Here is a 49,206-nt window from a genome sequence, read left to right on the forward strand (position 1 = left end):
AAACCTACTTAACTCATTGAATCTCAAGGAGTTTTCCGTTTCGACTGCGCCGGAATTGGGGCGAATTATAGAGACTCAGAATCTGCCGTCAACCCTTATTTTCACAATTCTGTCATATCGGTCAAAAAAGCCCCGAAACGCGAAGGCCGACCTTAAAGGTCGGCCTTCCTTGCGCTGCCCTTCTACTTACAAGCTAGGGAATGCAAACTGCGAAGCCTCATGGCTCGCACGCTGTGGCCAGCGCTGAGTGATCGCCTTGCGACGAGTGTAGAAGCGAACACCATCGGGACCATAGGCATGCAGGTCGCCGAACAGCGAACGCTTCCAGCCACCGAAGCTGTGGTAAGCCACCGGCACCGGCAATGGAACGTTGACGCCGACCATGCCGACTTCGATCTCGTCGCAGAACAGGCGCGCCGCTTCACCGTCACGAGTGAAGATGCAGGTGCCGTTGCCGTATTCGTGATCGTTGATCAGTTGCATCGCCTCTTCTAGGCTGTTCACCCGGACGACACACAGCACCGGCCCGAAGATCTCTTCTTTATAGATGCGCATCTCGGGAGTGACGTTGTCGAACAGGCAACCACCGAGGAAGAAGCCTTCCTCATGACCGGCAACGCTCAGACCACGACCGTCGACCACCAGGGTCGCGCCCGCCGCCACGCCGTCTTCCACATAACCGCTGACCTTGTCGCGCGCCTGGCCGGTGACCAACGGGCCCATGTCCAGGCCACAAGAAGTGCCGGCACCGATTTTCAACGCCTTGATCTGAGGAACCAGTTTGGCCACCAGTGCGTCCGCCACCTGATCGCCCACACACACGGCCACAGAGATCGCCATGCAGCGCTCCCCGCAGGAACCGTAAGCCGCGCCCATCAGCGCGCTGACTGCATTGTCCAGATCCGCATCCGGCATCAGCACCGCGTGGTTCTTCGCGCCGCCCAAGGCCTGCACGCGCTTGCCGCGTTTGGTGCCTTCGGCATAGATGTACTCGGCAATCGGTGTCGAACCCACAAAGCTCAGCGCTTTGACTTCCGGCGCTTCGATCAGCGCGTCTACCGCAGTCTTGTCACCGTGCACTACGCTCAGCACCCCTTTCGGCAGACCGGCTTCCAGCAGCAGTTGCGCGATCAGCAGGGTCGAGCTCGGATCACGCTCGGACGGCTTGAGGATGAAGCAGTTACCGCAGACGATCGCCAGCGGATACATCCACAGCGGCACCATCGCCGGGAAGTTGAACGGCGTAATGCCGGCCACCACGCCCAGCGGCTGGAAGTCCGACCACGCATCGATGTTCGGGCCGACGTTGCGGCTGTACTCGCCCTTGAGGATTTCCGGGGCTGCGCAGGCGAATTCGACGTTCTCGATGCCACGCTTCAGCTCACCGGCGGCGTCTTCCAGAGTCTTGCCGTGTTCTTCGCTGATCAACTGCGCAATGCGCGCTTCGTTCTGCTCCAGCAGTTGCTTGAAACGGAACATCACCTGGGCACGCTTGGCCGGTGGCGTGTTGCGCCAGGCCGGGAACGCAGCCTTGGCAGCATCGATGGCGTGCTGGATGGTTTCACGGCTGGCCAGCGGCAGCTTGTGGATAGCCTGACCGGTAGACGGGTTGAACACATCGACCGCGCGACCGTTCTCGGTCACCAGTTCGCCATTGATCAAATGCGGGATAACGCTCATCGGGGAACTCCTGAATTCTTGTGCGCAGACGCCCGCAAGGGGCGCCTGCCATTGGCGTATCTATATAGAAGAAAAAATCAGTCGAGCTTGTTCAGCACTTCGCCGACCGCGTCGAACAGACGATCAAGGTCTTGCGGCTTGCTGTTAAAGGTTGGGCCGAACTGCAGGGTGTCGCCACCGAAGCGCACGTAGAACCCGGCTTTCCACAACGCCATGCCGGCTTCGAACGGACGCACGATAGCGTCGCCGTCACGGCCCGCAATCTGGATGGCACCGGCCAGGCCGAAGTTACGAATGTCGATGACGTTCTTCGCGCCTTTCAGACCATGCAGGGCATTTTCGAAATGCGGTGCGACTTCGGCCACGCTCTGTACCAGGTTTTCCTTTTGCAGCAGGTCGAGTGCCGCAAGACCTGCGGCGCAAGCCACCGGGTGCGCCGAGTAGGTGTAGCCGTGCGGGAATTCCACGGCGTATTCCGGGGTCGGCTGGTTCATGAAGGTCTGATAGATCTCGGAGCTGGCAATCACCGCGCCCATCGGGATCGCGCCGTTGGTGACTTGCTTGGCGATGCACATCAGATCCGGGGTCACGCCGAAGGTGGTGGCGCCGAACATGGTGCCGGTACGGCCGAAACCGGTGATCACTTCGTCGAACACCAGCAGGATGTTGTGCTGATCGCAGATTTCACGCAGACGCTTGAGGTAGCCCTGTGGTGGAACCAGCACGCCAGCGGAACCCGCCATAGGCTCCACGAACACCGCTGCGATGTTCGACGCATCGTGCAGTTCGATCAGCTTCAGCAGCTCATCGGCCAGGGCGATACCACCCTGCTCCGGCATGCCACGGGAGAAAGCATTGCTCGCCAGTAAAGTGTGCGGCAGGTGATCGACATCCATCATCGCCTGACCGAACAGCTTGCGGTTGCCATTGACGCCGCCGAGGCTGGTGCCGGCGATGTTCACACCGTGGTAGCCACGGGCGCGGCCGATCATTTTGGTCTTGGTCGACTGGCCCTTCAGCCGCCAGTAGGCGCGGACCATTTTCACCGCTGTATCGGCGCACTCGGAACCGGAGTCGGTGAAGAACACGTGATTCAGGTTGCCCGGCGTCAGGTCGGTGATTTTCTCCGCCAGCTGGAACGACAGCGGGTGGCCGTACTGGAAGCCCGGCGAGTAATCGAGGGTGCCCAACTGCTTGGCCACCGCTTCCTGGATTTCCTTGCGGGTATGCCCGGCGCCGCAGGTCCACAGACCGGACAGCGAGTCGTACACCTTGCGGCCCTTGTCGTCGATCAGCCAGCTGCCTTCGGCACCAACGATCAGGCGCGGGTCGCGCTGGAAGTTGCGGTTGGCGGTGTACGGCATCCAGTGCGCGTCCAGCTTCAGTTGGCTGGCCAGTGGCGACGGCGCGTTTTCAGGCATGTTCATCGGGCAAAACCTCGCAGGGCAATAAGCTTCAGAGCGATAGAAAGCGTTGTTGCAGCTAAATTGCCACGCGGATAAAGTCGGTGAAATTCAACTCTTCTAACCTTCAGTTAGAACTCTGCTAAACAATGAGCACAACAGCATGAGCAGCCGCCGCCCCGATCCACTGGCCCAGGTCAGTGACTTTGACATTCGCCTGCTGCGGATCTTTCGCAGTGTGGTGGAGTGCGGCGGTTTCTCGGCGGCGGAAACCGTGCTCGGCATCGGTCGCTCGGCGATCAGCCAGCAGATGAGCGACCTGGAACAACGCCTCGGCCTGCGACTGTGCCAGCGCGGACGTGCCGGTTTCTCCCTGACCGAAGAAGGCCGCGAGGTCTATCAATCAGCGCTGCAGCTTTTAAGCGCGCTGGAGAGTTTCCGCACCGAGGTCAACGGCCTGCACCAGCACTTGCGCGGTGAATTGATCATCGGCCTGACCGACAACCTCGTCACCCTGCCCCACATGCGCATTACCCATGCACTGGCGCAGTTGAAGGAGCGCGGACCGGACGTACAAATCCAGATCCGCATGATCGCCCCCAACGAAGTCGAACAAGGTGTGCTCGACGGTCGCCTGCATGTCGGCGTGGTGCCGCAGGCCAGTGCGTTGTCGGGACTCGAATACCAGCCGCTGTACAGCGAGCGCTCGCTGCTTTACTGCGCGGTCGGCCATCCGCTGTTTTACGTCGACGATAAACAGCTGGATGACGAACGTCTGAACAGTCAGGACGCCATTGCCCCGACCTTCCGTTTGCCGGCGGACATCCAGGCGCACTATCAGGCGCTCAATTGCACCGCCAGTGCTTCCGACCGTGAAGGCATGGCGTTCCTGATTCTGACCGGGCGTTACATCGGCTACCTGCCGGATCACTACGCCAGTCTCTGGGTTCAACAAGGTCGCTTGCGTGCGCTCAAGGCCAGTACCCGCTTCTATGATTTGAGCCTGGCCTCGGTCACCCGCAAGGGCCGTCGCCCTCATCTGGTACTGGAAAGTTTTCTCGAAAGCCTGGCCGCCACTCGCTGAGGACCGGAGTTTTATTTGATCGGGGCTTGTCCCGCGCCGGTGGTTGCGCTATCAACGCAACTGGTTGCACCCCACAGACCAACCCGGAAGTGCCTATGACCTTTGAAGTCCCCGCTCACGGCGGCAAACCTGCCAGCCGCATTCGTCAGAAGAACGAAGAGACCATCATCAAAGCCGCCGAAGACGAGTTCGCCCGTCACGGGTACAAAGGCACGAGCATGAACACCATCGCCACCAAGGCCGGGCTGCCCAAGGCAAATCTGCATTACTACTTCAACAACAAACTCGGGTTGTACGTAGCGGTGCTGAGCAACATCCTTCAATTGTGGGACAGCACCTTCAACTCCCTCACGGCCGAGGACGATCCGGCCGAAGCGCTGACCCGCTACATCCGCGCGAAAATGGAATTCTCCCGTCGCCAGCCGCAAGCGTCGCGGATCTTCGCGATGGAAGTGATCAGCGGCGGCGAATGCCTGACCGAATATTTCAACCAGGATTACCGCGCCTGGTTCCAGGGCCGAGCCGGCGTGTTCCAGGCCTGGATCGACGCGGGCAAGATGGACCCGGTCGACCCGGTTCACCTGATCTTCCTGCTGTGGGGCAGCACCCAGCACTATGCCGACTTTGCCACCCAGATCTGCCGGGTGACCGGTCGCAGCAAGTTGACCAAACAGGACATGGAAGACGCCGGCAACAATCTGATCCGCATCATCCTCAAAGGCTGCGGCCTCACTTCTTCTATATAAGTCGCTTTATGTCCTTCACCCTCAGCGGTTTTTGCGAATTCCGCGAAGAGATTCGCAAAAGCCGTTTCATCACCTTCGCCGCGCCGATCACCAGCCCTGCCGAGGCGCAAGCCTTCATCGAGCAGCACAGCGACTTGAACGCCTCGCACAATTGCTGGGCGTGGAAACTCGGCGACCAGTACCGCAGCAACGACGACGGTGAACCCGGTGGCACTGCCGGGCGGCCGATCCTCGCGGCCATCGAAGCGCAGGACTGCGATCAGGTCGCGGTACTGGTGATCCGCTGGTACGGCGGCATTCAACTGGGCACCGGCGGTCTGGCCCGGGCCTATGGCGGCGGTGCCAACAAGTGCTTGCAGGCCGCGCCAAAGATCGAGTTGATCAGTCGCGTGCCCGTGCGTTGCGCCTGTGCCTTTGGCGAATTGGCGCTGGTGAAGCTGCGGGTCGCGGATCTGGGCGGATTGGTGGTCGAGGAAAACTTCACCGCCAACGGCGTCGAATTGCAACTGGCCGTGGGCGAAGCGCACATCGAGCTGCTGCAGAATCAGCTGGCCGATCTGAGCCGTGGGCGCATCCTGCTGCAGCGTTGAAGCCCCGCCATGTTTTAGGGCACAAGCCGATTTGCTTATACCCGTGACTTGCCCACATCCGCTGTGCACCCGGCTGTGGATAACCTGAGCACAGGAGGCTGTAACCCTTCTGTCACGTGGCTTTGCGGGATTTGTTCACTTTTCGTCCAATCGCCCATCACGACAAACAATTTCACGTAAAAACAATCGCTTAGCGTCGTTTATCGCCTTTGGAAGAAAGCCCGGCGGTGCTTATGCCCGGGATTTTGTCTTGCGCACAAATACTGTGGAGCAACCTGTGGATAAGCCGTTCATGCCTCGCGCAGTCGCAGGTTCTGCATGGCTTCGACGGGGTTGCTCGTTTTTTGATCAGTCGGATGCGGGCAAAACTGGAGCCTGATCAAAGGCTTTGCCCCCAAGTGGTGCCGTGCAGGCAACCGAATTCGATTCGCGGGCTCTGCGTTAAAGGCTGGCAAACAGCAGCCGCCTGCGTTCCTGACTCAATGGCCAGGAAATTGCTTTATCCACAGGCACAACTCCAAGCAACCCGAGCCTGTCATGCCAAACCCCACGTCCACACCGCGCCTGCAACTGCGCCATATCAGCAAACGTTATCCCGGTTGCCTCGCCAATGACGCCATCGACCTCAGCATCGCTCCCGGTGAAATCCACGCACTGCTCGGTGAAAACGGTGCAGGCAAAAGCACCTTGATGAAGATCATCTACGGCGTCACCCAGGCCGATTCGGGCGAGATGCTCTGGCAGGGCCACCCCGTGAGCATGCGCAACCCGGCCCAGGCGCGGCAGTTGGGCATCGGCATGGTGTTCCAGCATTTCTCGCTGTTCGAGACCCTGAGCGTGGCGCAGAACATCGCACTGGCGATGGGAGCAGCGGCCGGTTCGCCAAAACAGCTTGAGGCGAAAATCCGTGACGTGTCCTGCCGATATGGCATGGCGCTGGAACCCCAGCGACTTGTCCACAGCCTGTCGATCGGTGAACGGCAACGGGTCGAGATTGTTCGTTGCCTGATGCAGGACATTCGTCTGCTGATTCTCGATGAGCCGACCTCGGTGCTCACGCCGCAGGAAGCCGACGAGTTGTTCGTCACCCTGCGCCGACTCGCGGCCGAGGGCTGCAGCATTCTGTTCATCAGCCACAAACTCGGCGAGGTGCGCGCCTTGTGCCACAGCGCCACGGTGCTGCGTGGCGGTCGAGTGGCCGGGCATTGCGTACCGGCCGACTGCACTGATCGGCAACTGGCGCAATTGATGGTGGGTGACGCCGCGACCTTGATCGGCGACTTTACAAAGGTCACCGGTGGCGCGGCGTTTCTGCAGGTCAGCGGTCTGAACTGGCACAACCCTGACCCGTTCGGCTGCTCGCTGTGCGACATCGATCTGCAAGTGCGCAGCGGCGAAATCGTCGGCATTGCCGGCGTGGCGGGCAACGGTCAGGACGAATTACTGGCCTTGCTCAGCGGCGAACAGACACTGCCCCTCGACGCAGCGCAAACCATCTGTTTCCAGGAACATGCCATCGCCGATCAGCGCCCGGATGCGCGACGCAAACTCGGCCTGGCGTTCGTCCCCGCCGAACGCCTCGGGCACGGTGCGGTGCCGGACATGAGCCTGGCGGATAACGCCCTGCTCACCGCCTTTCAACAAGGCCTGGTCAGCCACGGCTTGATCAAGCGCGGCAAGGTCGAAACCCTGGCACAAACGATCATCCAGCGCTTCGGCGTGAAAACCCCGGACACCCAGACCGCCGCCCGCAGCCTGTCCGGCGGCAACCTGCAGAAATTCATCCTCGGCCGGGAAATCCTCCAGCAACCGAAACTGCTGATCGCCGCGCACCCGACCTGGGGCGTGGATGTCGGCGCGGCGGCCACCATTCATCGGGCGCTGATTGCCCTGCGCGATGCCGGGGCGGCGATTCTGGTGATCTCCGAAGACCTCGACGAACTGTTCCAGATCAGCGACCGCCTCGGCGCGCTGTGCGGCGGGCGCCTGTCGGCGTTGCAGGACACGGCGCAAACCCGCCTCAGCGACGTCGGCGGCTGGATGGCCGGCCAGTTCGCCCCCCCTCAATCACAACCGGCCACGGTTTAACGGAGTTTTTCCATGTTGCTTTCCCTCGAACCCCGTGGCCGGCAATCGCGCCTGATGCTGTGGTGCTCGCCGGTACTGGCGGCGGCGCTGACGCTGGTCTGCGGATCTTTACTGTTCGTCGCTCTCGGTCACGACCCGCTGAAAACCCTGCACACGTTGTTGATCGCCCCGGTCAGCGACCTGTATGGCGTCTCCGAGCTGCTGGTTAAAACCTTGCCGATCCTGTTGTGTGCGTTGGGGCTGGCGGTGGCTTATCAGGCGCGGATCTGGAACATCGGCGCCGAAGGCCAACTGCTGCTCGGCGCCCTGGCCGGCAGTGCGCTGGCGGTGAACATCATCGATCTGCAAAGCCGTTGGGCGCTGGTGCTGATCCTTCTTACCGGCACTTTCGCCGGCGCTGCCTGGGCCGGGCTCACCGCCTGGTTGCGCACACGCTTCAACGCCAACGAAATCCTTACGAGCATCATGCTCAATTACATCGCGCTGAACCTGTTGCTGTTCTGCGTGCACGGGCCGCTAAAGGATCCGGCCGGATTCAACTTTCCCGAGTCGGCAATGTTCAGCGACGCCAGCCGCCTGCCACTGTTGATGGAGGACGGTCGGGCGCACATCGGCGTGTATTTCGCCTTGCTCGCGCTGGTCGCGGTGTGGGTGTTGTTGCAGAAAAGCTTCGTCGGTTTCCAGATCAAGGTGTTGGGGTTGGACCAGCGTGCGGCAGGGTTTGTCGGGTTTCGCGAGAAGCGGCTGATCTGGCTCGCACTGTTGATCAGCGGTGGATTGGCCGGGCTTGCCGGTGTCTGCGAAGTCACCGGGCCGATCGGTCAACTGGTGCCACAGGTCTCGCCGGGCTACGGCTATGCGGCGATCACCGTGGCGTTTCTCGGGCGGCTCAATCCCATCGGGATTCTGTTTTCCAGCCTGTTGATGGCGCTGCTGTACATCGGTGGCGAGAGTGCGCAGATGACGCTGAATCTGCCGCAGGCAATCACTCAGTTGTTCCAGGGAATGATGCTGTTTTTCCTGCTGGCCTGTGACGTGCTGATCCTCTATCGGCCACGCCTGAACCTGCGCTGGGTGCGGCGCACTTCTACTACCGCCGTAACCGCCGGAGCGCTGTGATGGATATCGATCTGCTGAGCAATATTTTCTACGCCATGGTGCGTTGCGGTACGCCACTGCTGCTGGTGGCGCTGGGTGAATTGATTTGCGAGAAGAGCGGCGTACTCAACCTAGGTCAGGAAGGCATGATGCTGTTTGGCGCGGTGATCGGTTTCATCGTCGCGTTCAACAGCGGCAACCTTTGGTTGGGCGTGGTGTTGGCGATGCTCGCCGGGATGCTGCTGTCGTCACTGTTTGCGCTGGTGGCGCTGGTATTCAACGCCAATCAGGTGGCGACCGGGCTGGCGCTGACGATTTTCGGCGTCGGCCTGTCGACCTTTGTCGGCGCGGCGTGGGTCGGCAAACCGCTGGCGGGATTCGAGCCGCTGGCGATTCCATTCTTGAGTGAAATCCCGCTGATCGGCCGCATGCTGTTTGCCCAGGATCTGCTGGTTTACCTGTCATTCGCGCTGTTTGCGCTGGTGGCGTGGGTGATCGTGAAAAGCCGTGTCGGGCTGATCATTCAAGCGGTCGGCGAGAACCCGGATGCGGCCAGTGCCATGGGCTTGCCGGTGCTGACCGTGCGCACACTGGCGGTGCTGTTTGGCGGCGCAATGGCCGGGTTGGCCGGCGCTTATCTGTCGCTGGCTTACACGCCGATGTGGGCCGAGAACATGACCGCCGGACGCGGCTGGATCGCCTTGGCGCTGGTGGTGTTCGCCAGTTGGCGGGTGTGGCGCTTGCTGCTCGGCGCGTATCTTTTCGGACTCGCCAGCATCCTGCACCTGGTGGCGCAGGGGTTGGGGCTGGCGATTCCTTCGAGTCTGCTGGCGATGTTGCCGTACGTCGCGACGATTCTGGTGCTGGTGCTGTTGTCGCGCGATGCAGTGCGTACACGGTTGTATGCGCCGGTATCACTGGGGCAGCCGTGGCAGGCCGGGCACTAAGCCGTTACGGCTCGCGACAGCGACCGAACCGGCAACGCCTGAGCAATGCCCCACGCCACTTCGAGAACCAGGAATCCCACCACCAACGAACTGGCGCCGTGGGCCAGGGCATAGGTCATCCACGCGGCGAACAGAAATCGCGTCACCGCGTCATAGCGCCCATAAACCGGCTGCGGATCACGAATCCGCAGCACCGCCCACATGCACACCACCGAACCGAACAAATTGGCTATCAACAGGTGCGCAGGTTCGAACGGCGGCAGCTCGCCGGGCAGCTCCAGCGCCTGACTGAGCGCCGTCAGCAACCCATGCAACACAGCAAAACTCCACGGTGTGACAAACGCCGCCGTCACGATCAAGTCATACCAGGCGCTGCCGCGCACCACCTGCCGATACTGCGTTGAAGTCCACATCATCCTTGCTCCAAAAATTCAGGGAGCAACTACGGTAAAGCCTGGAGTATGCTCCAGGGTCAAACACTTTCGAGACCTGCAAGATGCGCATCGGTGAGTTAGCCCAGGCCTGCGATGTCAGCCGTGACACGCTGCGTTTTTACGAGGAGCGCGGATTGATCGCGGCGCAACGCAGCGCCAACGGTTATCGCGACTATCCGCCGGAAATGGTGCGACTGGTGCTCTATATCAAAACGGCGCAGCGTCTGGGCTTTACCCTCGGTGAGATCGGCAGCAGCGTTGGCGCGTTGTGGCACTCGCCAAACCCCGACACCACCGTCACGCAATTGCTGCAAGACAAGCTCAAGCTGGTCGAAACCCGCATGGCCGAACTCGGTGAGTTGCGCCAGGAATTGCAGCATCGGCTCGGTCAACGTTGTCCATTGAACCCGTGATCTTTCAACTTTCAAGGAAAGCCAATCATGTCCGCACTGAATCCTGCCAAGCACGCACTGGTCATTGGCGCCTCCCGGGGCCTGGGCCTGGGCCTGGTGAAAACCCTGCTGGCCGACGGCTGGCAAGTCACCGCCACGGTTCGCAATCCTTCCAACGCCGAGGCTCTCAAAGCACTGGGTAACGTGCAGATCGAAAAACTCGACATGGACGACCAGCAAGCGGTGATCGCCCTGAGCCAGAAGCTCAAGGGCGAGACCTTCGACCTGCTGTTCGTCAACGCCGGGGTCAAAGGCCCTGAGGTGCAGACCCCGGGCGGCGCAACGCTGGCCGAAGTCGGTCAGTTGTTTTTCACCAATGCGGTGGCACCGATCAATCTGGCCCAGCGCTTTGTCGGGCAGATCCGCGATGGCAGCGGCGTGCTGGCGTTCATGAGTTCGGTGCTCGGCAGCGTGACCATGCCCGACGCGCCGGAACTGGCGCTGTACAAGGCCAGCAAAGCGGCGCTGAACTCGATGACCAACAGCTTCGTCACTCAGTTGGGCGAGCAGAAACTCACGGTGCTGTCGCTGCATCCGGGCTGGGTGAAAACCGACATGGGCGGCGAAGGTGCCGACATCGACGTGGAGACCAGCACCCGTGGCCTGGTGGATCAGGTGGATGCGTTCGCCGGCAAGGGCGGTCATCACTTCGTGAACTACAAGGGTGAAACCATTCCCTGGTAATCACTGAACCCTGTGGGGGCTTGCCCCCGCAGGGTGATCCCGGTGTCTGGTCGGGTTGGGCTTGCCCGTCGCAACATTTTGTTCGAAACTCCGCACCTCGCCCCTCGCGGCGACCCTGGATCAGCAGACAGGGCAACACTGAGCTGGCAACCCTGAACCCCACTTTCAGAGGAGCCGGCCACAATGCCTGCGACCCGTATCTGGTTAAAAAATCCCCTCGCCATTTTCACGGCCAACGGTCTCGATGCCCGTGGCGGTCTGGTGCTGCAAGACGGTGTGATCACCGAAGTGCTCGGCGCCGGCCAGCAACCTTCCGCGCCATGCAATGAAGTGTTCGACGCCCGTGAGCACGTGATCCTTCCGGGCCTGATCAATACCCATCACCACTTCTATCAGACCCTGACCCGCGCCTGGGCACCGGTGGTCAATCAGCCGTTGTTCCCGTGGCTGAAAACCCTGTATCCGGTCTGGGCGCGCCTGACGCCTGAAAAACTTGCCCTCGCCAGCAAAGTCGCACTGGCCGAGTTGCTGTTGTCGGGGTGCACCACCGCTGCCGATCACCATTACCTGTTCCCGGATGGCCTGGAAAACGCCATCGACGTGCAAGTCGAAAGCGTGCACGAACTGGGCATGCGCGCCATGCTCACCCGTGGTTCGATGAGCCTCGGCGAGAAGGACGGCGGCCTGCCTCCGCAGCAGACCGTGCAGGAAGGCCAGGTGATTCTCGACGACAGCCAGCGGCTGATTCACGAGTACCACGAACGTGGCGACGGCGCGCAAATCCAGATCGCCCTGGCGCCGTGCTCGCCGTTCTCGGTGACCCCGGAAATCATGTCCGCCAGCGCCGAACTGGCAAACAAACTCGATGTGCGTCTGCACACCCACCTTGCTGAAACCCTCGACGAAGAAGATTTCTGCCTGCAACGCTTCGGCCTGCGCACCGTGGATTATCTGGACAGCGTCGGCTGGCTCGGCCCGCGCACGTGGCTGGCCCACGGCATCCATTTCAACCCCGACGAAATCGCCCGCCTCGGCGCGGCCGGCACCGGCATCTGCCATTGCCCGAGTTCGAACATGCGTCTGGCGTCCGGCATCTGCCCGAGTATCGAACTGACCGATGCCGGCGCACTGTTGGGTCTCGGCGTGGATGGCTCGGCGTCCAACGATGCGTCGAACATGATCCTCGAAGCGCGTCAGGCTCTGTACATCCAGCGCCTGCGCTATGGCGCCGAGAAGATCACTCCGGAACGTGTGCTGGGCTGGGCGACCAAGGGTTCGGCGAGCCTGTTGGGCCGTACCGACATCGGTGAGCTGGCGGTGGGCAAGCAGGCGGATCTGGCGTTGTTCAAGCTCGATGAACTGCGCTTCTCCGGCAGCCATGACCCGATCTCGGCGTTGCTGTTGTGCGGCGCGGATCGGGCGGATCGGGTGATGGTCGGCGGCAAGTGGCGTGTGGTTGACGGGCAGGTTGAAGGGCTGGATCTCAAAGGCCTGATTGCCGATCACAGCCAGGCGGCTCGGCAGTTGATTGCCGGTAACTGATCCAAGCGGAAGTTTGAATGTGGGAGCAAGCCCGCTCCCACATTTGGTTTTGTGATCGGCTCAGAGGCCCAGCAGCGACAACATGATGAACGTCGCAAACAACACAAAGTGGGTCATGCCCTCAATCGCATTGGTCTCGCCGTCATTGAGGTTGATCGCGCTGACGATCAGCGTGATGAAGATCATCACCGTCTGCACCGGCGTCATCGCCATCTGAAACGGCTGCCCCGTGTAGAGCGCCATCGCCTCCATCACCGGCACGGTCAAAATCACCGTCGATAACGAAGCGCCCATCGCAATGTTGACTACCGACTGCATGCGGTTGGCCAACGCCGCGCGCAACGCGGTCAAAATCTCCGGCGCCGCCGAAATCGCCGCCACCAGAATCGCCGTGATCACCGGCGGAGCACCCGTCCCTTCCAGGCCCAGATCGAGGGTCTTGGACATCACCTCGGCCAGTGCGCCGATCACCACCACACCGAACACCAGAATGCCGATCGACAGCGCCAGGCTGAGCGGTTTCGGCTCCTGTTCCACGGGCTCTTTCTTGCGGCGTTTGTCCGGGTAGCTGTAGCTGAAAAAGTAGCTGTGCGGCCCGACCTGCATGCGCAGGAACAACGCATAAAGCAGCACCATCGCGCCGATGGTGAACGCCGAATAGATTTTCCAGTTAGCCTCGGGAATGAACTCCGGCACCACCATCGACACACCCATGGCGGTGAGGATCATCACGCTGTAGCTGCGGGCCGAATCATCGTTGTAGGACTGCTCGCCATGCTTGATCCCGCCCATCAGCGCGGCGAGCCCCAGGATGCCGTTGATGTCGAGCATCACAGCCGAATAGATCGTATCGCGCACCAGTGTCGGCGAGGCTTCGTTGCTCATCATGATCGCCAGGATCACCACCTCCACCAGCACGGCAGCGAGGGTCAGGATCATCGTGCCGTAGGGGTCGCCGACTTTTTCCGCGAGCAGTTCAGCGTGGTGGGCGACGCGCATCGAGGCGGCGACGATGAACGCGATCAACACCAGCCCGGCCGCCAGGGCGACGAACTGGCCGCTGTGCAGCAACCAGTGCTCCAGCGGATACGCAACACAGGTGGCGATAACGGCCAGCAGCAGAAAGCTTTCTTGCTTGAGGATGGTGAGCATGGCGGGCCTTTTTACCGAAGAGTGCGAATGAGCTACTGACTGCGGGGCGGCGCTAATGGTTCGTTACACCTTAGCGCACCAGCCGATGGCAGCTTTATCTACGCCTGCACTTTTATTGGCCTTTACGGCCTCTTCGCGGGCAAGCCCGCTCCCACAGGGATCGCAGCGTTTTGTGGGAGCGGGCTTGCCCGCGATGGGCGCGCCTCGGTTTCAAGCCAGATTGTTGTCCGCTTGGTCAGCCTTTTGCATTGCCCTCCCCACACACAACAAAAGGGAGTACGCGTTCATGCAAAAACGTCCACTGCAAACACTGCTGTGCATCGCCATGGGCCTTGGCCTCAGCCTGAGCGCCAGTGCCGCCGATCCACTGAAAGTCGGTTTCGTCTACATCGGCCCCATCGGCGACCACGGCTGGACGTATCAGCATGAACAGGGGCGCAAGGCGCTGGCGGAAAAACTCGGTTCGCAGATCACCACCAACTATGTGGAAAACGTCGCCGAGGGCGCGGATGCCGAGCGGGTGATCCGCAACATGGCCAAGGACAACTACGACCTGATTTTCACCACCTCTTTCGGCTACATGAACCCGACGGTGAAAGTCGCCAAGCAGTTTCCCAAGGTGACCTTCGAACACGCCACCGGCTACAAGCAGGACAAGAACCTCGGCACCTATCTCGCGCGTACCTATGAGGGACGCTACGTCGGTGGTTTCCTCGCGGCGAAGATGACCAAGAGCAAAAAAATCGGCTACGTCGCCTCGTTCCCGATCCCGGAAGTGATCCGTGACATCAACGCCATTCAACTGGCCTTGAACAAGTACAACCCCGGCACCGAAATCAAAGTGGTGTGGGTCAACTCGTGGTTCGACCCGGGCAAAGAGGCCGATGCCGCCAACGCGCTGATCGATCAGGGTGTGGACGTGGTGTTCCAGCACACCGACAGTCCGGCGCCGATCCAGGCTGCCGAGCGGCGTGGTGTTTATGCCGTGGGCTACGCTTCGGACATGGCGCACTTCGGGCCGAAAGCGGTACTGACTTCGATCGTCAACGACTGGGCGCCGCACTACATTCAGGCGACCCAGAGCGTGATCGACCACAACTGGAAATCCCAGGACTACTGGGGCGGGTTGAAGGAAGGCACGGTCGAACTGCCGATCAGCGATCTGGTGCCGGCACCGGTGAAGGCCGAAGCCGAGCAGATCATCGCCGACATCAAGAGCGGCGCCCTGCAACCGTTCACCGGGCCGATCAAGGATCAGGCCGGGGTCGAGAAAATCCCGGCGGGGGTCAGCGCCACCAACGCCGAACTGGCGTCGATGAATTACTACGTCGAAGGCATGAAGGCCGAGATGCCGAAGTAATCCACCGGCCCCTGACCGCTCCCTCTGCATGGGAGCGGTCGCTAACGAGCATTCGAAATGAACCAACTTCCGATCATCGACATCTCGCCGCTCTACTCCGACGACCAGAACGCCTGGTCCGCCGTCGCCGAACAGATCGACCACGCCTGCCGCGAATGGGGCTTCTTCTACATCAAGGGCCATCCGATTTCTGCGCAGCGCATCGAATCCCTGCTCAATCACGCCCGGCACTTTTTCGCGCTGCCGGAAGCGGAAAAGCTCAAGATCGACATCACCCAGACCCGTCATCACCGCGGCTACGGCGCCATCGCCACCGAACAGCTCGACCCGGACAAACCCAGCGACCTCAAGGAAACCTTCGACATGGGCCTGCACCTGCCGGCCGATCATCCCGAGGTGCTGGCAGCAAAACCCTTGCGTGGCCCCAACCGTCATCCTGCCATTCCCGGCTGGGAAACTTTGATGGAACAGCACTACCTCGACATGCAAGCGCTCGCGCAAACCCTGTTGCGGGCCATGACTCTGGCGCTGGGCATCGAGCGCGACTTCTTCGATACACGCTTCAACGAGCCGGTCAGCGTGCTGCGGATGATCCACTACCCGCCGCGCCACACCGCCAGCTCCGCCGAACAGCAAGGTGCGGGCGCGCACACCGATTACGGCTGCATCACGTTGTTGTATCAGGACGCGGCCGGCGGCTTGCAGGTGAAAAACGTCAGAGGCCAGTGGATCGACGCACCGCCCATCGACGGCACCTTCGTGGTCAACCTCGGCGACATGATGGCGCGCTGGAGCAACGACCGTTATCGCTCGACCCCGCACCGGGTGATCAGCCCGCTCGGGGTGGATCGCTACTCGATGCCATTCTTCGCCGAGCCGCATCCGGATACTCGCATCGAGTGCCTGCCCGGTTGCCAGGACGCACAGCATCCGGCGAAATATCCGACCACCACCTGCGCCGAATTCCTGCTCTCGCGCTTCGCCGATACCTACGCCTATCGACGGGAGCAGGAAGCGGTGTGATGGATCGGTTGGTCAGGTTTTGCCAATTGTTTCGGCGGGCATCTGTAGAATGCTCGCCATTGCACCTGATGAGAAAAGAATATGTACGACTGGCTCAACGCCCTGCCCAAGGCCGAACTGCACCTGCACCTCGAAGGCTCGCTGGAGCCCGAGCTGCTGTTCGCCCTGGCCGAACGCAACAAGATCGCCCTGCCTTGGAGCGACGTCGAAACCCTGCGCAAGGCTTACGCCTTCAACAACCTGCAGGAATTCCTCGACCTGTATTACCAGGGCGCCGACGTGCTGCGCACCTCCCAGGACTTCTACGACCTGACCTGGGCCTACCTGCTGCGCTGCAAAGAACAGAACGTGATTCACACCGAGCCATTCTTCGATCCGCAGACCCACACCGACCGTGGCATCCCGTTCGAAGTGGTGCTCAACGGCATCGCCGCCGCGCTGAAGGATGGCGAGCAGCAACTGGGCATCACCAGCGGCCTGATCCTGAGTTTCCTGCGTCACCTGAGCGAAGACGAAGCACAGAAAACCCTCGACCAGGCGCTGCCGTTCCGTGATGCGTTTGTTGCGGTAGGTCTGGACAGTTCCGAAATGGGCCACCCGCCGAGCAAGTTCCAGCGCGTGTTCGACCGCGCCCGTCACGAAGGCTTCCTGACCGTTGCCCACGCCGGCGAAGAAGGCCCGCCGGAGTACATCTGGGAAGCCATCGACCTGCTGAAAATCCAACGCATCGACCATGGCGTACGTGCCATCGAAGACCAGCGCCTGATGCAGCGGATCATCGATGAGCAGATCCCGCTGACCGTGTGCCCGCTGTCGAACACCAAGCTCTGCGTGTTCGATCACATGTCCCAGCACAACATCCTCGACATGCTCGAGCGTGGCGTGAAAGTCACGGTGAACTCCGATGACCCGGCGTACTTCGGTGGTTACGTGACCGAGAACTTCCATGCGCTGCACACCCACCTGGGCATGACTCAGGATCAGGCCAAGCGTCTGGCGCAGAACAGCCTGGATGCGCGGCTGGTAAAACCATAAAGAGCAATACAAAAACTGTGGGAGCGGGCTTGCCCGCGATGAGGCCATCACTTCCAACATCCATGTTGACTGACGGTCCGCCATCGCGGGCAAGCCCGCTCCCACAGGGTGCTGTATTCAGCTGAGCATCTCGGTTTCAGTCAGCTCTTCCAGCGTCTTGCCCCGGGTCTCCATCCCGAACAGCCACACCACTCCCGCCGCAATCGCAAAGCACAACGCCCCCAGCGCAAACACCCCGCCCTGCCCGGTAATCGGGAACACCAGCCCGGTGACCAATGGCCCGAGCAGCGAACCCACCCGGCCGATAGCCGAGGCGAACCCCGAGCCCGTCGCCCGCGCCGAGGTCGGGTACAGTTCCGGCGTGTAGGTGTAGAGCACCGCCCACATCCCGAACAGAAAAAACTGCATCAACAGTCCGGTGCCGATCAGCAGCGCCACGTTACCGCCGAACACTGCGCTCTGCCCGTAAAGAAACGCCATCACCCCGCCGCCGAGCAACGTGACGATGCACACCGGCTTGCGCCCCCAGCGCTCCACCAGCCAGGCCGCCATCAGGAAGCCGGGAATTCCGCCGAGGGAAATCAGCACCGTGTAATACACCGACTGGGTCACGGCAAAACCCGATTGTTGCAGCAACGCACTGAGCCACGAGGTCAGGCCGTAGAAACCGAGCAGTGCGAAAAACCACAGGCTCCAGATCATCGTCGTGCGTTGGCGATAAAGCGGCGACCAGATCTGCTTCAGCGCCGAAAGGAAATGCCCCGGAGGTGTCACGCTCCGTGGCAGGCGAACCGGTTCCGGCAATGCGGCACCGCCGAGCGATGCCTGTACCCGCGCCTCAATGCCGCGCAGTACCTTGTCCGCCGCGTCATGCTTGCCGGCCTGTTCCAGCCAGCGCGGCGATTCGGGAATGAAAAAGCGGATCGCCAGCACGAACACCGCCGGCACCGCCAGCACCAGAAAGATGTCGCGCCAGCCGATCAACGGCAGCAGGAAATACGACAGCACACCCGCTGCGACAAAACCCAGCGGCCAGAAACCGTCCATCAGCGCTATGTAGCGCCCCCGACGCTGGGCAGGGATCAACTCCGACAACATCGACTGGGCAATCGGAAACTCCATGCCCATGCCGATTCCCAGCAGGATGCGAAACAGCGTCAGACTCTCGACCGTCTGCGCCGTGGAGCACAGGTAACTGGCCACGCCCCACAAGACGATGCTCCACTGGAACACCGGTTTGCGACCGAACCGATCAGCCAGCAATCCGGACAGCGACGCCCCCAGCACCATGCCGAAAAAGCTCGAACTGGCCAGCAGACCGGCCTGCGCACTGCTCAGGCCGAACTCGGCTTTGATCGAGCCGAGCAGGAAGGTCATCATCGCCAGATCCATGGAGTCGAAGAAAAACGCCAGGGCGATGATGATAAAGATGATCCGGTGATATCCGCTGACTGGCAGACGCTCCAGTCGATCTGCCGCACTGAAGTTTCCCGTGTCCATGCCACCTCCTCAATCCAAAAAGTCCCCGGATCGAGTGTGCGCGATAGCGGTTGCGCACTTGTGCCAGATGCGACTTTTCCGCAACCGTTGACGACGTTCAACAGCGAACCTGTGGAAGAAGGCGCTCTACAACGCCATTTCCAGTTCGGTTTCAGAGGCAAACCGATGAATTTCCCGCTGGCCTGCCGCCGTCAGTTGCAGGGCTCGGGAATCGTTGGGCAGCACCAGCCAGCCCGACTGCATGAACAACTGCAGCAGCGCTGCTCCCAGCGATCCGCCCATGTGCGGGCGACGTTCGCTCCAGTCCGGACAGGCACAGGCCACTTGCGCATTGCGGTGGGCCAGGGCCTGGATGTACACGCCGCGCCCGGCCAGTTGCGTCGAGCCTTTGTGTGTCACGACCACCCGGTTTTCAAGCTGCTCGATCCAGCCGGCGTCGAGCAGTCGCTGGTACAGGTCGGCGGCTAGCGTTCCCCCCAGATGGTCGTCGCAAAACCGGGCGCGCAGCAGTGACGAGGGCGCGGCCTGGGGTCTGAAGACGGGCGAGGCACGCTTGAATACGTCGGGAATTTCTCGCGGAGCACTGGCCAGTGTGGCGCTGGCCAGGGCTTCGATGGCCGCGCCGATTTCGGGAGCCGCCAGGCGGAAGAAGCGTTTGCGACCGCGCGCCTCGACCTTCAACAGACCGCCAGCGGACAAACGCCCCAGGTGCGCACTGGCCGACGACGGCGAAAGCCCCGCCAGCAACGCCAGTTCCTCGGTCTGCCGGGCCGAGCCATCCATCAACGCCCACATCATCGCGCTGCGCTTGGGATCGGCCAGCAACGTGGCGATCTGGCTGATGCAAGGTGCATGTTCCATGTATTCACTCCCTGTTGAATCGTATCGTCTACTGCTCATAGACATCTTGACCAGTAATCTGTCGTCGGCCAAGGCGCGCAAAATGCCTTGAGTCGAGGCGAGGCAGCGCGCCACGGCAAGGAAACCGCAGCGTTGTCGCGACCATCGTCCCTACCCCGCCGGAGCGGTCTGATTGTTCTCGTGTCAGCCTTTTGGTGCGGGCATCAGGCGGTCGCTAGTATAAGCGGGTTGTTCGCCGAGTCCTGCGCCGGAGCGGTCGTGGCTGGTGATTGTTCCTGAGAGAAATTTCGCTATTTACCTGCGACTAATGATCAGTCGCCGGGAAAACGGGAAATCGGCTACTCAATTCAGCGCAACGACTGGCGAGCATTTCCCTCAGAAGGTTCACCGGCTTACTTAATTGTGCGCGATGGGCGCACAGCAAATTCAGCGGAGCGCGTTCGCAAAGCAGCTCCGGCAACAGCACTTTCAGCCGTCCCGACAGCACATCGCCGGCCACATCCAGCCACGACTTGTAGGCGATCCCCGCTCCCGCGACCGCCCATAGACGCACCACGTCGGCGTCGTCACTGAAGCGATCGCCACTGACGGTCAGGCTGACCTCACGCTTGCCGTCATGAAAACTCCAGTGGTCATGCACCCGGCCGCCGAGCATATACAGCAGGCAGTTGTGCTGAGCGAGCTGCTCCAGATGCAGCGGCTCGCCGTGCCGTGCCAGATAGGCGGGGGACGCGCACAACACCCGGCGGTTGTGCGGGGCAATCGGCAACGCCACCAGGCTCGAGTCCTCCGGCTCGCCGTAGCGCAAGGCGATGTCCACCGGCTGGCGAAACAGATCGGCGATGCGGTCACCCAGCAGCAGGCGTACCGTCAGTTTCGGGTGTTCGTGCTGAAAATCGTCGAGCCACGGCAACAGCAGGTTGCGCCCGAAGTCCGAGGGCGCCGACAGCTGCAGAATCCCGCTGACCTGGTCCTGCCCGCTGGCCAGCAGGCGGCGCCCCTCATCGAGGTTGCTCAAGGCAGCGCGGGCGTATTCGAGAAACCCTTCACCTTCGGCCGTCAGCCGCAGACTGCGGGTGGAGCGCGCCAGCAAGCGCGCGCCCAGTTGCTGCTCGATCCGCTTGAGCGCGGCGCTGGCCACGGCGGCGGACATGTCCATCACCCGCGCCGCCGCCGACAGACTGCCCAGATCCGCCGCCCGGACAAACAACTGCAAGTCATCGAAACGCAGCATTCCCAGCCTCGATTATCAAAAAAATATTGAAAGAGACTGCTCTTTTAGCCGGTTTTATCTCCGGCAGAAATAGCCAATCATGCCATCCATCGAATTCATCCCGTCCCGGAGTCGAACATGTCCCAGCCTTTCACCGCCATCGCCACCCTGATTGCCCGAGCTGGCCAGCAGGACGCCCTCGAACAGCACCTGCGCGCCCTGATCGAACCGACCCGCGCCGAAGCCGGTTGCGGTCAGTACGAACTGCACCAGGACCTGGCCAATCCGCTGGCCTTCTACATGATCGAGCAGTGGGCCAGCGACGAAGCCCTGCAAGCCCACGATGCCAGCGCCCATATCCAGCATTTCCGCAGCCAGGCCGAGGCGTTCCTTGAACACTTCGAACTCAAGCGCCTGCGCGTCATCGCCTGAAACCTTCCTTTATTCACTTTCGGAGTTCTCCATGAAAGCTATCGCCTATTACGCCTCGCTCCCGATCAGCGACGAAAAATCCCTGCAAGACATCGAACTGCCGGAACCGGTTGCCGGCCCCCGCGACTTGCTCGTCGAAGTCAAAGCGATTTCGGTCAACCCGGTCGACACCAAGGTTCGCCAGAACGTCGCGCCGGAAGGCGGCGCCGCCAAGGTGCTGGGTTGGGACGTGGCCGGTGTGGTCAAGTCGGTCGGCAGTGAAGTGACCCTGTTCAAGGCTGGCGACAAGGTGTTCTACGCCGGCTCCATCGCCCGGGCCGGTGGCAACAGCGAATTGCACGTGGTGGATGAGCGGATTGTCGGCCACATGCCGAAAACCCTCGGCTTCGCCGAAGCCGCCGCCCTGCCGCTGACTGCGATCACGGCCTGGGAGCTGTTGTTTGAACGGCTACAGATTCGCGAAGGCAACACCGATGAAGACCAGAGCCTGCTGATCGTCGGCGCGGCCGGCGGCGTCGGTTCGATCCTCACCCAACTCGCCAGCCAGTTGACCGGGCTCAAAGTGATCGGCACCGCCTCCCGCCCGGAGACCCGCGACTGGGTGAGCGAACTGGGGGCAGATCGGGTGATCGATCACAGCCAGCCGCTGAGCGAAGAACTGAAACGCGCCGGTGTCGCTCACGTGACCCATGTCGCCAGCCTGACCCAGACCGAACAACATCTGGACCAACTGGTCGAGGCCCTGGCGCCGCAAGGCAAACTGGCGCTGATCGACGATCCGAAGGCGCTGGACGTGACCAAGCTCAAGCGCAAGAGCCTGTCGCTGCACTGGGAGTTCATGTACACCCGCTCGCTGTTCGAAACGCCGGACATGATCGAGCAGCACAAACTGCTCAACCGGGTGGCGGAGCTGATTGACAGCGGGACATTGAAAACCACGGTCGGCGAGCACTTCGGCACGATCAACGCGAGCAACCTGCGCCGCGCCCATGAATTGCTGGAAAGTGGCAAGGCCAAGGGGAAAATTGTTTTAGAAGGTTTCTAACCCGCAAGACCGCAGCCTTCGCCAGCGCCAAAAATGTCTGGCCCGGGGGCTGCGGTGTTTTTTTGCCGTCAGTCAGATGCTTGACCCTTGTCACAATTGCGATCGTATTCAGGTCTACAATCGAAACCTCTGCGATGCAATCTTTTACGTACGGGAGGTCAGCAATGAAGATCCTGATAAAAGAAGTGGCAAAGTCCCAATGGCAAGTTCGTCTTGACCAGCACGCCGTGACCTTCCGCAGTGAGGCCGAAGCCAGGGCCTTCACCCGCACCCTCGAAGCGCGTATTTGCGCGCCCCATCAGATTCCCGACCTCGGCCAGCAACGCGCTGTCGGCTGAGGCTTTCGTTACTGGATTTCGGCCTGCGCCTTTGCCAGCGCCCGGGCATTCTGCATGCGCCGGGTCAGTGTCGCCGCGCAGACGACCAACAGACCGCACAGGCTGATGACCATGGCCATCGGCACGGCGCTGCCATCGTGCAGGATGCCCACCAGCGCCGAAGCCCCGGCGGCGACGCTGAATTGCATGCTGCCGAGCAACGCTGAAGCACTGCCGGCGCGACCGCCCTGCCCGTTCATCGCACACGCCGCCGCATTGGGGCTGATGCAGCCAAGGCTGGCCACGCAGATGAACAACGGGATCAGCAATGGCCACAGGGCCTCGGTGTGCAAGGCGCTGACCGCGAGCAGCGTCAGCCCGGCGGCCAGGTAAACCCAGACCGCCCGTGACAGCAGAAAGGCCGGACCGCGCTTGGCCAGCAGGCGCGCATTGACCTGTGCGACCAGAATGAACCCGGCCGCGTTGGTGCCGAACAGCCAGCCGAAATGCTCGGCCGGTACGCCATACAACTTGATGAAAATGAACGGGGAGCCGGCGATGTAGGCAAACATCCCGGCAATGGCGATGCCGCCGGTCAGGGCATGCCCCATGTAGACCGGATCGGCCAGCAGCCGACCGTACTGACGCAGGGCACCGGACAACGGCTGACGCGGAACATGCGCCGGCAGACTTTCCGGCAGGCCGAGGGCCACCGCCAGCCCGGCGAGGGCACTGAACGCCGTCAGCACCAGGAAGATCGACTGCCAGCCCGTGGTGTTGACCAGCAGACCGCCGAGCATCGGCGCCAGAATCGGTGCCAACCCCATCACCAGCATCAACTGCGAGAAAACTTTCGCCGACCCCACCGCGTCGCACTTGTCGCTGACCACCGCCCGGGCAATCACCATTCCCGCGCAACCGCCCAGCGCCTGCACCAGCCGCGCTCCGATCAGCCACTCCAGATTCGGCGCATAGGCGCAGGCCACTGACGCCAGCGTGAACAGCGTCAGACCGATCAGCAACGGAATCCGCCGGCCGAAGCGATCCGCCACCGGCCCGTAAGCCAGTTGACCAATGGACAGACCAAAGAAGTAAGCCGACAGCGTCAGCTGAACGTCTTTCTCATCGGTGCCGAACGCCAGCGCCATGGTGGGAAAGGCGGGTAGATAGAAGTCGATCGCCAACGGACCGAAAGCGGTCAGGGCACCGAGAATCAGAAGGGTACGGAAGTTCATCAGGCGTCCAGGTCTGGCAGGCAGTTGGGGGGCATTTCGGTGGAGTGCAGCCCGACAGTCTAGCCGCGCGAGGACGCCTTGAACATTCCGGTAGCTCGCTAACTATTAAAAAGATCAGGCGAGTTTGATGGCGTAACCTTCTTCGCTGATCGCCTCGATCACCTGCTCGGCGCTCAACGCACTTTCGACGCCGACTTCCTTCGCCGCCAGATCGACCCGCACGCTGGCGGCCGGATCCTTGCTCTGCACCGCCTGAGTGACGGCTTTGACACAGTGACCGCAGGACATGCCTTCAACAGTGAACACTTGCATGGAATGACTCCTTTGAGTGAGGTTGTCGGCAGTTTCGGGCTTGCCACGATGGCAAGGTCAAGTTCTGCAAAAAACTGCCGGGCTGGCAATCGGCGCCGCGCTCGGCCAAGCTGCGTGCATCAATGACTTGAATTCAGGAGATTCAGCCATGCGCTGGTCAGCTTTCAGCCTGTTTGGCGTACTCAGCCTTTTTGCCGCAATCCCTTCGGTGCAGGCCGCCGGGGAAGATTACGGGGTGCTGATCATTTCCCGCGAGCGCCTGGAAGTCGCGACTTCCTGCGAAATCGGCGTTTACATTCAGGATCAACTGTCGGCGCGCCTGTTCCAGGAGCAAAGCACCTCGTTCAACCTGCCGCCGGGCAATGTGTCGCTGCGCCTGAAGCTGCTGCCGGGGCAAATGCCGGGCTGCAACCCGGGCATGCTCGCGCCGGGCTCGCAGGAGATCAAACTGCATGCCGGCGACATCCTGAAGTTCCGGATTGCGATGAATGCGGAAGGCATGTACCTCAAGCCCACTGGCCTCGGTTACTGACACTTTCGGATTGGCGCTTGACCTTGCCAGCATGGCAAGGTTGATCCTGTAGGCCTCTTCTACAGGGAGTACGACCGATGTCCGATTCCATCACGTTCGATCTGCCCATCAGCGGCATGACCTGCGCCAGTTGCGCCGGCCGTGTCGAGCGGGCCTTGAGCAAAGTCAGCGGTGCCACTGCCGTCAGCGTCAACCTCGCCACCGAACAGGCCCGGGTGCAGGCACCCGGCGACAGCCTGCCGGCGCTGATGGAGGCGGTCGAACGCGCCGGTTACAGCGTGCCGCAGCAAACCGTGGAATTGAACATCGACGGCATGACCTGCGCTTCCTGCGTCGGCCGCGTCGAACGCGCCCTGAACAAAGTACCGGGGGTGAAGAGCGTCAGCGTCAACCTCGCCAATGAACGTGCTCATCTTGAACTGCTCGGCGCGGTCGATCCGCAAACCCTGATCGCCGCCGTGAGCAAGGCCGGCTATTCGGCCAGCCTCTTCGAACTCGAACACCAGACCGACAATCGCCAACAGCGCCTGAACCATGAGCGCTGGGCGCTGATCTGCGCGATCGCCCTCGCCTTGCCGCTGGTGCTGCCGATGCTGCTGCAACCATTCGGCATTCACTGGATGCTCCCGGCCTGGGCGCAGTTCGCCCTCGCCACCCCGGTGCAATTCATCTTCGGCGCACGCTTCTACGTCGCCGCTTGGAAAGCCGTACGCGCCGGGGCCGGCAACATGGACTTGCTGGTAGCGCTGGGCACCAGCGCCGGTTATGGCTTGAGTCTCTACGAATGGGCCACCGCCGCCGGGCGCATGCCGCACCTGTATTTCGAGGCCTCGGCAGTGGTCATCGCGCTGGTGTTGCTCGGCAAATACCTGGAAAGCCGCGCCAAACGCCAGACGGCCAGCGCCATTCGCGCACTGGAAGCCTTGCGGCCGGAGCGGGCGATTCAAGTCATCGATGGCCGTGAACAGGACGTCGCCATCAGCGCCCTGCGTCTTGGCGACCGAGTTCTGGTCAAACCCGGTGAACGTTTCCCGGTGGACGGCGAAGTGCTGGAAGGCCAGAGCCATGCCGACGAAGCGTTGATCAGCGGCGAAAGCCTGCCGGTGCCCAAACAGCCGGGCGACAAGGTCACCGGCGGTGCGATCAATGGCGAAGGCCGCTTGCTGGTGAGCACCACGGCGCTCGGTGCGGAAAGCGTGCTGGCGCGGATCATCCGTCTGGTGGAAGACGCCCAGGCCGCGAAGGCTCCGATCCAGAAACTGGTGGATAAAGTCAGTCAGGTGTTCGTGCCGACGGTTCTGCTGCTGGCCCTGGCCACGCTGATCGGCTGGTGGCTATACGGCGCGCCGCTGGAAACCGCGCTGATCAACGCCGTCGCGGTGCTGGTGATCGCCTGCCCATGCGCCCTCGGTCTGGCGACACCGACCGCAATCATGGCTGGCACCGGCGTGGCGGCGCGGCACGGGATTCTGATCAAGGACGCCGAAGCATTGGAGCGTGCCCATGAAGTCAGCGCCGTGGTGTTCGACAAGACCGGCACCCTGACCTCCGGCACGCCGCGCATCGCGCATTTCAGTGCGGTCGACGGTGACGAAAATGCCCTGCTGACAGCGGCCGGCGCGCTGCAACGCGGCAGCGAACATCCACTGGCCAAAGCGGTGCTGGATGCCTGTGCCGAACGCAATCTGACGGTGCCCGATGTCAGCGACAGCCAGTCCCTGACCGGGCGCGGCATCGCCGGCAGCCTCGACGGCCGGCGCCTGGCCCTGGGCAACCGGCGCTTGCTGGAGGAAAGCGGTCTTGACGCCGGGAACCTGAGCGAATCCGCCAAGGCCTGGGAAACCGAAGGCCGCACGCTGTCGTGGCTGATCGAGCAAAGTCCGGCGCCCCGCGTACTCGGCCTGTTCGCCTTCGGCGACACCCTCAAGCCCGGCGCGCTGCACGCGGTGCAACAACTGGCCGCCCAGCACATCCACAGCCACCTGCTGACCGGCGACAACCGCGGCAGCGCACGGGTGGTCGCCGAAGCACTGGGCATCGAAAACGTCCATGCCGAAGTGCTGCCAGCGGAGAAAGCCGCCACCGTCGCCGAGCTGAAAAAAACCGGCGTCGTGGCCATGGTCGGCGACGGCATCAACGACGCCCCGGCACTGGCCGCTGCCGACATCGGCATCGCCATGGGCGGCGGCACCGACGTGGCGATGCACGCCGCCGGCATCACCCTGATGCGCGGCGATCCGCGGCTGGTGCCGGCGGCGCTGGAGATCAGCCGCAAGACTTACGCGAAGATCCGGCAGAACCTTTTCTGGGCTTTCGTCTATAACCTGATCGGCATTCCGCTGGCGGCGTTCGGCTTTCTCAACCCGGTGCTGGCCGGTGCGGCGATGGCCTTGTCGAGCGTCAGCGTGGTGAGCAATGCGCTACTGTTGAAAACCTGGAAACCCGAGGACCTGGAGGACAACCGATGAACATCGGCCAAGCGGCCCGCCACAGTGGCCTGAGCGCGAAAATGATCCGGTATTACGAGTCGATCGGTCTGCTCAAGGCTGCCCATCGCACCGACAGCGGCTATCGCATCTACGGCGACGATGACCTGCATACGCTGGCGTTCATCAAGCGCTCGCGGGACCTGGGTTTCTCGCTGGAAGAAGTTGGGAAACTGCTGACCCTCTGGCAGGATCGCCAGCGCGCCAGCGCCGATGTGAAGGCCCTGGCGCGACAGCACATCGACGAGCTTAATCAGAAGATCCGCGAACTCGGCGAACTGCGCGATACCCTGCAGGATCTGGTCGAGCACTGCCACGGCGACCATCGTCCGGACTGCCCGATCCTCAAGGAACTGGCGTCGGGTGGCTGCGCGCAACCCGCGCGTGCCTGAGCAACAGGGCTTTCATCGACAGCACAGTGGCGAGGGGAATGCCGTGGAACAACAGCACCACGGCACCCGGCGTCCACCACTCATAGAACGGCGCGGCGATCAGCATGCCGACGCCGAATCCGGTCATCTGCAACAACGTCAGGAAACTGAAGATCGGCAGGCGCAGGGGCTCCGGCTCCCGTTGCAGGCGTGACATCAGGCCGACTTCCGAGAAACCGTCGCCCAATCCGGCCGGCAGCGAAAACAGCAACAGGCCGACGACGCTGTGCTGCTGGAACATCAGGATGAAGCCGCAGGACATCAGCAGCACGCCACCGAAATAGCGGCGCTCCAGATGAACGTTTTCCGAGCCGTTCAAGCGACTGGCGATCCGCGCGCCGAGCAGTTTGCCGGCGGCCCACACCGCAAGCATCAGGCCCAGCGTGGTGCTCGCCGAGTCCGGCGTCAGCAGTTTGGAGATGATCGGAAAACCGACGTTGTGCGCAGCGCTGCCAAGGGTGTCGGCCATGGTCACCGCCAGCATCGCCGCCACCACCGGAGCGCTGCGCAAGCCCTGGACCAACGCTGACCATTCGCTGCGCTCATCGCTTGATTCGGCCAAAGGCTCCGGTGCACTGAACCGCAGCGGCGCAATCAACACCGCCGCCAGCAGGTAGGTCAGCGCGTTCAGTGCGAACACCGCTTCAAAACCAACCCCCGCAACCAGCAACCCGGACACCAGACTGCCGCCGACCATCGCCATGGACGAGGCGGAGGTGATCCAGGCATTGGTCCTGAGCAACTGCGCCGGCTCGATCAAGCGCGGCAACTGGCTGTTGAGGCCGATGGCGAACATCGAATTGCCAAAGCCCAGGCCGAACGCGATCAGCGGCAGCAACAACGCCTGCTGACCGACCGGCACGATGAGCAACAGCCCGAGCACAGCGGCGCGCAGCAGATCGAAGGCAATCAACGGCAGACGGCCACTGCATCGACGATAGAACGCGGTGCCGATCAGACTCGCAAAGATTCCGCCGCCCACGCGACTGGCAAGAAAAATCCCCACGCTCATCGCGCTGTTGCTCAGCAGGTAGACATACGTGGCCAGCGCAACCATGTTCAGGAAAGCGCCGAAATCGGCAATCAGCCGGGCTGTGATGATCAGCCGGGCATTGCGGGAGGTGGTGGTCACAGTCAATCCTTGAATGTGTAAAACCCGGCCGAAGCCGGGTTTTCCCTTTCAGATGCTCACTGCATCCACGGTGGCGGAGGCGGTTCGTCGGACTTGCCCTTGGGCTCGTCGTCCGCCGCGCGGATGGCTTGCTTGCGCTCCTCATCCAGACGCGCCGCTTCGATCTCGCGCAGCACCCCGCCGACATCGGCAAGGTCCTCGGGATCGTCGAACTCGCCGGTCAGCACGCTGGCCGGATGTAACGTACCCGCTTCGTACAACGCCCACATTTCCTTGGCGTATTTGGTCTTCTTCAGCTCCGGCGCGAAGCGACCGAAGTACGAAGCCATGTTGCCGACGTCACGTTCCAGCATGCTGAACGCGTGGTTGTTGCCGGCGGCGTCCACCGCTTGCGGCAGGTCGATGATGACCGGGCCGGTCGGCGTCAGCAGCACGTTGAACTCCGAAAGGTCACCGTGCACCAGACCGGTACACAACATCAGCACGATCTGCGAAATCAGGAACGCGTGATATTCGCGGGCCTGATCCGGCTCCAGCACCACGTCGTTCAGACGCGGCGCGGCATCGCCGTACTCGTCGGCCACCAGTTCCATCAGCAGCACGCCTTCGAGGAAGTCGTACGGCTTGGGCACCCGCACCCCGGCATTGGCCAGGCGGAACAGCGCCGCGACTTCGGCGTTCTGCCAGGCGTCTTCGGCTTCCTTGCGCCCGAACTTGGAACCCTTGGCCATGGCCCGGGCCTGTCGGCTGTTGCGAACCTTGCGGCCTTCCTGATACTCGGCCGCCTGGCGGAAACTGCGTTTGTTCGCCTCCTTGTAGACCTTTGCGCAACGTAACTGATTGCCGCAGCGCACCACATAAACAGCTGCTTCTTTGCCACTCATGAGTGGACGCAGCACTTCGTCGACCAGACCGTCCTCGATCAGGGGTTCAATGCGTTTTGGAGTCTTCATCAGCTTTTATTGTGGGTCCTTTATTACCAAACACGCGAATGTCACTCGTTATACGGCAATCCTCGCATCACGGGGAGGGGTTGCCGACCTGTGAACCTGTGGATGCACACACTGTGCCGGATAAACCGGGCCGATCCGCCGCTATATCGGCCGCTGCGAATCATAGCCGAGGCTGTCGAAGTTGTTGGCGACAGGACTTGAGGGCATTTGCGACAGAATCTGACATCCCGATGCACGCATCTCGTAAGAATTTTCTCTTCTGGCCTCAATTTCCCTTTCGTGCGGCCGAATTCCTCTGTGACAGAGGAATTTGTCCGACAATCGTTCCAAAAAAATGTCGATGTTGCACCCAAGGAAACGGGTGAGAAATAGGTTTTTCGGCTGCCAATAACCGCGAGTCATCTGCACTGCGTGGGCCTACAAGAAAATCTGGAGCGCGGATGAACATCAAACAGAAGTTGACCTGGGCGTTTGCAATCATCGCCTGCTTGCCCGTGGTGCTGGTCGCCACGCTGGTGGTACTGAACCTGCGCAGCGATGCCCGGGACGATTTTGTCGACAGCAGCGGGCGCGAGATCCGTCAGGTCAGCAATGCCATGCAGCTGTTTTTCGACGGCATCAGCCAGAACGTCGATTACCTGGCGGCGCAACCATTGGTCAAAAACGCCGACGGCAGCGTGCGCAGCCGCATGAGCGCCAACGCTTCCGACACCTCGGATGGCGAGATCGACAAGCAACTGTTTGCACTGTTCGAGGGGCTGGCCAAATCCCACCCGGCCTACTCCTACGTGTCCTATGGATTGAACAGCGGCGGCTATGCCTTCTGGCCGGGCGATCCGAAGATGGCCAACTACGACCCGCGCACCCGCCCCTGGTACAAGACCGCCATGGCCAACCCGGGCAAAACCCTGCGCACCGAAGCCTACTACTGGGCCGGCGATGACGCGGTACTGGTCAGCACCGTGCGCGCGGTCGCCAACCAGTTGGGCGCCCAGGGTGGGGTGGTCAACATTGACGTGTCGCTCAAGCAGCTGACCGAGATCGTCAAACAGATCAAGCTCGGCGAAAGCGGTTACCTGATGCTGATGGAAAACACCGGCACGGTGCTGGTCGATCCGAAGCAACCGGAGCACAACTTCAAGCGACTCGACAGCCTCGGCGATGGCTATGCGCAACTGGCCAAGGCCGGCAAAGGGCTGGTGGACGTCGAGCTCAACGGCGAACGTTACATGGCCAATGTCTGGCCATCGGAGCAACTGGGCTGGACCTTCATCGGCCTGATCAAACAGAACGAAGTGATGAGTTCCGCCACCCAACTGACCTGGCTGATCGCGATCATTGCCGCCGTGCTGGCGGTGTTTTTTGCCGTGGTCGGTGCCAGTTTTGCCAGCCTGATCGTGCGACCGATCCGCAGCGTGGCCAACGGCCTGGAAGGCATCGCCCAGGGCGAAGGCGACCTGACCAAGAGCCTCGACATCCGTGGCAGCGACGAAACCGCGCAACTGGCCAACTGGTTCAACCAGTTCCTCACCGCGATCCGCAGCCTGATCCAGCACATCGGCGGCGCAGCCGGGAAAATCCTCGCCACTTCGCAGAGTTCGACTCGGGTTTCCGGCGACATGGCCGAAGCCGCCGGACGCCAGCGCGAAGCGGTAGACATGGTCTCGACCGCATTCCACGAAATGGTCGCCACCGCCAACGAAGTCGCCCGCTCGTGCAGCCAGGCGGCCGAGTCGGCCGACAGCGGCCAGCGCCAGGCCCGCGAAGGTCAGCAGCAGATCGATGCGGCAGTGCACAGCGTCGACCAACTGAGCCAGGAACTGGAGCAATCGGCGCAGTCGATGCAGCAACTGGAGCGCGACAGCAACGACATCCAGTCGATCCTCGGCACCATCCGTTCCATCGCCGAACAAACCAACCTGCTGGCGCTCAACGCGGCCATCGAAGCAGCGCGGGCCGGTGAGCAGGGGCGTGGTTTTGCGGTAGTGGCCGACGAGGTTCGCGCACTGGCTAAACGCACGGCGGATTCGACGGCGGAAATCGACGGGCTGCTGGGCAACCTGGCCAAGCGCACCAGCGCGGTGACCCAGCAGATGCGCGCCAGCCTCGACGTGTCGCAGCAATCGGTGGCACGTATCGGCGAAGCGCGAGAAAGCTTTGGGCAGATCCGTGAGTCGGTGGATGTGATTCGCGATATGAACACGCAGATTGCGACGGCGGCGGAAGAGCAGCATCAGGTGGCTGAGGACATCAATCGGCACATCAGCCAGATTCATGGTGATGCGCAGTTGGTGGCGGAACTGGCGAATTCGGCGCGGCTGGATTCGCAGAGTCTGGCGGGGTTGTCGAATGAGCTGGATGGGTTGGTGCGAAGGTTTCGTACCTGAGTAACCTTTGGAATTCCCTCTCCCTTTGGGAGAGGGAATTCCTGTTCTTTCAGCGCTCGATGATCGCCGTCACACCCTGTCCGCCAGCCGCACAAATCGAAATCAACCCCCGCCCCTGCCCCGCCGCATCCAGCAACTTCGCCAGATTCGCCACAATTCGCCCGCCCGTCGCGGCGAACGGATGCCCCGCCGCCAGTGAGCTGCCCTTGACGTTCAAGCGGCTGCGGTCAATCGAGCCCAACGGCGCGTCCAGCCCCAGCCGGGTCTTGCAGTATTCCGGATCTTCCCAGGCCTTCAACGTGCACAACACCTGCGCAGCAAAGGCCTCGTGGATTTCGTAGTAATCGAAGTCCTGCAAGGTCAGCCCATTGCGTGCCAGCAGGCGCGGCACCGCATAGACCGGAGCCATCAGCAGCCCTTCGGCGCCGTTGACGAAATCCACCGCCGCTGCTTCGCCGTCGCGCAGATACGCAAGGATCGGCAGTCCACGTTCCTTCGCCCACTCTTCGCTACCCAGCAACACCACCGAGGCGCCATCGGTCAGTGGCGTGGAGTTGCCGGCGGTCAGCGTGCCCTTGGCGCTTTTCTCGAACGCCGGTTTCAGGGTCGCGAGTTTTTCCAGGGTCAGGTCCGGGCGCAGGTTGTTGTCGCGGGTCAGGCCGAGGAATGGGGTCATCAGGTCGTTGTGCCAGCCTTCGCTGTAGGACGCCGCCAGTTTGTGGTGGCTTTCGAAGGCCAGTTGATCCTGTTCCTCGCGGGGGATGTTCCAGGTCTGCGCCATCAATTCGCAGTGCTCGCCCATCGACAGGCCGGTGCGCGGTTCGCCGTTGCGCGGGAATTCGGGGATCAGGTGTTTCGGGCGCAATTGCAAAAAGGTCTTGAGCTTGTCGCCGGTGGTCTTGGCGCGGTTGGCCTGCAGAAGGATCTTGCGCAGGCCTTCGCTGACGCTGATCGGCGCGTCCGACGTGGTGTCGACGCCACCGGCAATACCGCAATCAATCTGGCCGAGGGCGATCTTGTTCGCCACCAGCAACGCCGCTTCCAGGCCGGTGCCGCAAGCCTGCTGAATGTCATAGGCCGGGGTGGCCGGCGACAGGCGTGAGCCGAGCACGCACTCGCGGGTCAGGTTCATATCCCGTGACAATTTCAGCACCGCCCCTGCGACCACTTCGCCGATGCGCTGGCCGTGCAGGTTGTAGCGTTCGATCAGGCCTTCGAGGGCGGCGGTGAGCATCACCTGATTGCTGGCGGTGGCGTAGGGCCCGTTGGAGCGGGCAAACGGAATGCGGTTGCCACCAATGATCGCGACGCGGCGCAGCTGACTCATGAAATGCTCCTTGTTGATTCAGACTCATGGAAATCCCTGTGGGAGCTGGCTTGCCAGCGATAGAGCCGGCACATCCAACACCTTCGGTGGCTGACACTCCGCCATCGCGGGCAAGCCCGCTCCCACAGGGTCGGTGGTGTATTTGCCATGTGTTCGGCCACAAAAACGCCGAGGGCAAACTACTCTGCTGTTCTAGCGTAGGCCTTATTGCGTGGATCGAACGATTGATTGCCCTTCGCAGTCCACACTTTGAACCCCATCTTCTGGAGAGCGTTCCATGTCTGACCGCTATATCGACTTCGCCAACTCGTCCATCGGCCACCGTCTGGTCGGGGCCCTGGGCCTGCCGTCGCCGGTGCGGCTGGAACGCTGGCAGGCCGGGCGCCTGCGGCCAGTGGAGAGTGCGCTGCTGATCGGCGGCGGGCCGCTGGCCGAGCGGGTCAGTGCATTCGCCAATCGCCTGACCGACGCGATCTACCGTTACGGCGACCAGCCGGCGACCGCCACTCAATGGATTCCCGGCCATGGCCCGAAACTCAAGGCCGTGGTGTTCGACGCCAGCGATTTGCAGCACACCGATCAGCTCAAGCAACTGCGTGAATTCTTCCAGCCGTTGATGAAGAACCTCGACAGCAGCGCGCATCTGGTGATCCTCGGCCGTGCCCCGGAAACCCTGCGTGACCCGTTTTCTGCCAGCGCACAACGGGCGCTTGAAGGCTTCTCGCGCTCGCTGGCCAAGGAACTGCGCAGCGGCGGCACGCTGCAACTGATCTACGTCGGCGAAGGTGCCGAGGATCAGCTCGAAGGACCGCTGCGGTTTTTCCTCTCGCCGAAAAGCGCTTTCGTCTCCGGACAAGTCATTCGTCTGACGGCCTGCGCCACTCAGGTCACCGACTGGACCCGCCCATTGGCCGGGCGCAAGGCGCTGGTCACTGGCGCGGCGCGCGGCATCGGCGCCTCCATCGCCGAAACCCTGGCCCGTGACGGCGCCGAAGTGATCCTGCTCGACGTACCGCCCGCGAAAACCGATCTCGAAGCCCTGGCCGCTCGCCTCGGCGGGCGCGCCATCACCCTCGACATCTGCGCCGAAGACGCCGCCGCGCAACTGATCGAACAGCTGCCGGACGGCCTCGACATTCTGGTGCACAACGCCGGCATCACCCGCGACAAGACCCTGGCCAACATGACCCCGGAGTTCTGGGACGCGGTGCTGGCGGTCAACCTCAACGCACCGCAAGTGCTGACCAAGGCCCTGCTCGACAGCGGCACCTTGCGCGATAACGCGCGGGTGATTCTGCTCGCCTCGATCAGCGGCATCGCCGGTAATCGCGGGCAGACCAATTACGCGGCGAGCAAGGCCGGGCTGATCGGACTGGCCCAGGCTTGGGCGCCGACCCTGCTCGAACGCGGCATCAGCATCAACGCCGTGGCGCCGGGGTTCATCGAGACCCAGATGACTGCGCACATTCCGTTCGGCCTGCGTGAAGCCGGGCGGCGCATGAGTTCGCTGGGCCAGGGCGGCCTGCCGCAAGACGTCGCCGAAGCCGTGGCCTGGCTGGCCCAACCGGGCACCGGCGCGTTCACCGGACAAGCGCTGCGGGTGTGCGGCCAAAGCGTTCTGGGGGCCTGAACATGACGATCGAATGGCACACGCTGCACCACGAGCCGAGCCTGCCGGGGCTGTATGCCCGGGCGGCGAGCCGACGCAAAATCACCGGCACCACCCTGCCCGACAGCGGTTTGCGCTGCGCCGTCGAGGTGGACGGCAAACGGCTGGCGGCCTATCGCAAGGTCTGCGGTTTCGCCGATGACGGTCTGCTGCCGCCGACCTATCCGCATATCCTGGCGTTCGCCCTGCAGATGCAGTTGCTGACCGCCAAAGAGTTTCCATTCCCGTTGCTGGGGCTGATTCATCTGAGCAATCGCATCCGCGTATTGCGGCCGATGGGCGGGATCAGTCGTGCACAAGTCAGCGTCCGGGTGCATAACCTGCAACCCCATCCCAAAGGCGCGACCTTCGATCTGCTGACCACCCTCGACGATCAACTCGGCCCGTTGTGGGAAGCCGAAAGCCAAATGCTCTGTCGCGGCGTGAAGCTTGAAGGTGAACCGGTCGAACGGGCCTGGGAGCCGGCGCTGCCGCTGATGCAAGTGGCGCAATGGAAGGCGCCGGCGGACATCGGCCGGCAATACGCGAAAGTCTCCGGCGACTACAACCCGATCCACCTGAGTGCCGCCAGCGCCAAGCTGTTCGGTTTCCCAACCGCCATCGCTCATGGTCTGTGGAACAAGGCCCGTACACTGGCGGCACTGGCGGATCATCTGCCCAAGGCCAACCTTGAGGTCACCGTGCACTTTCGCAAACCGGTGCGCCTGCCCAGCGAGGTGAGCCTGTTCGCCAGCGCTGCCGGTTCCAGCGGTGAGTTGCGTCTGATTGGCGCCGGGGACCTGGAACACATGGTGGGCAACTGGCAGCCGGTGGCCTGACATCAAGGCCGGGAAAACCTGCTCAATTGTGTATATATCACTTAAGTTTTCCCGCGCCGCCCACATCGCACTCTTGAAAACCCGGCCTTGATTTTCAAGGCTTTTTTTTTGCGCGCCTATATCCTCGGTATTAGTCGTTAGGCGGCACTCGCAGCCCCCTGCATAAAGGCGTTAATACCAACTTGAGAATGGCGTGGATCCGGCCTTGCGACTGATATGAGCACAACGGACGAAGGCACTGCCGGCAACAGAATCGGCGGGCCATCGAAGACAACAAACGTTGTGACAGGTGCAAGGAATAACGCTCATGAAAACTCAAATGAAAGCTCATGCGGCATGGTGCAAATCGGCAACGGCACTGGCCCTCATTCTCTCCCTCGGTCTGGCCGGTTGCAGCAGTGGCGGCGGCGGTCATCACAGCAGCTCCGGCAGTTCTTCTCCAGACAGCTCGACTGCCGGTACGGGTGGCACGGGCGGTACCGGTGGCACCGGAGACACGGCAGGCACTGGCGGTACCGGTGGCACTGGCGGAACCGGCGGCACGACGACCCCGACCAATCCCACCGACCCGACGGATCCGACCAACCCAACCAACCCGAGTACACCGACACCTCTGGTTACCACCACCCTGGTGCAGGACGTCGGCAATACCGTCAGCGGCGTCGGCGATGGCGTCGGCCAGGTCGGTGACTCCCTGAGCGGCGTGCCTGTCGTTGGCGGCGTGGTGCAAAGCGCGGCCCGGACTGCCGGCAACGTAGTGACCACGCTGGGTGACGGCGTAGCCAACGGCATCGGCAAACTGGCAACCACCGACAATGGCCTGGGCGTCACCGCTTCGGCGGTCGGCGGCGTGGTGCAGGATGTGGGTAACGGCGTGTCCGACCTGAGCGGCAAACTGGCCACTGCCACGGGCAGCGTTCCCGTGGTCGGCGGTGTGGTAACCAAGGTCGCCCCAGTGCTCAATGGGGTCGGCGAAAAGGTCACCATGCTCGGCGACACCCTCAGCACCGCCACCACCACCGGCCCGCTCGGCTCGGTTACCAAAGAAGTCGGCAGCAAACTGGTGCCGGTAATTGCCATGGTCGAAAGCACCACGGACAAACTCGGTACGGCTACAGGGCTGGGCGCGCCGTTGAACGGTTTGGTCCAGAAGGTCGGCAGCACGGTTGACGGCGTGGGTGACAAGGTCACTGTCGCCGGCAACGGCAACGCCCTGACCAACACCGTCGGCGGTGCCCTGAGCAATGTCGGCACCGCGGTCGGCAAGGCCGGCGGGCTGGTAGATAACGGCACCGGTTCCGGAACGGGCGTCGGTGGCGGCCTGGGCAACAATGGCCTGCTGCAAACCGTCGGCGGCGCCGTGGTCAACGTCGGCGCCGGCTTGAGCAGCGGCAATGGCACCCTCGCCGCACCGGGTGGCGTGCTGGCGGCGGCCGGTAATACCGTGGCCTCGCTCAACACCGTGCTCGGCGGTTCGGGCTCGCCGATCACCAGCCCGACCACGCCCCTGGCAACCCTGGGCAACAACGTGGGCGCCGGACTTGCGCCAGTCACCACGGCGGTCACCAGCCTGACCCAGAACGTCGGCGCCGCCACCGGGCTCGGTACTCCGGTCGCCGGTCTCACCGGCCAGGTCGGCGGTGCCGTCGGCAATCTCGGCAACACGATTGCCAGCACCAACAGCAATCCGGTCGTGGCGGCGGTCGGTAACACCGTCACCACGGTGGGCAACACGGTCACTGCGGTCGGCGGATTGGTCAACGGTGGCACCGCCACCGGAACCGGCGGCGGACTGGGTGGCGTCCTCGGTGGTCTCACCGGGACCCTGGGCGGCAACAAACGCTGAATTGCACCTGGCCGATTCGACGGCCGAACCTACAGCGCCTACGCTTGGTTGAGGGCGGAAGATTCCCACGAGTCTTCCGCTTTTTTCTTGGGAGAAAATCCGCCCGGTGCCGGGGGTTGAACATGGAGTGTCCTATGCGCGTTATGGCATCCCTGCTGTTTGTCAGTCTCAGTTCCACAGCCCTCGCCGATACCCTGCCCAGCTTTCTCAACAGCAACGAAACCATACGCAATCTGCCGGTACCCAATTTACCCGCCGACGCCTACCGGCCGAATGCCGCGCCGCTGCAAGTGCCGGAGCCAGGGGCCGCCGCCGAGCCGTTGATGATGAGCACCAAGATCAAACTCAACACTGTGCAGATCGAAGGCGGCACGCTTTACCCGCTGAACGAACTGGCAGAAATCTACAAACCCCTGATCGGCCGCGAGAGCAGCCTCGCCGATCTGATCGAGGCCACCCGCACGATCACTCGACGTTATCAACAGGACGGCTATCTGCTGTCCTACGCCTTCCTGCCACAGCAGACCTTCGATGACGGCGTGGCGCGCGTCGTACTGGTGGAAGGCTATGTCCGGGACGTGCAGATCGCGGGCGACGTGGGGCGGGTCAAAGCCCTGCTCGACCGACTGGCCGCCAAGCTCCAGGCCGAGCGACCTCTCACACGCAAGACGTTCGAGCGCTACACCACACTGATGACCCGCATTCCCGGCGTGACGATCCAGGCCCAGGTGCCACCGCCCGGCACCACCGATGGCGCAACCACGCTGATCGCCCAGGCCAGCCGCAAACCGTTCACCAGCACCCTGAGCACCACCGAAGACAACCGTAACGGCACTCAGGCCCTGCTCGGTGTCAGCAGCAATTCACAAACCTCGATGGGCGAACAATTGACGTTCAGCGGCCTGTTTCCACCGGGGGATGATCACGAGCATTACTATCGGCTGGACTACAACCAGTTCATCAACGACGAGGGTGCGCAACTGAGCCTGTCGGCCTCACGCTATCGCGCCGATCCCGGCACCAACGTGCTGCTGAACAACGGCCTGGAACTCAAGCCGCATCGCGAAAACGACCGTTACTCGCTCGGCTTCAGCCTGCCGCTGATTGCCGCTTCGGATGAATTGCTGACCGCCGGATCGCGTCTGTACGCGGTCAACGACAAGACCCGCTACAACGTGATCGGCTACCCGTTGAGCGTCGAAGAACGCACCGACATCCGCGCTCTCGCCTTCGAAAGCGACTGGCGCAAGGCCGATGCCCGGCAACTGCGGATCCTCAGCGGCGGCGTGTATCAGGGCTTGGACAGCCTGGGCGCGCGCACCAACAACAGCGCCATCGACCTCGATTTTTTCCGCGTGCGTCTGTCGGGGGTGCAAAGCGACAAGTTCCTTGATAACTGGCAAGGCGTACTGTCAGCCGCGTTGTACTGGAGTGACGACACCCTGCCCGACAGCGAGCGCGCCGTATTCGGCGGCCAGAACTTCGGCCGCGGCTATCCCGACGACCAGGCGTCCGGCGACAAGGGCTGGGGCGTGGCTTACGAAATCAACTACAGCTTCAACCGCGACGGCAACTGGGTGCGCATCCTGCAACCGTACTTCGTGCTCGACCGCTCACGCAGCTGGTTCAATGAATTGCCGGTGCAGGCCAACAACCTGTCATCGGCGGCGGTCGGCCTGAGATTCGGCGATGCGAAGTACTACAACATTGCCCTGGAAGCCGCCAAGGCGATGTCGGATGAAGCGCTGGACACCTTCAACCGCCGGCCGCGTTACAGCATCAGTTTCAGCTACCAGTTGTAAGCCGCTTGATCGCCGGCGAATCCCAGATCGGAACGCAGAGCGTCCCAGGCTGCATTCCCACGCAGAGCGTGGGAACGATCAAACAAAAGCAGTCCGCTTTCGCTTATCGCTTATCGCTCCTCACCACTCAACACAATGAGCGTTAGCTCGAGTACCGCTTTTGATCTACGGGCGACGTCGGAAGGCTGAGTGTAGGGATTCATCCGGGGGTGGGAGCGCAGCGACCGTTTGGCGGAGCCAAACACATCGAGAGGAGGTGCAGCGAAGCAAACCGTAGGCGATGCCCCCGGATGAAACCCGGAACGAAGGAACCCCGAGCCCCAGCGAGCGGGCCGAACGCAGGAGCAAGCGTTTTTTTGCTTACTTTTTGACTGGGCCGGCACTCCGGGCGTTTGTCAAAAAAGTGAGTCGCCGTAAGGGCGAAACCGCCAGCAGGCGCACCCGCAGAAACGGATATTCACCCAAAACCCCAACAACATGGTCGGCCCAAAGGCCGCCAAGTCAAACCCTCAAGAAACATTCACCCGAGGCTTGGGAAACAGATTATCCAGCGTCTCAAGCAACCGAACGTGATAAATCGGCTTGCGAAACAGATCCAGCACCTGCAACCGCAACATGTCACTCACATCCTCCATGTCCGCATGCCCGGAAGTCACAATCACCGGTAAATGCTGACGCGAAGTGTGTTCACGCAGCCGCTTGATCAACGACATGCCACTTTCCTCCGGCATGCGCAGATCAGTAATCACCAGCGCAATGTCCGGATGCCGTGTCAGATGATGCAGGGCCAGCTTCACCGACGTCGCGGTATGACAGACAAAACCTTCCCCTTCCAGCAACTCCGCCAGTTCCAGCAGTGCGTCCTCCTCGTCATCGACCAGAAGCAACTGTTGGCGGGGCGTATGGGAGAAAGACATAGGGCGATTCCTGCGATGGACTAAGCGCTGACGTTAGAACCCCTTGGGCGCATTCGCAAGTTGCCGGCCATGGCTGCCTACCCGATCAGAGTGCGGCCTGAATGGTGGTGAACATCGTGGTAATGGCGTTCGAGATCGGTGTCACGAATGCGGCCAGCGCCACCGCCACCATACCGGCGATGATCGCGTATTCGATACCTGAAGCTCCTTCGGTGTCCTTGACCAGGCCTTTGTAAAAAGTGATCTGGGACTTGATTGTCTGCACGGTTTTTTTTGCGAAGGACATGACTGATTCTCCTTGAAGGCACCGGGTGTTATGCGTTCGCAACATGATTTCCCCGTGCCAGCATCAGCATTGTCGGCAAAGTCCGGACCTACAACTGTAAGAACGGATTAACACCAAAGTACTAACTACTAAAACAACGGAAAAAAACCATGTTTGGCGCTTTAGTCCCCTGCTTTCGGCGGATATTTCGGCCCGCGTAATGGCATTTTGTTCGGGCTGCGCTACCGTCAAATAGCGAAATAGTTACTCGTTCATAGCTGCCTGATTGCGAAGTTATCTCGTTGGACGTCACGGGTTGTTGCAAGAGACAGAGCGCAGCGGGAAAGGGAGAGCCGTCATGAACAGTCGCGTCACTCTGGGTCTGGCCGGCATTTTGCTGCTGGGTGCCATCATCGCCGGTTACTGGGGGCTCACTTTGAGTCGCCAGGCCCCGGCCGCCGAACCCGTGGTTGCCGCCCCTGATACCCCCGTCGCCACCCCGGCACCGGTGGAAGATCCGACTCGCCAGCCAGTCGTGGTGCTGGTGCGCGACATTGCACCGTTCGTGACCATCACCGCCGCCGATGTCGCCGTGGAAAAACTGCGCACCGCCCCCGCCGGCAGCCTGGCCAGCGTCGATCAAGTGATCGGCCGCACGCCATGGCACGCCCTGCCGGCCGGCACCTGGCTGACCCAGGAAAGCTTCGAGGCCGGCAGCCCGCTGGCGCGGATGATTCGCCCCGGCGAACGCGCACTCGCAGTGGCGGTCGATGAAGTGATCAATGCCGGCGGGCAACTGGCGCCGGGAGACTACGTCGATGTGCTGCTGTTCTTGCGCAAGGATGAGAACAACCCGCAGCCGAGCGCCCAACTGGTAGTGCCTGCCGTGCGGGTGCTCGGCGTGGGTAATCAGATGGGCCTGACCAACAGCGGCCAACCCGCCAGCCCCGCCCACAGCGAAGAAGAAAGACTCAAACAGGAACAATTGCGCGCCGCCGCCCGCAGCGTCGTGCTCGCGGTGCCTGAACCGTTGCTCAACCGCCTGATGCTGGCCTCCAGCGCCGGCGTATTGCGGCTGGCCGTGCGCAGCGCCGACGAGCAGCAACTGGCGCGCTACTGGGCCGGCGACAACAACGTCGCCGCCAGCCTCGACAGCCCTCGGCGCGCGTTGATCGAGTTCAGCCAACTGTCGTTGACGCCGCCCCCCAAACCCATGGCGGTCGCCAGTCAGACTGCTCCAGGAAAACCGGCCGTGGAAGTGATTCGCGGCACCGAATCCGCCGAACCCACGCACTGAATCGAGCAAGGATGCACCTCCATGCGCAAACGCTTTACGCCCCTGTTCCACTGGCTGCAGTTTTCCTTGCTGAGCGTGGCTTCGATCGGCAGCGCGGCCGCCGCTACCGGCAACTGCGCTGCGCTTGCGCCGCTGCCGGCCGTGCTGGAAATCGGCGAAGGCCTGCAACAGGCCGTGCAATCGCCGGTGGCGATCACTCGGGTGGCCGTGGGCGATCCGAAGATCGCCGATGTGCGCGTGACCGGCGACCAGGGTGTGTTGCTCACCGGCGTCGGCCCCGGCGCCACCACGTTGATGATCTGGACCGCCTGCGCCAGCACACCGCGTCAAAGCATGGTGTTCGTGCAGGGCAAGGCCAGTGCGGCGATGACTGCGGCGGCGCTGCCGTCCAGCAGCGAACCGAACCTGCCCTCGCAGGTGCAGACCGACATCCGCTTCGTCGAAGTCAGCCGCACCAAGCTCAAGGAAGCGGGTACGTCGATCTACGGCAAGGGCTCCAACAACTTTCTGTTCGGCGCACCGGGCACCGTGCCGAACACCGGCGTCACGCCGGGCGTGGTTCCGCTGCTCAACATCGATCCCCGCATCGCCGCGCCGAGCATCCCGCTGGCCAACGACATGTTCAACATCGTCTGGGGCGGTGGCAGCAGCAAGTTCCTCGGCATCGTCAATGCATTGGAAGGCAGCGGTTTCGCCTACACCCTCGCGCGGCCAAGTCTGGTTGCACTGAGCGGACAGAGTGCGAGTTTCCTCGCCGGCGGCGAGGTACCGATCCCGGTGCCCAGCGCCAACAGCAACAGCTACTCCATCGAGTACAAGGAATTCGGTATCCGCCTGACCCTGACCCCGACCGTGGTCAGCAACGACCGGATCGCCCTCAAGGTCGCCCCGGAAGTCAGTGAGCTGGACTACAACAACGGCGTGACCATCGGCGGCACCAAAGTGCCGGCCTTCACCATTCGCCGCACCGACACCAGCATCTCCCTGGCCGATGGCGAAAGCTTCGTTATCAGCGGCCTGATCAGCACCCGCAACGCCTCGGAGGTGAACAAGTTTCCGGGGCTGGGCGACATCCCGGTACTCGGCGCGTTTTTCCGCAACTCGTCGATCAACCGCGAAGAACGCGAACTGCTGATGATCGTCACCCCGCACCTGGTGCAACCGCTGGCCGTCAACGCGCCATTGCCGTCGTTGCCCGGCGAGAAACTGCGCAATTACGACCCGAACTGGTATCGCCTGTACTTCCTGGAAAACGGCAACTTCGATAAACGCAGCGGGTTATCGCAATGAGCCAGAGCCTGAGCCAGACCTTTCTCGCCATCACCCGCAACACCACTGATCTTGAGTGGCTGCAAGGCGCGCTGGCGCCCCTGGGCCAGGTGGTCAGCGCCGGTGGCGGCAGCCTCGACGAACTGCTGGCGCTGGTCGACGTGACCTTCGCCAGCCTGGTGTTCGTCGGCCTCGACCGTGAACATCTGGTGGCCCAGAGTGCGTTGATCGAAGGCGTGCTCGAAGCCAAGCCGATGCTGGCGATCGTCGCCCTCGGTGACGGCATGGACAATCAATTGGTGCTCAACGCGATGCGCGCCGGTGCCCGGGATTTCGTGGCCTACGGCTCGCGTTCCAGCGAAGTCGCCGGCCTGGTGCGACGGCTGAGCAAACGCCTGCCGGCGGTCACGCCGAACACCCAGCTCGGCGGATTGACCGTTCTGTACAGCATCCAGAACAACGCCGACGGTGCGCTGCTGGCCAATCACATGGCGCTGGTGGTGCAGAAGAGCGGCCAGCAGACCTTGCTGCTTGACCTTGGCCTGCCGCGCGGTGACAGCCTGGCCCTGCTGGGGCTGGAGAGCTCGTTTCATTTCGGCGATGCGTTACGTCACCTGCGCCGCCTCGACGCAACCCTGATCGACAGCGCCTTCACCAGTGCCGAGGCCGGGTTGCGCATTCTCGCCTACGCCCCCGGCGACGAACCGCTGGAACGCACCAGCGCTGCCGAGCTGTACATGTTGCTCAGCGCCCTGCGCCAGCACTTCCAGCACATCGTGGTGAACCTCACCGGCCAACCCGACAGCGAAGCGCTGCGCACCTTCGTCAGCCATTGCGACAAGCTGCTGTGGTACACCGACCAGAATGTCCTCGACTGTCGACGCAACCTCGCAGTGCTCAATCTGTGGCGCGAAAAAGGCATGAAGCTCGACCACGGCCGGCTGCTGGTGGATCGCTACCTGCGCAATGTCGCGCCGGACTCCGACACCCTCGGCAGAACCTTCGGCCTGGAAGTCATCGCAGTGCTGGCCTACAGCCCGGAACTGCGCCTGAATGCCAAGAATCAGGGCGTGACCCTGTTCGAACTGGCCCCGCGCGAAGCCATCAGCCAGAGCCTGCGCACCCTCGGCGAACGGCTGGCCAAGCGTTCCGAAGGCCTGGCCAAGCCCAAAGTCACCTGGTTTGATCGCTTGCGAGGCAGCTCATGAGCAGCGAGCAATTGTTCGGCGGACCACAGCGCAACGCCACCGGCAACACCGACCACGACGGCCTGAAACTGGTACTGCACCGCTACATCATCGACGCCATCGAAGAGTCGGGAAAAAACCTGCTGGAAGGCTCGCGGCAAGTGTTATCGCAGTTCGTCATCGACAAGGTCGGCGAATACATCGCCCGCCTGCACCTAGCGATTTCCCGTTACGAAATGGAGCGTCTGGCCGAAGAAATCGTCGACGAACTGACCGGTTTCGGCCCGCTGGAAGTGCTGCTGCGCGACAGCGCCGTGACCGAGATTCTGGTCAACGGCCCGCACCGGGTGTTCATCGAACGCGATGGCGTGTTGCATCTGAGCGACCTGCGTTTCATCGATGCGCACCACGTCGAACGGGTGATGCAGCGCATCCTCGCCCCGCTCGGCCGGCGCCTCGACGAGTCGTCGCCGATGGTCGATGCGCGCCTGCCCGACGGCAGCCGGGTCAACGCGATCATCCCGCCGATTGCCCTCGACGGCCCGTGCCTGTCGATCCGCAAATTTCGCAAGGACATGCTTAAAAGCACTGACCTGATGGCGATGCAGACCATCGATCAGGCGATCTTCGACTTCATCGCCGAAGCCGTCAGCAAGCGCTGCAACATCCTCATCAGCGGCGGCACCGGCACCGGCAAGACCACCTTGCTGAACATTCTCAGCCAGCTGATCAACCCCCACGAACGGCTGGTGACCATCGAAGATGTCGCCGAATTGCAACTCGGCCATCCGCATGTGGTGCGCCTGGAAACCCGCCCGCCGAATGCCGAGGGCCACGGCGAAGTGAAGGCCAGCGACCTGATCCGCAACGCCCTGCGGATGCGCCCCGATCGGATCATCCTCGGCGAGATTCGCGGGGTCGAAGTGGTCGACGTGCTGACGGCGATGAACACCGGCCACGACGGCTCGATGAGCACGGTCCACGCCAACAACGCACAGGACGCGCTGCTGCGCCTGGAAACCCTGGTGGGCCTGACCGGACGCACCATTGCCGAACGTACCCTGCGCCAGATGATCTGCGCGGCACTCGACGTGATCATCCAGCTGACGCGCATGCCCGACGGCCGCCGCTGCGTCAGCGAAGTGGTGGAAGTGGTCGGGGTACGCGACGACGTCTACGTCACCAACACCCTGTTCCGTCTCGACCGCCGCACCGGTTTCGGTTTTCTGCGTGAAGCGGTCAACCCGGCCGGTGACAAGTTGCGCCGTGAACCGGCGCTGTCACCGTGAGGGCCCCGACATGCTCAAACCGCTGTTGCTGATCCTGATCTGTCTGGCGTTGCTTGGTCTGTCACTGCGCCTGTTCTACAACGGCTGGCGCCAGAGCGGCACCGAACGGGTGCTGGACCGCTTGAATCAGGGACAACCTCAGCTGCTGGCGGAGAAACCGCGCTGGGCGGGACTGGAGCGCGCCTTTTTGCGGGCGGGTCTCGGTCACCCGGATCGTCTCGAATTGTGGTTGCTGCTATGGGCCTTCGGCAGCCTGATCGGCCTGGCAATCGGCGGCTGGATCGGCTTTCTGTTGCTGCTGGTGCTGCCACCGATGGCGCTGCGCGTTTACGTCATTTGGCGCTATCAGCGACGGTTGCGACGGATGATCGAACAACTGCCGCAATTGCTCGACCACACGGTGCGCAGCCTGAAATCCGGACGCACCCTGGCCGACGCGGTACTGGGCGCGATCGACGCCAGCGAAGACCCGCTGAAGAACGCCATGGGCCGGGTGCAGCGCAACGTGCAATTGGGGGTGAGTCTTCCGGAGGCGGTGGGCGATGTGGCCGAGCTGTATGAAAAGGACGAATTGCGCCTGTTCGCCGTTGGACTGAAGGTCAATCATCGCTACGGCGGCAACGCCAGCGAACTGCTGGAAAACCTGATCCGGATGATCCGCGAACGCGACCAGGCATCGCGCCAGTTGCGCGCCATGACCGGTGAAACCCGCATCACCGCCTGGGTGCTCGGCCTGCTGCCGGTGGGGCTGGCCGGTTACTTTCTGCTGTCCAATCCCAAATACCTGATCGCCATGTGGAACGACCATTCCGGCCAGATGATGCTCGCCAGCGCCTTCGGCCTGCAGGTGATCGGCAGCCTGTTGCTCTGGCGGATGTTGCGCAGCCTATGACCATGCCTCTGATGATCAGCGCCCTGTTGATGCTGGGCGCTGCACTTTTGCTGATCAGCGGCCTGCTCGACCGCCGCCGTCGCGCGCGACAGGTCACGCGGCGGCTGGAAGGTGCGCTGCTGCGGGACAATCGTTTCGGTAACCTGCTGCAAGTGCTCGGCGGCAGTACCCTCGGCCAGCGCGCGGTCAAACTCGACAACGAAACCCAAACCCTGCTCAACCGCCTCGGCTGGCGCAGCGCCCGCCAGCGATCACTGTTCGCCGCCTGCCAGATCGGCTCGCCGCTGCTGTTGCTGACCGTGGCGGTCTTGCTGCAAGGGGTACTGTTTCCTCACATCGAGCGTCAATGGATCGCCCCGCTGTTCGCCCTCGGCATCGGCTACCTGTTGCCCAAACGCCTGCTGGCGATGGCGGCCGCCCGCCGGCAAAAACAACTGGCCATGGAAATCTCCACCTTCATCCCTTTGCTGCGCATCCTGTTCGAAGCCGGCATGGCCGTCGAGCAGGCGTTGCGCGTGCTCAGCCATGAAGGCCAGACGTTGCTGCCGGTGCTGACCCAGGAATTGCGTCTGGTGCTGGCCCGTGTCGACTCGGGCCTGGAACTGGGCGAGGAACTGAACAAGGCCACGCGCTTGCTGGCGGTGGACGAATTCACCGACACCTGCGTGATCCTTCAGCAACTGCTGCAACAGGGTGGCGGCGCGATGAAATCGCTGCTGGCGCTCAAGCAACTGCTCGATGACCGACGCCTGACCAGGCTGCAGGAATACATCTCGAAAATGTCCGCCAAAATGTCCGTCGTGATGATGATGTTTCTCTTCCCGGCGCTGTTGATCGTCCTCGCAGGCCCGGGCTTCAGCGCCCTGGCGCGGGCGCTGGGCTCATAGAAGGAATCGCCATGAAAGCAATGATTGCAAGCTTGACCCTGCTGATGCTCGGCGGCTGCGCCAGCAACGGCCAGACGCCGTGGAGCGCCCTGAACCCGAACGCCGGTTGCGGCCCGTTGAGCCAGGAACAACAACTGTCGATGACCCTGGCCGACGACATGGCCAAGGACGGCAAACTGCATGCCAGCCTGGCGAACCTGCAAAGCCTGCCGGACAACCTCGCCGACGTCCGCCTGCGCAAGGCCAAGGTCTATCGACTGCTGGGGCGCAGCGAAGCCGAGCCGTTGTATCGCGGCCTGCTCGGCAGCTGCCTGGCCGCCGAAGCCGAACACGGCCTCGGCCAGCTCGCCGCCGCCCGCGCCGACTACGGCCAGGCCCAGGCCCACCTGCAACGCGCCGCCCGCCTGGCCCCCACCGACGAAAAAATCCGCAACGACCTGGGCGTGGTGTACCTCAACCAACTGCGCATCGAAGACGCCCGCTTCGAATTCCTCACCGCCATGGAACTCAAGCAGAGCGATTCACTGGCCGCCCTGAACCTGGTGACGCTGCTGCTCTACCAGGACGACTGGACCCGCGCCGCCGAACTGGTCAGCCGCCTGAACCTGAGCCCTGAGCAATTCAACGAGGCCCAGACCCGCGCCCAGAAACTCAAGACCCCAAGCCCCGTCACCGCAGCCGCCACCGCGATGCTCAAATAAGGAGCCCCGCCATGAAAGCCACCGCGCTCTGCCTCACCCTCCTCGCCCTGCCCCTGACCACCCACGCCATCGACCCCGGCCCCGCCTCGGCGCAACAACAGGAAACTGAAGGCTGGCTGCTCCTGCAAAGCCGCAACAAAGCCGCCTCCACCAAACCCCAGACCAGCACCCCCACTGAACGTGAACTGAGCATGCAACGCTGGTTGAAGAGCTACACACACGAGATTCCGGAGTTCTTTGATCAGAAGCAGGGTGGGACTGTGGACAGTGGGTCGGGAGGATAGACGGCCCCGACCGTAAACCGAGCCAGATGTTCCAGGTCTCACCGGACATGGACGACGAAAGCCTGCTGGCCCACGCCTGCGAATCCCTGGCCTCGGCCAGCGACATGGCCAATGACGTGGCAGCCTATGTCGACTCACCGCAACGGCACCGGATTCCGGGGATACAACAAGTCATCATGCGCGCCGAACTGGCGGTGAACCGAGTACTGGATAACGTCGAGGTCAGTCGATATCCGGCATAGATGCTGATGACATCTCTGCGGGAGAACGGTATGCGGTGGGTCAGTCAGGACGCTGCCTTCACCCTGGCCCTCCCGAAACGTCGGACCGCCCGAAGGGAGAGGGGACCGACCGAAGTGTATGGGAAGGATACGCCGACTTGAGACACCGAGGTGAACTCAGGTTAAAAACACAAAACTCACCCTGCTTTGGCTTTGGCTTTGGCTTTGGCTCAGCTTGGCTTGGCTTGGCTTGGCTTTGGTTTCTGCTCTGGCTTGGCTCTGGCTTCCACCACTCAACACAATGAGCGTTAGCTCGAGTACCGCTCTTGACGTGCCGGCCCCATCGGAAGGCTGAGTGGAGGGATTTATCCGGGGGTGGGA

Annotated in this window: 46 protein-coding genes and 1 pseudogene; 32 read left to right on the plus strand and 15 right to left on the minus strand. The window is 62.3% G+C overall.

Translation table 11 applies throughout. The features are described from left to right. Window positions 1-186: 186 nt before the first annotated feature. Both QLG12_RS05710 and QLG12_RS05715 read right to left on the minus strand, forming a co-directional pair. Window positions 187-1,680, minus strand: coding sequence for a CoA-acylating methylmalonate-semialdehyde dehydrogenase (locus tag QLG12_RS05710; protein ID WP_011332326.1), 1,494 nt, complete (start codon window positions 1,678-1,680; stop codon window positions 187-189). Window positions 1,681-1,757: 77 nt separating this feature from the next. Continuing rightward, a complete protein-coding gene (locus QLG12_RS05715) occupies window positions 1,758-3,107 on the minus strand; it encodes an aspartate aminotransferase family protein (RefSeq protein ID WP_011332325.1) in 1,350 nt (449 codons plus the stop codon). Between the two features lie 139 nt (window positions 3,108-3,246). Here QLG12_RS05715 and QLG12_RS05720 point away from each other — a divergent pair, with 139 nt between their 5' ends. From QLG12_RS05720 to QLG12_RS05745, 6 genes are all read left to right on the plus strand, one after another. Continuing rightward, window positions 3,247-4,167, plus strand: coding sequence for a LysR family transcriptional regulator (locus QLG12_RS05720; protein WP_197869819.1), 921 nt, complete (start codon window positions 3,247-3,249; stop codon window positions 4,165-4,167). A 95-nt stretch (window positions 4,168-4,262) separates the two neighbouring features. After that, window positions 4,263-4,913 (plus strand): TetR/AcrR family transcriptional regulator, encoded by a 651-nt coding sequence (locus QLG12_RS05725; RefSeq protein WP_064379312.1) that lies wholly within the window; start codon window positions 4,263-4,265, stop codon window positions 4,911-4,913. Window positions 4,914-4,921: 8 nt separating this feature from the next. Continuing rightward, window positions 4,922-5,503, plus strand: a complete 582-nt coding sequence (locus tag QLG12_RS05730) for a YigZ family protein (RefSeq protein WP_282474102.1) — start codon at window positions 4,922-4,924, stop codon at window positions 5,501-5,503. 537 nt (window positions 5,504-6,040) lie between these two features. Next, window positions 6,041-7,591: an ABC transporter ATP-binding protein gene (locus tag QLG12_RS05735; RefSeq protein WP_282474103.1), complete on the plus strand. Its 1,551-nt coding sequence runs from the start codon at window positions 6,041-6,043 to the stop codon at window positions 7,589-7,591. Between the two features lie 12 nt (window positions 7,592-7,603). After that, entirely contained in the window at window positions 7,604-8,710 is a 1,107-nt protein-coding gene (locus tag QLG12_RS05740; protein ID WP_197869822.1) for an ABC transporter permease, read from the plus strand. Beyond that, window positions 8,710-9,636: an ABC transporter permease gene (locus QLG12_RS05745; protein ID WP_197869823.1), complete on the plus strand. Its 927-nt coding sequence runs from the start codon at window positions 8,710-8,712 to the stop codon at window positions 9,634-9,636. Before QLG12_RS05740 ends, QLG12_RS05745 begins: the two co-directional genes overlap by 1 nt. Here the strand turns inward: QLG12_RS05745 and QLG12_RS05750 are convergent. Continuing rightward, on the minus strand, window positions 9,633-10,049 hold the full coding sequence (locus tag QLG12_RS05750) for a hypothetical protein (protein ID WP_282474104.1): 417 nt from the start codon (window positions 10,047-10,049) through the stop codon (window positions 9,633-9,635). The genes QLG12_RS05745 and QLG12_RS05750 overlap by 4 nt on opposite strands. An 83-nt stretch (window positions 10,050-10,132) precedes the next feature. Between QLG12_RS05750 and QLG12_RS05755 the strand changes: the two genes are divergently transcribed. The 3 genes from QLG12_RS05755 to QLG12_RS05765 all read left to right on the plus strand — a co-directional run bounded on the left by QLG12_RS05755 (window position 10,133) and on the right by QLG12_RS05765 (window position 12,748). Continuing rightward, on the plus strand, window positions 10,133-10,483 hold the full coding sequence (locus QLG12_RS05755) for a MerR family DNA-binding transcriptional regulator (RefSeq protein ID WP_282474105.1): 351 nt from the start codon (window positions 10,133-10,135) through the stop codon (window positions 10,481-10,483). 36 nt (window positions 10,484-10,519) lie between these two features. Continuing rightward, window positions 10,520-11,206 (plus strand): SDR family oxidoreductase, encoded by a 687-nt coding sequence (locus QLG12_RS05760; RefSeq protein WP_197869923.1) that lies wholly within the window; start codon window positions 10,520-10,522, stop codon window positions 11,204-11,206. Window positions 11,207-11,389: 183 nt separating this feature from the next. After that, on the plus strand, window positions 11,390-12,748 hold the full coding sequence (locus tag QLG12_RS05765; protein ID WP_282474106.1) for an 8-oxoguanine deaminase: 1,359 nt from the start codon (window positions 11,390-11,392) through the stop codon (window positions 12,746-12,748). A gap of 60 nt (window positions 12,749-12,808) precedes the next feature. Here QLG12_RS05765 and QLG12_RS05770 read toward each other — a convergent pair whose 3' ends face one another. After that, on the minus strand, window positions 12,809-13,900 hold the full coding sequence (locus QLG12_RS05770; RefSeq protein ID WP_197869827.1) for a calcium:proton antiporter: 1,092 nt from the start codon (window positions 13,898-13,900) through the stop codon (window positions 12,809-12,811). A gap of 286 nt (window positions 13,901-14,186) precedes the next feature. On the opposite strand from QLG12_RS05770, the gene QLG12_RS05775 reads away from it, so the two are divergent. From QLG12_RS05775 to QLG12_RS05785, 3 genes are all read left to right on the plus strand, one after another. Further along, entirely contained in the window at window positions 14,187-15,260 is a 1,074-nt protein-coding gene (locus tag QLG12_RS05775; RefSeq protein WP_197869828.1) for a BMP family ABC transporter substrate-binding protein, read from the plus strand. A 57-nt stretch (window positions 15,261-15,317) separates the two neighbouring features. After that, window positions 15,318-16,283: a 2-oxoglutarate and iron-dependent oxygenase domain-containing protein gene (locus QLG12_RS05780; protein ID WP_282474107.1), complete on the plus strand. Its 966-nt coding sequence runs from the start codon at window positions 15,318-15,320 to the stop codon at window positions 16,281-16,283. An 81-nt stretch (window positions 16,284-16,364) separates the two neighbouring features. Further along, window positions 16,365-17,318 carry an adenosine deaminase gene (locus tag QLG12_RS05785; protein WP_282474108.1) on the plus strand — a complete coding sequence of 318 codons (954 nt, stop codon included), beginning with the start codon at window positions 16,365-16,367 and terminating at the stop codon, window positions 17,316-17,318. Window positions 17,319-17,435: 117 nt separating this feature from the next. Here the strand turns inward: QLG12_RS05785 and QLG12_RS05790 are convergent, their stop codons facing one another. From QLG12_RS05790 to QLG12_RS05800, 3 genes are all read right to left on the minus strand, one after another. Then, a complete protein-coding gene (locus QLG12_RS05790; protein WP_282474109.1) occupies window positions 17,436-18,818 on the minus strand; it encodes an MFS transporter in 1,383 nt (460 codons plus the stop codon). A 126-nt stretch (window positions 18,819-18,944) separates the two neighbouring features. Continuing rightward, window positions 18,945-19,679, minus strand: coding sequence for a helix-turn-helix transcriptional regulator (locus QLG12_RS05795; RefSeq protein ID WP_236194625.1), 735 nt, complete (start codon window positions 19,677-19,679; stop codon window positions 18,945-18,947). Between the two features lie 304 nt (window positions 19,680-19,983). Continuing rightward, complete coding sequence (locus tag QLG12_RS05800) at window positions 19,984-20,913, minus strand: LysR family transcriptional regulator (RefSeq protein ID WP_236194626.1); 930 nt, start codon at window positions 20,911-20,913, stop codon at window positions 19,984-19,986. A gap of 117 nt (window positions 20,914-21,030) precedes the next feature. Here QLG12_RS05800 and QLG12_RS05805 point away from each other — a divergent pair, with 117 nt between their 5' ends. From QLG12_RS05805 to QLG12_RS05815, 3 genes are all read left to right on the plus strand, one after another. Continuing rightward, a complete protein-coding gene (locus tag QLG12_RS05805; protein ID WP_064379284.1) occupies window positions 21,031-21,324 on the plus strand; it encodes a putative quinol monooxygenase in 294 nt (97 codons plus the stop codon). A gap of 31 nt (window positions 21,325-21,355) precedes the next feature. Beyond that, window positions 21,356-22,369: a zinc-binding alcohol dehydrogenase family protein gene (locus QLG12_RS05810; protein ID WP_282474110.1), complete on the plus strand. Its 1,014-nt coding sequence runs from the start codon at window positions 21,356-21,358 to the stop codon at window positions 22,367-22,369. Window positions 22,370-22,533: 164 nt separating this feature from the next. Further along, a complete protein-coding gene (locus QLG12_RS05815) occupies window positions 22,534-22,707 on the plus strand; it encodes a hypothetical protein (RefSeq protein WP_011332306.1) in 174 nt (57 codons plus the stop codon). A gap of 8 nt (window positions 22,708-22,715) precedes the next feature. On the opposite strand, the gene QLG12_RS05820 is transcribed toward QLG12_RS05815, so the two are convergent. After that, on the minus strand, window positions 22,716-23,921 hold the full coding sequence (locus tag QLG12_RS05820; RefSeq protein WP_108559457.1) for a multidrug effflux MFS transporter: 1,206 nt from the start codon (window positions 23,919-23,921) through the stop codon (window positions 22,716-22,718). Window positions 23,922-24,035: 114 nt separating this feature from the next. Further along, entirely contained in the window at window positions 24,036-24,233 is a 198-nt protein-coding gene (locus QLG12_RS05825) for a cation transporter (protein ID WP_007958490.1), read from the minus strand. Between the two features lie 148 nt (window positions 24,234-24,381). Here QLG12_RS05825 and QLG12_RS05830 point away from each other — a divergent pair, with 148 nt between their 5' ends. The 3 genes from QLG12_RS05830 (at window position 24,382) to cueR (ending at window position 27,643) form a co-directional block, all read left to right on the plus strand. Then, the gene (locus QLG12_RS05830) at window positions 24,382-24,765 is read left to right on the plus strand and encodes a hypothetical protein (protein WP_197869833.1); all 384 of its coding nucleotides are present in this window, start codon (window positions 24,382-24,384) and stop codon (window positions 24,763-24,765) included. Window positions 24,766-24,842: 77 nt separating this feature from the next. Further along, the gene (locus QLG12_RS05835) at window positions 24,843-27,233 is read left to right on the plus strand and encodes a heavy metal translocating P-type ATPase (protein ID WP_236194628.1); all 2,391 of its coding nucleotides are present in this window, start codon (window positions 24,843-24,845) and stop codon (window positions 27,231-27,233) included. Then, window positions 27,230-27,643: a Cu(I)-responsive transcriptional regulator gene (cueR, locus tag QLG12_RS05840; RefSeq protein ID WP_282474111.1), complete on the plus strand. Its 414-nt coding sequence runs from the start codon at window positions 27,230-27,232 to the stop codon at window positions 27,641-27,643. Before QLG12_RS05835 ends, cueR begins: the two co-directional genes overlap by 4 nt. Here the strand turns inward: cueR and QLG12_RS05845 are convergent. Both QLG12_RS05845 and QLG12_RS05850 read right to left on the minus strand, forming a co-directional pair. After that, the gene (locus QLG12_RS05845) at window positions 27,597-28,814 is read right to left on the minus strand and encodes an MFS transporter (protein ID WP_282474112.1); all 1,218 of its coding nucleotides are present in this window, start codon (window positions 28,812-28,814) and stop codon (window positions 27,597-27,599) included. The genes cueR and QLG12_RS05845 overlap by 47 nt on opposite strands. Before the next feature lie 56 nt (window positions 28,815-28,870). Beyond that, a complete protein-coding gene (locus tag QLG12_RS05850; RefSeq protein WP_011332300.1) occupies window positions 28,871-29,767 on the minus strand; it encodes a PA4780 family RIO1-like protein kinase in 897 nt (298 codons plus the stop codon). Between the two features lie 440 nt (window positions 29,768-30,207). Here QLG12_RS05850 and QLG12_RS05855 point away from each other — a divergent pair, with 440 nt between their 5' ends. Then, the gene (locus tag QLG12_RS05855; protein WP_197869836.1) at window positions 30,208-32,154 is read left to right on the plus strand and encodes a methyl-accepting chemotaxis protein; all 1,947 of its coding nucleotides are present in this window, start codon (window positions 30,208-30,210) and stop codon (window positions 32,152-32,154) included. 49 nt (window positions 32,155-32,203) lie between these two features. Here the strand turns inward: QLG12_RS05855 and QLG12_RS05860 are convergent, their stop codons facing one another. After that, entirely contained in the window at window positions 32,204-33,481 is a 1,278-nt protein-coding gene (locus tag QLG12_RS05860) for an acetyl-CoA C-acetyltransferase (protein WP_064379268.1), read from the minus strand. Between the two features lie 277 nt (window positions 33,482-33,758). Here QLG12_RS05860 and QLG12_RS05865 point away from each other — a divergent pair, with 277 nt between their 5' ends. From QLG12_RS05865 to QLG12_RS05880, 4 genes are all read left to right on the plus strand, one after another. Further along, complete coding sequence (locus QLG12_RS05865; protein WP_197869838.1) at window positions 33,759-35,111, plus strand: 3-oxoacyl-ACP reductase; 1,353 nt, start codon at window positions 33,759-33,761, stop codon at window positions 35,109-35,111. Between the two features lie 2 nt (window positions 35,112-35,113). Next, window positions 35,114-35,968: a MaoC/PaaZ C-terminal domain-containing protein gene (locus tag QLG12_RS05870; RefSeq protein WP_282474113.1), complete on the plus strand. Its 855-nt coding sequence runs from the start codon at window positions 35,114-35,116 to the stop codon at window positions 35,966-35,968. A gap of 307 nt (window positions 35,969-36,275) precedes the next feature. Beyond that, entirely contained in the window at window positions 36,276-37,814 is a 1,539-nt protein-coding gene (locus tag QLG12_RS05875; RefSeq protein ID WP_282474114.1) for a collagen-like triple helix repeat-containing protein, read from the plus strand. Window positions 37,815-37,948: 134 nt separating this feature from the next. Beyond that, complete coding sequence (locus tag QLG12_RS05880; RefSeq protein ID WP_282474115.1) at window positions 37,949-39,616, plus strand: POTRA domain-containing protein; 1,668 nt, start codon at window positions 37,949-37,951, stop codon at window positions 39,614-39,616. Between the two features lie 509 nt (window positions 39,617-40,125). Here QLG12_RS05880 and QLG12_RS05885 read toward each other — a convergent pair. Both QLG12_RS05885 and QLG12_RS05890 read right to left on the minus strand, forming a co-directional pair. After that, entirely contained in the window at window positions 40,126-40,533 is a 408-nt protein-coding gene (locus tag QLG12_RS05885; protein ID WP_011332293.1) for a response regulator, read from the minus strand. Window positions 40,534-40,618: 85 nt separating this feature from the next. Beyond that, a complete protein-coding gene (locus QLG12_RS05890) occupies window positions 40,619-40,819 on the minus strand; it encodes a Flp family type IVb pilin (RefSeq protein ID WP_282474116.1) in 201 nt (66 codons plus the stop codon). A gap of 337 nt (window positions 40,820-41,156) precedes the next feature. Here QLG12_RS05890 and cpaB point away from each other — a divergent pair, with 337 nt between their 5' ends. The 9 genes and pseudogenes from cpaB to QLG12_RS05935 all read left to right on the plus strand — a co-directional run. Then, complete coding sequence (gene cpaB / locus QLG12_RS05895; protein WP_282474117.1) at window positions 41,157-42,095, plus strand: Flp pilus assembly protein CpaB; 939 nt, start codon at window positions 41,157-41,159, stop codon at window positions 42,093-42,095. A gap of 21 nt (window positions 42,096-42,116) precedes the next feature. Continuing rightward, complete coding sequence (locus QLG12_RS05900; RefSeq protein ID WP_197869845.1) at window positions 42,117-43,385, plus strand: type II and III secretion system protein family protein; 1,269 nt, start codon at window positions 42,117-42,119, stop codon at window positions 43,383-43,385. After that, entirely contained in the window at window positions 43,382-44,572 is a 1,191-nt protein-coding gene (locus tag QLG12_RS05905; RefSeq protein WP_236194636.1) for a pilus assembly protein, read from the plus strand. Before QLG12_RS05900 ends, QLG12_RS05905 begins: the two co-directional genes overlap by 4 nt. Continuing rightward, window positions 44,569-45,840 carry a CpaF family protein gene (locus QLG12_RS05910; RefSeq protein ID WP_236194637.1) on the plus strand — a complete coding sequence of 424 codons (1,272 nt, stop codon included), beginning with the start codon at window positions 44,569-44,571 and terminating at the stop codon, window positions 45,838-45,840. Before QLG12_RS05905 ends, QLG12_RS05910 begins: the two co-directional genes overlap by 4 nt. Before the next feature lie 10 nt (window positions 45,841-45,850). After that, entirely contained in the window at window positions 45,851-46,732 is an 882-nt protein-coding gene (locus QLG12_RS05915) for a type II secretion system F family protein (protein WP_282474118.1), read from the plus strand. After that, on the plus strand, window positions 46,729-47,619 hold the full coding sequence (locus tag QLG12_RS05920; RefSeq protein WP_197869848.1) for a type II secretion system F family protein: 891 nt from the start codon (window positions 46,729-46,731) through the stop codon (window positions 47,617-47,619). Before QLG12_RS05915 ends, QLG12_RS05920 begins: the two co-directional genes overlap by 4 nt. A gap of 11 nt (window positions 47,620-47,630) precedes the next feature. Beyond that, entirely contained in the window at window positions 47,631-48,320 is a 690-nt protein-coding gene (locus tag QLG12_RS05925) for a tetratricopeptide repeat protein (protein ID WP_011332285.1), read from the plus strand. Window positions 48,321-48,331: 11 nt separating this feature from the next. After that, a complete protein-coding gene (locus QLG12_RS05930; protein WP_197869849.1) occupies window positions 48,332-48,604 on the plus strand; it encodes a DUF3613 domain-containing protein in 273 nt (90 codons plus the stop codon). Next, a pseudogene (locus tag QLG12_RS05935) lies at window positions 48,604-48,846 on the plus strand (hypothetical protein); the annotation flags it as partial. The gene QLG12_RS05930 and the pseudogene QLG12_RS05935, both read left to right, overlap by 1 nt. Before the next feature lie 156 nt (window positions 48,847-49,002). Here QLG12_RS05935 and QLG12_RS05940 read toward each other — a convergent pair. Continuing rightward, window positions 49,003-49,206, minus strand: a 204-nt coding sequence (locus QLG12_RS05940) for a hypothetical protein (RefSeq protein ID WP_282474119.1), incomplete at its 5' end; no start/stop codon positions are given.

It is taken from the genome of Pseudomonas sp. V88_4 (assembly GCF_029967985.1).
Lineage (GTDB): Bacteria > Pseudomonadota > Gammaproteobacteria > Pseudomonadales > Pseudomonadaceae > Aquipseudomonas > Aquipseudomonas glycinae.

Bases quoted from the DNA above. Each gene is read 5' to 3' on its own strand.
- QLG12_RS05710 (WP_011332326.1), bottom strand. From the start codon at position 1,680: ATGAGCGTTATCCCGCATTTGATCAATGGCGAACTGGTGACCGAGAAC.
- QLG12_RS05715 (WP_011332325.1), bottom strand. From the start codon at position 3,107: ATGAACATGCCTGAAAACGCGCCGTCGCCACTGGCCAGCCAACTGAAG.
- QLG12_RS05720 (WP_197869819.1), top strand. From the start codon at position 3,247: ATGAGCAGCCGCCGCCCCGATCCACTGGCCCAGGTCAGTGACTTTGAC.
- QLG12_RS05725 (WP_064379312.1), top strand. From the start codon at position 4,263: ATGACCTTTGAAGTCCCCGCTCACGGCGGCAAACCTGCCAGCCGCATT.
- QLG12_RS05730 (WP_282474102.1), top strand. From the start codon at position 4,922: ATGTCCTTCACCCTCAGCGGTTTTTGCGAATTCCGCGAAGAGATTCGC.
- QLG12_RS05735 (WP_282474103.1), top strand. From the start codon at position 6,041: ATGCCAAACCCCACGTCCACACCGCGCCTGCAACTGCGCCATATCAGC.
- QLG12_RS05740 (WP_197869822.1), top strand. From the start codon at position 7,604: ATGTTGCTTTCCCTCGAACCCCGTGGCCGGCAATCGCGCCTGATGCTG.
- QLG12_RS05745 (WP_197869823.1), top strand. From the start codon at position 8,710: ATGGATATCGATCTGCTGAGCAATATTTTCTACGCCATGGTGCGTTGC.
- QLG12_RS05750 (WP_282474104.1), bottom strand. From the start codon at position 10,049: ATGTGGACTTCAACGCAGTATCGGCAGGTGGTGCGCGGCAGCGCCTGG.
- QLG12_RS05755 (WP_282474105.1), top strand. From the start codon at position 10,133: ATGCGCATCGGTGAGTTAGCCCAGGCCTGCGATGTCAGCCGTGACACG.
- QLG12_RS05765 (WP_282474106.1), top strand. From the start codon at position 11,390: ATGCCTGCGACCCGTATCTGGTTAAAAAATCCCCTCGCCATTTTCACG.
- QLG12_RS05770 (WP_197869827.1), bottom strand. From the start codon at position 13,900: ATGCTCACCATCCTCAAGCAAGAAAGCTTTCTGCTGCTGGCCGTTATC.
- QLG12_RS05775 (WP_197869828.1), top strand. From the start codon at position 14,187: ATGCAAAAACGTCCACTGCAAACACTGCTGTGCATCGCCATGGGCCTT.
- QLG12_RS05780 (WP_282474107.1), top strand. From the start codon at position 15,318: ATGAACCAACTTCCGATCATCGACATCTCGCCGCTCTACTCCGACGAC.
- QLG12_RS05785 (WP_282474108.1), top strand. From the start codon at position 16,365: ATGTACGACTGGCTCAACGCCCTGCCCAAGGCCGAACTGCACCTGCAC.
- QLG12_RS05790 (WP_282474109.1), bottom strand. From the start codon at position 18,818: ATGGACACGGGAAACTTCAGTGCGGCAGATCGACTGGAGCGTCTGCCA.
- QLG12_RS05795 (WP_236194625.1), bottom strand. From the start codon at position 19,679: ATGGAACATGCACCTTGCATCAGCCAGATCGCCACGTTGCTGGCCGAT.
- QLG12_RS05800 (WP_236194626.1), bottom strand. From the start codon at position 20,913: ATGCTGCGTTTCGATGACTTGCAGTTGTTTGTCCGGGCGGCGGATCTG.
- QLG12_RS05805 (WP_064379284.1), top strand. From the start codon at position 21,031: ATGTCCCAGCCTTTCACCGCCATCGCCACCCTGATTGCCCGAGCTGGC.
- QLG12_RS05810 (WP_282474110.1), top strand. From the start codon at position 21,356: ATGAAAGCTATCGCCTATTACGCCTCGCTCCCGATCAGCGACGAAAAA.
- QLG12_RS05815 (WP_011332306.1), top strand. From the start codon at position 22,534: ATGAAGATCCTGATAAAAGAAGTGGCAAAGTCCCAATGGCAAGTTCGT.
- QLG12_RS05820 (WP_108559457.1), bottom strand. From the start codon at position 23,921: ATGAACTTCCGTACCCTTCTGATTCTCGGTGCCCTGACCGCTTTCGGT.
- QLG12_RS05825 (WP_007958490.1), bottom strand. From the start codon at position 24,233: ATGCAAGTGTTCACTGTTGAAGGCATGTCCTGCGGTCACTGTGTCAAA.
- QLG12_RS05830 (WP_197869833.1), top strand. From the start codon at position 24,382: ATGCGCTGGTCAGCTTTCAGCCTGTTTGGCGTACTCAGCCTTTTTGCC.
- QLG12_RS05835 (WP_236194628.1), top strand. From the start codon at position 24,843: ATGTCCGATTCCATCACGTTCGATCTGCCCATCAGCGGCATGACCTGC.
- cueR (WP_282474111.1), top strand. From the start codon at position 27,230: ATGAACATCGGCCAAGCGGCCCGCCACAGTGGCCTGAGCGCGAAAATG.
- QLG12_RS05850 (WP_011332300.1), bottom strand. From the start codon at position 29,767: ATGAAGACTCCAAAACGCATTGAACCCCTGATCGAGGACGGTCTGGTC.
- QLG12_RS05855 (WP_197869836.1), top strand. From the start codon at position 30,208: ATGAACATCAAACAGAAGTTGACCTGGGCGTTTGCAATCATCGCCTGC.
- QLG12_RS05860 (WP_064379268.1), bottom strand. From the start codon at position 33,481: ATGAGTCAGCTGCGCCGCGTCGCGATCATTGGTGGCAACCGCATTCCG.
- QLG12_RS05865 (WP_197869838.1), top strand. From the start codon at position 33,759: ATGTCTGACCGCTATATCGACTTCGCCAACTCGTCCATCGGCCACCGT.
- QLG12_RS05870 (WP_282474113.1), top strand. From the start codon at position 35,114: ATGACGATCGAATGGCACACGCTGCACCACGAGCCGAGCCTGCCGGGG.
- QLG12_RS05875 (WP_282474114.1), top strand. From the start codon at position 36,276: ATGAAAACTCAAATGAAAGCTCATGCGGCATGGTGCAAATCGGCAACG.
- QLG12_RS05880 (WP_282474115.1), top strand. From the start codon at position 37,949: ATGCGCGTTATGGCATCCCTGCTGTTTGTCAGTCTCAGTTCCACAGCC.
- QLG12_RS05885 (WP_011332293.1), bottom strand. From the start codon at position 40,533: ATGTCTTTCTCCCATACGCCCCGCCAACAGTTGCTTCTGGTCGATGAC.
- QLG12_RS05890 (WP_282474116.1), bottom strand. From the start codon at position 40,819: ATGTCCTTCGCAAAAAAAACCGTGCAGACAATCAAGTCCCAGATCACT.
- cpaB (WP_282474117.1), top strand. From the start codon at position 41,157: ATGAACAGTCGCGTCACTCTGGGTCTGGCCGGCATTTTGCTGCTGGGT.
- QLG12_RS05900 (WP_197869845.1), top strand. From the start codon at position 42,117: ATGCGCAAACGCTTTACGCCCCTGTTCCACTGGCTGCAGTTTTCCTTG.
- QLG12_RS05905 (WP_236194636.1), top strand. From the start codon at position 43,382: ATGAGCCAGAGCCTGAGCCAGACCTTTCTCGCCATCACCCGCAACACC.
- QLG12_RS05910 (WP_236194637.1), top strand. From the start codon at position 44,569: ATGAGCAGCGAGCAATTGTTCGGCGGACCACAGCGCAACGCCACCGGC.
- QLG12_RS05915 (WP_282474118.1), top strand. From the start codon at position 45,851: ATGCTCAAACCGCTGTTGCTGATCCTGATCTGTCTGGCGTTGCTTGGT.
- QLG12_RS05920 (WP_197869848.1), top strand. From the start codon at position 46,729: ATGACCATGCCTCTGATGATCAGCGCCCTGTTGATGCTGGGCGCTGCA.
- QLG12_RS05925 (WP_011332285.1), top strand. From the start codon at position 47,631: ATGAAAGCAATGATTGCAAGCTTGACCCTGCTGATGCTCGGCGGCTGC.
- QLG12_RS05930 (WP_197869849.1), top strand. From the start codon at position 48,332: ATGAAAGCCACCGCGCTCTGCCTCACCCTCCTCGCCCTGCCCCTGACC.